This is a genomic window from Polaromonas sp. (assembly GCF_012927455.1).
Lineage (GTDB): Bacteria > Pseudomonadota > Gammaproteobacteria > Burkholderiales > Burkholderiaceae_C > Polaromonas.
Window position 1 is genome coordinate 1 of sequence record NZ_JABBPE010000010.1, and the last position, 56,263, is coordinate 56,263.

At 59.0% G+C, this 56,263-nt stretch carries 55 protein-coding genes, 1 tRNA gene and 4 pseudogenes (1 of these 60 cut by a window edge); 18 read left to right on the plus strand and 42 right to left on the minus strand.

Annotated features, from left to right (window positions below; genetic code table 11):
- Positions 1-131, minus strand: a pseudogene (locus tag HHJ18_RS11075) (IS3 family transposase); the annotation flags it as partial.
- 28 nt (positions 132-159) lie between these two features.
- Here HHJ18_RS11075 and HHJ18_RS11080 point away from each other — a divergent pair.
- A pseudogene (locus HHJ18_RS11080) lies at positions 160-381 on the plus strand (IS30 family transposase); the annotation flags it as partial.
- A gap of 409 nt (positions 382-790) precedes the next feature.
- On the opposite strand, the gene HHJ18_RS11085 reads toward HHJ18_RS11080, so the two are convergent.
- Positions 791-1,153, minus strand: coding sequence for a hypothetical protein (locus HHJ18_RS11085; protein WP_296915263.1), 363 nt, complete (start codon positions 1,151-1,153; stop codon positions 791-793).
- Between the two features lie 207 nt (positions 1,154-1,360).
- A tRNA-Asn gene (locus tag HHJ18_RS11090) sits at positions 1,361-1,436 on the minus strand.
- Positions 1,437-1,739: 303 nt separating this feature from the next.
- On the opposite strand from HHJ18_RS11090, the gene aat reads away from it, so the two are divergent.
- From aat to HHJ18_RS11105, 3 genes are all read left to right on the plus strand, one after another.
- Complete coding sequence (gene aat, locus HHJ18_RS11095) at positions 1,740-2,507, plus strand: leucyl/phenylalanyl-tRNA--protein transferase (RefSeq protein WP_296915265.1); 768 nt, start codon at positions 1,740-1,742, stop codon at positions 2,505-2,507.
- Entirely contained in the window at positions 2,504-3,286 is a 783-nt protein-coding gene (locus tag HHJ18_RS11100) for an arginyltransferase (protein WP_296915269.1), read from the plus strand. Before aat ends, HHJ18_RS11100 begins: the two co-directional genes overlap by 4 nt.
- A gap of 68 nt (positions 3,287-3,354) precedes the next feature.
- On the plus strand, positions 3,355-4,134 hold the full coding sequence (locus tag HHJ18_RS11105) for an IclR family transcriptional regulator (protein ID WP_296915272.1): 780 nt from the start codon (positions 3,355-3,357) through the stop codon (positions 4,132-4,134).
- Between the two features lie 157 nt (positions 4,135-4,291).
- Here the strand turns inward: HHJ18_RS11105 and HHJ18_RS11110 are convergent, their stop codons facing one another.
- The 7 genes from HHJ18_RS11110 to HHJ18_RS11140 all read right to left on the minus strand — a co-directional run bounded on the left by HHJ18_RS11110 (position 4,292) and on the right by HHJ18_RS11140 (position 13,592).
- On the minus strand, positions 4,292-5,356 hold the full coding sequence (locus HHJ18_RS11110; RefSeq protein WP_296915273.1) for a serine hydrolase: 1,065 nt from the start codon (positions 5,354-5,356) through the stop codon (positions 4,292-4,294).
- A 204-nt stretch (positions 5,357-5,560) separates the two neighbouring features.
- A complete protein-coding gene (locus HHJ18_RS11115; RefSeq protein ID WP_296915276.1) occupies positions 5,561-7,099 on the minus strand; it encodes a 2-isopropylmalate synthase in 1,539 nt (512 codons plus the stop codon).
- Between the two features lie 45 nt (positions 7,100-7,144).
- Positions 7,145-8,839: a 2-isopropylmalate synthase gene (gene leuA / locus HHJ18_RS11120; protein WP_296915279.1), complete on the minus strand. Its 1,695-nt coding sequence runs from the start codon at positions 8,837-8,839 to the stop codon at positions 7,145-7,147.
- Positions 8,840-9,011: 172 nt separating this feature from the next.
- Complete coding sequence (pssA, locus tag HHJ18_RS11125; RefSeq protein WP_296915282.1) at positions 9,012-9,824, minus strand: CDP-diacylglycerol--serine O-phosphatidyltransferase; 813 nt, start codon at positions 9,822-9,824, stop codon at positions 9,012-9,014.
- Positions 9,825-10,109: 285 nt separating this feature from the next.
- Positions 10,110-11,126 carry a ketol-acid reductoisomerase gene (gene ilvC / locus HHJ18_RS11130; protein ID WP_296915284.1) on the minus strand — a complete coding sequence of 339 codons (1,017 nt, stop codon included), beginning with the start codon at positions 11,124-11,126 and terminating at the stop codon, positions 10,110-10,112.
- Positions 11,127-11,202: 76 nt separating this feature from the next.
- Complete coding sequence (ilvN, locus tag HHJ18_RS11135) at positions 11,203-11,694, minus strand: acetolactate synthase small subunit (protein WP_296915286.1); 492 nt, start codon at positions 11,692-11,694, stop codon at positions 11,203-11,205.
- A 119-nt stretch (positions 11,695-11,813) separates the two neighbouring features.
- On the minus strand, positions 11,814-13,592 hold the full coding sequence (locus HHJ18_RS11140; RefSeq protein WP_296915288.1) for an acetolactate synthase 3 catalytic subunit: 1,779 nt from the start codon (positions 13,590-13,592) through the stop codon (positions 11,814-11,816).
- Positions 13,593-13,914: 322 nt separating this feature from the next.
- On the opposite strand from HHJ18_RS11140, the gene HHJ18_RS11145 reads away from it, so the two are divergent.
- The 6 genes from HHJ18_RS11145 to HHJ18_RS11170 all read left to right on the plus strand — a co-directional run bounded on the left by HHJ18_RS11145 (position 13,915) and on the right by HHJ18_RS11170 (position 17,415).
- Entirely contained in the window at positions 13,915-14,481 is a 567-nt protein-coding gene (locus HHJ18_RS11145; protein WP_296915291.1) for an RNA polymerase sigma factor, read from the plus strand.
- Complete coding sequence (locus HHJ18_RS11150) at positions 14,478-14,906, plus strand: DUF3619 family protein (protein ID WP_296915294.1); 429 nt, start codon at positions 14,478-14,480, stop codon at positions 14,904-14,906. Before HHJ18_RS11145 ends, HHJ18_RS11150 begins: the two co-directional genes overlap by 4 nt.
- A gap of 31 nt (positions 14,907-14,937) precedes the next feature.
- A complete protein-coding gene (locus HHJ18_RS11155) occupies positions 14,938-15,711 on the plus strand; it encodes a DUF3106 domain-containing protein (RefSeq protein ID WP_296915296.1) in 774 nt (257 codons plus the stop codon).
- 85 nt (positions 15,712-15,796) lie between these two features.
- Positions 15,797-16,309, plus strand: coding sequence for an RDD family protein (locus tag HHJ18_RS11160; protein ID WP_296915299.1), 513 nt, complete (start codon positions 15,797-15,799; stop codon positions 16,307-16,309).
- Positions 16,310-16,354: 45 nt separating this feature from the next.
- Positions 16,355-16,813 (plus strand): diacylglycerol kinase, encoded by a 459-nt coding sequence (locus tag HHJ18_RS11165; RefSeq protein WP_296915300.1) that lies wholly within the window; start codon positions 16,355-16,357, stop codon positions 16,811-16,813.
- On the plus strand, positions 16,810-17,415 hold the full coding sequence (locus tag HHJ18_RS11170; RefSeq protein ID WP_296915303.1) for a TIGR00730 family Rossman fold protein: 606 nt from the start codon (positions 16,810-16,812) through the stop codon (positions 17,413-17,415). The genes HHJ18_RS11165 and HHJ18_RS11170 overlap by 4 nt, the downstream gene beginning before the upstream one ends.
- A gap of 78 nt (positions 17,416-17,493) precedes the next feature.
- Here the strand turns inward: HHJ18_RS11170 and HHJ18_RS11175 are convergent.
- Positions 17,494-17,718: pseudogene (locus tag HHJ18_RS11175) on the minus strand (penicillin acylase family protein); the annotation flags it as partial.
- Positions 17,719-17,732: 14 nt separating this feature from the next.
- Here HHJ18_RS11175 and HHJ18_RS11180 point away from each other — a divergent pair.
- Positions 17,733-17,885, plus strand: a pseudogene (locus HHJ18_RS11180) (IS630 family transposase); the annotation flags it as partial.
- A 38-nt stretch (positions 17,886-17,923) separates the two neighbouring features.
- Here the strand turns inward: HHJ18_RS11180 and HHJ18_RS11185 are convergent.
- Both HHJ18_RS11185 and HHJ18_RS11190 read right to left on the minus strand, forming a co-directional pair.
- Positions 17,924-18,880 (minus strand): adenylate/guanylate cyclase domain-containing protein, encoded by a 957-nt coding sequence (locus HHJ18_RS11185; protein WP_296915306.1) that lies wholly within the window; start codon positions 18,878-18,880, stop codon positions 17,924-17,926.
- A 116-nt stretch (positions 18,881-18,996) separates the two neighbouring features.
- Positions 18,997-19,614 carry an aldehyde dehydrogenase family protein gene (locus tag HHJ18_RS11190; protein WP_296915309.1) on the minus strand — a complete coding sequence of 206 codons (618 nt, stop codon included), beginning with the start codon at positions 19,612-19,614 and terminating at the stop codon, positions 18,997-18,999.
- 392 nt (positions 19,615-20,006) lie between these two features.
- On the opposite strand from HHJ18_RS11190, the gene HHJ18_RS11195 reads away from it, so the two are divergent.
- Positions 20,007-20,312 carry a hypothetical protein gene (locus HHJ18_RS11195; RefSeq protein WP_296915311.1) on the plus strand — a complete coding sequence of 102 codons (306 nt, stop codon included), beginning with the start codon at positions 20,007-20,009 and terminating at the stop codon, positions 20,310-20,312.
- Positions 20,313-20,407: 95 nt separating this feature from the next.
- Here the strand turns inward: HHJ18_RS11195 and HHJ18_RS11200 are convergent, their stop codons facing one another.
- The 14 genes from HHJ18_RS11200 to guaB form a co-directional block, all read right to left on the minus strand.
- Positions 20,408-21,355 (minus strand): LD-carboxypeptidase, encoded by a 948-nt coding sequence (locus HHJ18_RS11200; protein ID WP_296915315.1) that lies wholly within the window; start codon positions 21,353-21,355, stop codon positions 20,408-20,410.
- A gap of 58 nt (positions 21,356-21,413) precedes the next feature.
- Positions 21,414-22,814 carry a tRNA adenosine(34) deaminase TadA gene (gene tadA, locus HHJ18_RS11205; protein ID WP_296915318.1) on the minus strand — a complete coding sequence of 467 codons (1,401 nt, stop codon included), beginning with the start codon at positions 22,812-22,814 and terminating at the stop codon, positions 21,414-21,416.
- A 64-nt stretch (positions 22,815-22,878) separates the two neighbouring features.
- Positions 22,879-23,133 (minus strand): hypothetical protein, encoded by a 255-nt coding sequence (locus HHJ18_RS11210; RefSeq protein ID WP_296915320.1) that lies wholly within the window; start codon positions 23,131-23,133, stop codon positions 22,879-22,881.
- Position 23,134: 1 nt separating this feature from the next.
- Positions 23,135-23,788, minus strand: a complete 654-nt coding sequence (locus tag HHJ18_RS11215) for an FMN-binding negative transcriptional regulator (RefSeq protein WP_296915322.1) — start codon at positions 23,786-23,788, stop codon at positions 23,135-23,137.
- A 77-nt stretch (positions 23,789-23,865) separates the two neighbouring features.
- Complete coding sequence (locus tag HHJ18_RS11220) at positions 23,866-24,825, minus strand: alpha/beta hydrolase (protein ID WP_296915324.1); 960 nt, start codon at positions 24,823-24,825, stop codon at positions 23,866-23,868.
- A complete protein-coding gene (locus HHJ18_RS11225) occupies positions 24,825-26,237 on the minus strand; it encodes a hypothetical protein (RefSeq protein WP_296915326.1) in 1,413 nt (470 codons plus the stop codon). Before HHJ18_RS11225 ends, HHJ18_RS11220 begins: the two co-directional genes overlap by 1 nt.
- A 75-nt stretch (positions 26,238-26,312) precedes the next feature.
- Entirely contained in the window at positions 26,313-26,810 is a 498-nt protein-coding gene (locus HHJ18_RS11230; RefSeq protein WP_296915327.1) for a VOC family protein, read from the minus strand.
- A gap of 10 nt (positions 26,811-26,820) precedes the next feature.
- Positions 26,821-26,982, minus strand: coding sequence for a hypothetical protein (locus tag HHJ18_RS11235; RefSeq protein ID WP_296915329.1), 162 nt, complete (start codon positions 26,980-26,982; stop codon positions 26,821-26,823).
- A 154-nt stretch (positions 26,983-27,136) separates the two neighbouring features.
- The gene (locus HHJ18_RS11240) at positions 27,137-27,583 is read right to left on the minus strand and encodes a cupin domain-containing protein (RefSeq protein ID WP_296915330.1); all 447 of its coding nucleotides are present in this window, start codon (positions 27,581-27,583) and stop codon (positions 27,137-27,139) included.
- A 248-nt stretch (positions 27,584-27,831) separates the two neighbouring features.
- Positions 27,832-28,125 carry an antibiotic biosynthesis monooxygenase gene (locus HHJ18_RS11245; RefSeq protein WP_296915332.1) on the minus strand — a complete coding sequence of 98 codons (294 nt, stop codon included), beginning with the start codon at positions 28,123-28,125 and terminating at the stop codon, positions 27,832-27,834.
- A gap of 176 nt (positions 28,126-28,301) precedes the next feature.
- Positions 28,302-29,408, minus strand: a complete 1,107-nt coding sequence (locus tag HHJ18_RS11250; protein WP_296915334.1) for a tetratricopeptide repeat protein — start codon at positions 29,406-29,408, stop codon at positions 28,302-28,304.
- Entirely contained in the window at positions 29,405-29,851 is a 447-nt protein-coding gene (locus HHJ18_RS11255) for a winged helix-turn-helix domain-containing protein (protein ID WP_296915336.1), read from the minus strand. The genes HHJ18_RS11250 and HHJ18_RS11255 overlap by 4 nt, the downstream gene beginning before the upstream one ends.
- Before the next feature lie 181 nt (positions 29,852-30,032).
- Positions 30,033-31,655 (minus strand): glutamine-hydrolyzing GMP synthase, encoded by a 1,623-nt coding sequence (gene guaA / locus HHJ18_RS11260; protein WP_296915338.1) that lies wholly within the window; start codon positions 31,653-31,655, stop codon positions 30,033-30,035.
- A gap of 294 nt (positions 31,656-31,949) precedes the next feature.
- Complete coding sequence (gene guaB, locus HHJ18_RS11265) at positions 31,950-33,419, minus strand: IMP dehydrogenase (RefSeq protein WP_296915339.1); 1,470 nt, start codon at positions 33,417-33,419, stop codon at positions 31,950-31,952.
- Positions 33,420-33,567: 148 nt separating this feature from the next.
- Here guaB and HHJ18_RS11270 point away from each other — a divergent pair, with 148 nt between their 5' ends.
- A complete protein-coding gene (locus HHJ18_RS11270; protein ID WP_296915340.1) occupies positions 33,568-34,101 on the plus strand; it encodes a DUF4124 domain-containing protein in 534 nt (177 codons plus the stop codon).
- Between the two features lie 54 nt (positions 34,102-34,155).
- On the opposite strand, the gene HHJ18_RS11275 is transcribed toward HHJ18_RS11270, so the two are convergent.
- Both HHJ18_RS11275 and HHJ18_RS11280 read right to left on the minus strand, forming a co-directional pair.
- Positions 34,156-34,485 carry an RnfH family protein gene (locus tag HHJ18_RS11275; RefSeq protein ID WP_296915341.1) on the minus strand — a complete coding sequence of 110 codons (330 nt, stop codon included), beginning with the start codon at positions 34,483-34,485 and terminating at the stop codon, positions 34,156-34,158.
- A gap of 21 nt (positions 34,486-34,506) precedes the next feature.
- A complete protein-coding gene (locus HHJ18_RS11280) occupies positions 34,507-34,953 on the minus strand; it encodes a type II toxin-antitoxin system RatA family toxin (protein WP_296915343.1) in 447 nt (148 codons plus the stop codon).
- A gap of 54 nt (positions 34,954-35,007) precedes the next feature.
- Here HHJ18_RS11280 and smpB point away from each other — a divergent pair, with 54 nt between their 5' ends.
- The 4 genes from smpB (at position 35,008) to HHJ18_RS11300 (ending at position 37,551) form a co-directional block, all read left to right on the plus strand.
- The gene (gene smpB, locus HHJ18_RS11285) at positions 35,008-35,565 is read left to right on the plus strand and encodes an SsrA-binding protein SmpB (RefSeq protein ID WP_296915345.1); all 558 of its coding nucleotides are present in this window, start codon (positions 35,008-35,010) and stop codon (positions 35,563-35,565) included.
- Between the two features lie 108 nt (positions 35,566-35,673).
- Positions 35,674-36,075, plus strand: a complete 402-nt coding sequence (locus HHJ18_RS11290; protein WP_296915346.1) for a hypothetical protein — start codon at positions 35,674-35,676, stop codon at positions 36,073-36,075.
- 36 nt (positions 36,076-36,111) lie between these two features.
- The gene (locus HHJ18_RS11295; protein WP_296915347.1) at positions 36,112-36,660 is read left to right on the plus strand and encodes an RNA polymerase sigma factor; all 549 of its coding nucleotides are present in this window, start codon (positions 36,112-36,114) and stop codon (positions 36,658-36,660) included.
- A gap of 18 nt (positions 36,661-36,678) precedes the next feature.
- The gene (locus HHJ18_RS11300) at positions 36,679-37,551 is read left to right on the plus strand and encodes an anti-sigma factor (protein WP_296915349.1); all 873 of its coding nucleotides are present in this window, start codon (positions 36,679-36,681) and stop codon (positions 37,549-37,551) included.
- A gap of 21 nt (positions 37,552-37,572) precedes the next feature.
- Here the strand turns inward: HHJ18_RS11300 and HHJ18_RS11305 are convergent, their stop codons facing one another.
- The 13 genes from HHJ18_RS11305 to HHJ18_RS11365 all read right to left on the minus strand — a co-directional run bounded on the left by HHJ18_RS11305 (position 37,573) and on the right by HHJ18_RS11365 (position 55,360).
- A complete protein-coding gene (locus HHJ18_RS11305; RefSeq protein ID WP_296915350.1) occupies positions 37,573-38,718 on the minus strand; it encodes an enoyl-CoA hydratase/isomerase family protein in 1,146 nt (381 codons plus the stop codon).
- Positions 38,715-39,599 (minus strand): DMT family transporter, encoded by an 885-nt coding sequence (locus HHJ18_RS11310; RefSeq protein ID WP_296915351.1) that lies wholly within the window; start codon positions 39,597-39,599, stop codon positions 38,715-38,717. Before HHJ18_RS11310 ends, HHJ18_RS11305 begins: the two co-directional genes overlap by 4 nt.
- A 125-nt stretch (positions 39,600-39,724) precedes the next feature.
- Positions 39,725-41,548, minus strand: coding sequence for a translational GTPase TypA (typA, locus tag HHJ18_RS11315; protein ID WP_296915352.1), 1,824 nt, complete (start codon positions 41,546-41,548; stop codon positions 39,725-39,727).
- 34 nt (positions 41,549-41,582) lie between these two features.
- Positions 41,583-42,638, minus strand: coding sequence for a tRNA pseudouridine(55) synthase TruB (gene truB / locus HHJ18_RS11320; RefSeq protein WP_296915354.1), 1,056 nt, complete (start codon positions 42,636-42,638; stop codon positions 41,583-41,585).
- 90 nt (positions 42,639-42,728) lie between these two features.
- Positions 42,729-43,097: a 30S ribosome-binding factor RbfA gene (rbfA, locus tag HHJ18_RS11325; RefSeq protein WP_296915355.1), complete on the minus strand. Its 369-nt coding sequence runs from the start codon at positions 43,095-43,097 to the stop codon at positions 42,729-42,731.
- Between the two features lie 89 nt (positions 43,098-43,186).
- Positions 43,187-46,087 carry a translation initiation factor IF-2 gene (gene infB / locus HHJ18_RS11330; protein WP_296915356.1) on the minus strand — a complete coding sequence of 967 codons (2,901 nt, stop codon included), beginning with the start codon at positions 46,085-46,087 and terminating at the stop codon, positions 43,187-43,189.
- Between the two features lie 27 nt (positions 46,088-46,114).
- Positions 46,115-47,635, minus strand: coding sequence for a transcription termination factor NusA (gene nusA / locus HHJ18_RS11335; RefSeq protein ID WP_296915358.1), 1,521 nt, complete (start codon positions 47,633-47,635; stop codon positions 46,115-46,117).
- Between the two features lie 22 nt (positions 47,636-47,657).
- Positions 47,658-48,272 carry a ribosome maturation factor RimP gene (gene rimP, locus HHJ18_RS11340; protein WP_296915359.1) on the minus strand — a complete coding sequence of 205 codons (615 nt, stop codon included), beginning with the start codon at positions 48,270-48,272 and terminating at the stop codon, positions 47,658-47,660.
- A gap of 266 nt (positions 48,273-48,538) precedes the next feature.
- A complete protein-coding gene (locus HHJ18_RS11345) occupies positions 48,539-49,573 on the minus strand; it encodes an FAD:protein FMN transferase (RefSeq protein WP_296915360.1) in 1,035 nt (344 codons plus the stop codon).
- 75 nt (positions 49,574-49,648) lie between these two features.
- Complete coding sequence (locus HHJ18_RS11350) at positions 49,649-51,301, minus strand: ABC transporter ATP-binding protein (RefSeq protein WP_296915362.1); 1,653 nt, start codon at positions 51,299-51,301, stop codon at positions 49,649-49,651.
- Between the two features lie 116 nt (positions 51,302-51,417).
- On the minus strand, positions 51,418-52,560 hold the full coding sequence (locus HHJ18_RS11355) for an ABC transporter permease (RefSeq protein ID WP_296915364.1): 1,143 nt from the start codon (positions 52,558-52,560) through the stop codon (positions 51,418-51,420).
- Positions 52,544-53,575 carry an ABC transporter permease subunit gene (locus HHJ18_RS11360; RefSeq protein ID WP_296915366.1) on the minus strand — a complete coding sequence of 344 codons (1,032 nt, stop codon included), beginning with the start codon at positions 53,573-53,575 and terminating at the stop codon, positions 52,544-52,546. Before HHJ18_RS11360 ends, HHJ18_RS11355 begins: the two co-directional genes overlap by 17 nt.
- The gene (locus HHJ18_RS11365) at positions 53,576-55,360 is read right to left on the minus strand and encodes an extracellular solute-binding protein (RefSeq protein WP_296915368.1); all 1,785 of its coding nucleotides are present in this window, start codon (positions 55,358-55,360) and stop codon (positions 53,576-53,578) included.
- Between the two features lie 152 nt (positions 55,361-55,512).
- On the opposite strand from HHJ18_RS11365, the gene fabI reads away from it, so the two are divergent.
- Positions 55,513-56,263, plus strand: partial view of an enoyl-ACP reductase FabI gene (gene fabI, locus HHJ18_RS11370; RefSeq protein ID WP_296915370.1) — the 5' portion only. Its footprint extends 44 nt past the window's final position; the window shows 751 of its 795 coding nt (coding positions 1-751); the start codon lies at positions 55,513-55,515; the stop codon falls past the right edge of the window.

The window sequence follows — 56,263 nt, forward strand, 5'->3', positions numbered from 1 at the left end:
GACACGCACCCAATTTTGGGGGCGATGGATTCAATGGCTGCCCACAGCGATGGGTATTCGCCACGGTGGTCCTGCACCATCCGTACTGCGCGTTCGCGCACTTCCGGGGAAAACTTGTTTGGCTTCTTCATGGCTCAATCCTCTCAGAGATTGGAGCCTCCTCAAAATCCGGGGCGATTCACCAATGAGAACATCAATGGCTTAATTCGCCAGTTCTTGCCCAAGAGCACGGATCTGTCTGGCTATAGCCAAGAGCAGCTTGATGCGATTGCCGATCTGATGAATGGCCGGCCCAGGAAAACTCTGGACTGGTGCACACCGCACGAGGTCTACAGTGCCTGGCTGGCCAAGCTGGAAGACTCATCGCAAACCATCCAATAAACTACCGCTGTGCTGCACTTGGATTTGAGAGCGCCATGAGCGAAAGCAGGATACCTGCTATTCTTTTAATAGCAGAGAACGGGATGACGTCTACGCAAGTTTTCATGCCCTTGTGGCTGGGACAGAGAGGGCTACGTGGCAGGCGTTTACGTCGGTCCACGTCTTGGGTGCGCCCACTGGGAGAAAAGAGGTGAGCCCGAATTTCACCACTTTCGGCCATGGCGACGGTGCAGACGCAGGGAGAGTCCGCCCTGAATCCTGTTTTCATTTGGTGCCTACTCGGTTGCTCGGCACCTATGGCACCTCCAAGAAAAAATACCGCTATCTTTTCAGCAGCAGACTATTAAATGCCCATGAGACTTGCTTGGCTTCTCAACCATGACCCATACGTTCGGTGTACCTGGGATGCTCACTGCTTCTTCTTAGCCTTGGCAGACACCACAGGCGCCACAGGCACCGCAGGGGTGGTGTTGTCGGCTTCAAGGGCAACGTCTGCGCCTTTGGTAAGTACTTCTTCAAACTCAGCCAACTCTTCGCCAATGGAAGCGTATTTCTTGGACTTGGCTTTGTTGTCGATCCATTTGAGAACCGCGGCTTCCAGGTCTTCTTTGAAATGAGCGAGCGCTGATTCTTTGAAGGCTTTGGTTGCCTTCTTCGATGTACTGGACCAGAGGTCAATTAGGTCGGACAGGCCGTTGTCAAAATCATCAAACGTTTCAAGGTGGATCCAATGGCCGCTTTTATCAAACATTTTTTCTTTCGGTAATTGCATGTATTTCAGCTTAGGGGGCGATCAGTGCTCCAAGCCCGGCCCCCACTGGCCAAAAGACGTGGTCGTCAAAGCCGAATGGGGATCTGCTTGACCTTGTTGAATCTCTGGGCGAACCAATACAGAACCCACAAAGTTGCCACGGGCCAGCCCGACCATGAAAAAAGCACCTAGGCTTGCGACCTAAGTGCTTGATTCATTTCTTGTTTTTGGCTCCTCAACCTGGGCTCGAACCAGGGACCTACGGATTAACAGTCCGGCGCTCTACCAACTGAGCTATTGAGGAATACAGCCTTAGATTATAGCGTGCAATTCCCTACTTTTTGGTGTTGGACGCGCCCATAGGTGCATTCTTCGAGAGGGCGTACACGGATGTAGTGGGTAGATTTTTCAATGAAACCCGCATTTATCATCGTTTTCGAGAGTGAAATGCTATTAATTTTATAGCAAATATCGTTGCCCCCTCCCTTGGGCATTCTCGCTTTCTTCGGACACCCTGCCCACTGGACGTGCAGGCTCGGCTACCATCCCTACATTCCTGCTACAACGCATGAGGTTTAACCGCTTCGTGTCCTTAAACCTCTAAACCATGGGAAAACGACCACGTCCTGTGCCTTGGCTGGCTGCCTTGCAAAATTTCCCGCCGCTGGAGCGAGCCTGGGGTCCCGACGACCCAGCTCCTGGTTTGTTGGCGGCTGGTGCGGCGCTGGATGTGCGTACATTGATACAGGCTTATTCGCAGGGTATTTTCCCGTGGTTCAGTCTGGGGCAGCCCGTGCTGTGGTGGAGCCCCGATCCGCGCATGGTGCTGCGCACTGCCGCCTTCAAGCTGCACCGGTCCTTGCGCAAGAGCCTGCTTCATTTTCTGGATACGCCAGGGTGCGAGATCAGGTTTGACAGCGCTTTTGAGTGCGTCATTAGCGCCTGTGCGGCCAAGTTGAGAGGCGGCCAAGCCGGCACCTGGATTGTTCCGGACATAGTGAAGGCGTACAGTGCGCTGCACCAGGCGGGGTACGCACACAGTGTGGAAACCTGGGTTGCGGGAGAACTCATCGGGGGGTTGTATTGCGTCAACCTGGGTAGCATGGTGTTTGGTGAGTCAATGTTTGCGGATCGAACCGACGCCTCCAAAATTGCGTTGGCGGCACTGGTGGCTTTTTGCCGCGCGCAAGACATCGCGCTGGTAGATTGCCAGCAAAACACGCGGCACCTAGCATCGCTGGGAGCGGGTGAAATCAGCCGCGCCGAATTCGTCGCTCACCTTGATAGCAGCGTGGGTAAAACTGCCCCCCGCTGGCACTTCGAAACCGTATACTGGAATCAAATTTTGGCGCCGAGAACGCCGACGTTACCGTGACGCACCTCAAAGACCTGCCCCTGCAAAGCCTGCAGTTTTATGCAACGGCGCCCTATCCTTGCAGCTATCTGCCCGGCAAGCAGGCACGCTCGCAGGTCGCCACGCCCAGCCACCTGATCCACAACGACGCCTATTCCGACCTAGTAACTAACGGGTTCCGGCGTAGCGGCATGTTCACCTACCGCCCCTACTGCGATGGATGCCAAGCGTGCGTGCCGCTTCGCGTGCCGGTTGCCAGCTTTATAACAGACCGCAGCCAGCGCCGAGCCTGGGCACAGCACCGCACGCTGCATACGCGCATCCTCAAGCTGTGCTTTATCCCAGAGCATTACCGACTTTATCTTCGCTACCAGAACAGTCGCCACGCCGGGGGCGGCATGGACCATGACAGCATCGACCAGTACACGCAATTTCTGCTCCAAAGCCGGGTGAACTCGCGCCTAGTGGAGTTTCGCGAAAGCCTGCCCAATGGCGAGGCCGGTTCGCTCAAAATGGTTTCCATCCTTGATGTGCTGGAAGACGGCATTTCGGCGGTGTATACGTTTTACGAACCTGACGCGCAGGCCAGTTACGGTAACTACAGCGTGCTTTGGCAAATAGAGCAGGCCCGGCACTTGAACCTGCCTTATGTGTATCTTGGCTATTGGATAGCCCAAAGCGCAAAGATGAGCTACAAGGCCAGGTTCAAACCGCATGAATTGTTGCTCGACGGACGCTGGGCGCCTTCGGTTGCCACCGCTGCCACTGACAAGGACGGCCTTCCCAATCAAGCAAATTAGGTCAGCTGAATTGCGTCGACTGCTTCCTTGGCATTTCACAGTGTAAAATTTGTGCAGAAAGTCTGCATATGAAAAAGTCTGACAGTGGCGCACCCGCTACCCCCACAGTTCAAGTGATTGAACGCATATTTACCTTGCTGGAAATTCTTGCGAGTCGTGAAGAGGCGGTGACGCTCAAGGAAATCAGCGAAAAATCAGGGCTTCATCCCTCAACGGCGCACCGTATATTGAACGACCTGGCGACCGGCCGTTTTGTAGACCGCCCGGTTGCGGGCAACTACCGGCTAGGCATGCGTCTGCTGGAGTTGGGCAACCTTGTCAAGGCGCGTTTGAATGTTCGCGATGCCGCCCTCACCCCGATGCGTGAGCTGCATAAACTCACCCAGCAACCCGTCAACCTGAGCATGCGCCAGGGCGATGAAATTGTGTATGTGGAGCGCACTTTCAGCGAGCGATCGGGCATGCAGGTGGTTCGGTCTATTGGCGGCCGGGCACCACTGCATTTGACCTCCGTCGGTAAGCTGTTTCTGGCTTCTGACGACCCGCAACGATTGCGCACCTATGCCACGCGCACCGGCTTGTCGGGCCAGACCCGCAACAGCATCACGCAACTGTCTATTTTGGAACGTGAGCTTTCCAAGGCACGGCAATACGGCATCGCGCGTGACAACGAGGAGCTGGAGCTGGGAGTGCGTTGCATGGCCGCCGGCATTTACGACGACCAAGGCCAGCTTGTGGCTGGTCTGTCTATTTCAGCCCCTGCGGACCGGCTCGAGGAAAATTGGCTGCCTAAATTGCAGGCAACTGCCAACGAGATTTCCGCAGCCCTGGGATACAAGCTCACGTAGCGCCAACCTGGCAGTAAATAGCCGATAAACCCAAGCACAACGTGCACCACCAGCTATGAAAATAGAAGCGAAAAAGAGCGGCTAAAGAAAGACCTGCAGGGTCTTAATGAGCTTTTTGCGCTGAACACCAAAATTCAGCGCAAGCGCATGACATCTGTTAATTGACAGTCGCCAACTTGGCGGATGCGGTGAGGTTGAGCTTTTGGTCAGCTACAGGATTGGACTCTACCCAGCGACGCACGCGCTCGGCATCGCCCAGGCGGCTGAGCTTGCCTGCAGAATCGAGAAATACCATGATCAGCTTGCGCCCGGCAATTTTGGTTTGCATCACCAGGCATTGACCAGCTTCTGTGATGTAGCCGGTTTTTTGCAAGCCAATTTCCCATTCAGGGTTCTTCACCAAGCGATTGGTGTTGTTGTACTGCAGGGTGCGATTTCCCACTGCAACCTGGTAGCCCGCAGAGGTTGACAATTCGCGAAGCGTAGGGTCGCCGTGCGCAGCATTGACCAGCGTGGCCAAATCCTGCGCGCTTGACTGGTTGAGGCTGGAAAGACCGGTAGGCTCGACATAGCTGGTACCCGTCATGCCCAGCATCTTGGCCTTGGCGTTCATCAAACTGACGAACGTTGTCATGCCACCGGGATAGGTGCGCCCCAAGGCATGCGCTGCACGATTTTCGCTGGACATCAAAGCAAGGTGCAACATTTCACCGCGCGTCAAGGTAGTGCCTACTCTGAGACGCGAACTGCTGTGTTTTTCGGTGTCCACATCATCTTGCGTCACCGTGATCATTTCATCCATCGGCAACTTGGCACCGCTGATGATGACGCCGGTCATCAACTTGGTGAGCGAGGCAATCGGGAGCACGGCTCGATCATTTTTGCTGAACAGCACTTCACGCGTGTCCTGATCAATTACCAGCGCGACGCTTGACTTTAGATCCAGGGCGTCTTGCCCAATGTGCAGGCCCGCAATTTGGCCGAAAGAAGGTTTGGGTGGAACCGCAGCGTAAATGATGGTTTTACGCTTGGTTGATGCTGCAAACCGGACACTCTTGCGCGTTGCCACCACCTTTTTGGACGCCGTGGTCTTGGTGACATGCGACTTTTTAACAATCGCCTGCTTGCCGGTCGCCGCATCGGCCGCAGGCACCCCAAATGCGAAAAATAAAGCCAAAATGCTAACGATTTTTAATGCGGGATTGAAAATCTGTTTAGACATGTAGATTGGCCTGCTTTGGGTTGCTATCGATAAGATGTTAGGAGTGTATACAAATAGAAAAAGTCACGCAATATCAAAAACTTGCGTGACTTTCTTAAAAACGCACTCAGTTCTGGCTACTTTTGCCGCCCGATCCCACGATCTGCACCAGAAGGCCCTCTAAACCATTGAATATAAACAGTTTTATTTCAATAACTCAATGTATCACCCCTGCGCAGCAACCCGATCAGCTTTACTTTGAAGTTTATTTAGCGCGCTGAGGTAGGCCTTGGCTGACGCGACCACGATATCGGGGTCGGCGCCCACGCCATTGACCACGCGTCCGCTGTTTTGCAGGCGTACCGTCACCTCTCCCTGGCTTTCCGTCGATCCGCTGATCGCATTGACTGAATAAAGCACCATCTCCGCACCACTATTGACGTGTGACTCAATCGCCTTCAGGGTGGCATCGACGGGGCCGTTGCCGTCCGATTCACCCCTGACTTCCTTTCCCTCGACGGTGAAGACGACACTGGCTTGTGGGCGCTCACCGGTTTCACTGTGCTGTGACAGGGAGACAAAGCCATATTGCTCTTTATCGTGCGTGACGCTTTCGTCGCTGACCAGCGCCAGAATGTCCTCGTCGAAAATCTCGCTTTTGCGGTCTGCGAGTTCCTTGAATTTGGCGAACAGGCTGTTGATGTCGGCCTCACTCTCCGACTGCACGCCGAGGTCTTGCAAGCGCTGCTTGAACGCGTTGCGGCCACTAAGCTTGCCCAGCACAATTTTGCTGGCGCTCCAGCCCACATCTTCTGCCCGCATGATCTCGTAGGTCTCACGCGCCTTCAGCATGCCATCCTGGTGAATGCCCGAGGCGTGGGCAAAGGCATTGGCGCCTACCACCGCCTTGTTGGGCTGCACCACGAAGCCAGTGGTCTGGCTGACCATGCGGCTGGCAGCCAGAATATGCAGCGGTTCGATATTCATATCCAGGTTGAAATAGTCCTTGCGGGTTCTCACCGCCATGACGATCTCTTCAAGTGAACAGTTTCCTGCACGTTCACCCAGCCCATTGATGGTGCATTCAACCTGACGCGCGCCGCCTATCTTCACGCCGGCCAGCGAGTTGGCGACCGCCATGCCCAAGTCGTTGTGGCAGTGCACCGACCAAATGACCTTGTCGCTGTTGGGAATGCGTTCGCGCAGCGTTCTGATGAAGTTGCCATACAACTCAGGCACTGCGTAGCCTACGGTGTCTGGCACATTGATGGTCGTGGCGCCCTCGTCGATCACGGCCTCCAGCACGCGGCACAGGTAGTCGACATCGCTGCGGAAGCCGTCCTCGGGACTGAACTCGACGTCGGCTACCAGGTTTCGCGCGAAACGAACCGACAACCTGGCCTGCTCCAGCACCTGTTCGGGCGACATGCGCAGCTTTTTTTCCATGTGCAGGGCACTGGTAGCGATAAATGTGTGAATGCGCGCGGAGCGGGCGCCCTTGAGCGCCTCGGCGGCCCGCGAAATGTCTCGATCATTGGCGCGCGACAGTGAACAAACGGTGCAATCCTTGATTGCATTTGCGATCGCTTGCACCGCCTCGAAGTCGCCGTTGGAACTTGCTGCAAAACCTGCCTCAATCACGTCAACTTTCAATCGCTCCAACTGGCGGGCAATACGCAGTTTCTCGTCTCTGGTCATGGAGGCGCCAGGTGATTGTTCGCCGTCACGCAAGGTGGTGTCAAAAATAATCAATTTGTCGGTCATGAAAAGCTCCGGGTGCGCTGCTAGCTGTATGTGGGGAAAAGTGAGTCAGTACGTCATGGCGGTTGTCTTAGCGCCTTTCCCGGCATTGCTTCGTTTCAGACCCGAGACGATGGCCTTGAGCGATGCAGAGACAATATTGCCATCCATGCCGACGCCGAACAGCGTCTGGCCGTTGATGCACAACTCCAGGTAAGCCACCGCCTGCGCGCCAGCACCGGAGCCAATTGCATGCTCGTGGTAATCAAGCACGCGAACTGAAAGGCCGGTCGCTGCATTGAGTCCCGCGATAAAGGCGTCAATCGGGCCCGTGCCCGCGCCTGCAATCGGGTGGGGGCTGCCGCCCAGCCACACCTCGGCCTTGATGTTGAACGTCCTGCTGCCAGCGCTCCCGATTTCCTGGATCACCAGATGCTGTGGTGCGGCGATGGTTTGTACGCCGTATTCCTTTTCAAACAACGCAAAAAGGTCTTGCGCTGTCAATTCCTTGCCGCTGGCGTCCATGACGGTTTGTACAACCTGGCTGAATTCGATCTGCAGGCGCCTCGGAAGCTCAAGGCCGAACTCGCTTTCGAGTAGATAAGCAATACCGCCCTTGCCCGACTGGCTGTTGACGCGGATGACGGCTTCATAGCTGCGGCCCAGATCTTTCGGGTCGATCGGAAGATACGGCATGTCCCAGAGGTCCTCCTCCCTGCGCGAAGCGAACGCTTTCTTAATCGCGTCCTGGTGCGAGCCCGAGAACGAGGTGTAGACAAGGTCGCCGGCATAAGGGTGGCGGGGATGGACCGGCAACTGGTTGCAATGCTCGACCAAGCGGCGGATATCGTCAATTTTCGAGAAGTCCAGGCCAGGTGAGACGCCTTGCGTGTAGAGGTTAAGCGCCACGTTGACAAGATCGACGTTGCCGGTCCGTTCGCCGTTGCCGAAAAGGCAACCTTCGATACGGTCGGCGCCAGCCATCAAGGCAAATTCACCCGCTGCCGTACCTGTTCCCCGGTCGTTGTGTGGATGAACCGAAAGCACGATGGCCTCGCGCCGCGCCAGGTGGCGGTGCATCCACTCCATCATATCCGCAAAGATATTGGGCGTTGAATGCTCTACCGTCGACGGAAGGTTGATGATGCATTTGTGCTGGGGCGTAGGCTGCCAGACGCTGGTTACCGCATCGACGACACGTTTGGAAAATTCAAGTTCGGTGCCCGACCACATTTCAGGCGAATATTGGAATGTCCACTGCGTGCCGGGGTGTTCGTCGGCCAAATGCATGAAGAGACGCGCGTTGTCGGTGGCGAGCTTTACGATTTCGTCTTCGTCCATGCCAAGCACGACGCGGCGCATGACGGGGGCGGTGGCATTGTAGAGGTGGACGATGGCCTTTTGGGCGCCTTTTAGCGACTCGAAAGTGCGGCGAATTAGCGGCTCGCGGGCCTGCGTGAGCACCTGAACAGTGACGTCGTCAGGGATGAGTTTGTCATCTATCAGTCGGCGAAGAAAGTCGAATTCGACCTGCGAGGCCGAAGGGAAACCGACCTCAATCTCTTTAAAGCCGATTTTTATGAGGGTATCGAACATTTTGAGTTTGCGCGGGATGTCCATGGGCTCAATCAGGGCCTGGTTACCGTCGCGCAGGTCGACGCTGCACCATACCGGCGGACGCGTCAACACGGCATCGGGCCAAGTGCGACCGACCAGACGGATCGGGGGGAAGGACTTATATTTGCTCGAAGGGGTTTTCAACATGGTCATCTTCTTAACTCGAATTTCAAAACTTGGCAACCCAATAAAAAACGACCCGTTGCTGGTGCAAACGGGCCGTTGAATTGGGTGTACGCGTACGCGCTACCGTCTTCGCCCGATGGCAGGTAGCAGTAGTACTAACGAAATTTTTTTCATACCTTCAATATACCATGATTTATTTGTGAAGACCGCGCTCATCCGGCTCGTCGGTCGACGTGGAAATGACGCTGGTCTGCAAGCCCTTGGCCTTGCGCCAGCCGTACAGTACGTATCCCGATAAGCCATAGACAACAAACAAGCCGAACATCACAATTGGCGGATGGATGTTGATCGCTGCGATCCCCAAGGCGATCAGCACGATCACCACGAAGGGCACGCTGCGCTTCATCTGCACGTCCTTGAAACTGTAGAACGGCACATTGGTCACCATGGTGAGCCCGGCGTACAGGGTCAAGCCGAACGTATACCAGCGCACCTCTAGCCCTGTGAAGCCAGCGTCGGACATCAGCCAGATAAAACCGGCTACGAGAGCCGCCGCTGCCGGTGAGGGTAAGCCCTGAAAGAAACGCTTATCTACTACTGCGGTATTGACGTTAAAACGGGCCAGCCTTAGCGCGGCACAGGCGCAATAAACGAAGGCGCCAATCCAGCCCCAACGTCCTAAACTGGTGAGAGCCCACACATAGGCTATCAGAGCGGGTGCGGCCCCGAAAGACACCATATCGGACAGAGAGTCCATCTGCTCGCCAAAGGCGCTTTGGGTGTTGGTCATGCGGGCGACTCTTCCATCAAGGCTGTCGAGCACCATGGCGCAAAAAACGCCAATGGCAGCCTGATCAAATTTGCCGTTCATCGCCATGACGATGGCGTAAAAGCCACCGAACAGCGCCGCGAGCGTGAACAGGTTAGGCAGTATGTAGATGCCTTTGCGACGCTTGCGTACCACCACCTCATGTGTCATCGAACCGGATTCCTCGCCATCATGCATAAAAAAACTCTCCTGAAGCACAACTGGTGCGCGAAAACAGCTATAAATACGATAGCAAGTCGGATTCTACTGCCCATAAATGACACGCTGGGCAACAATGCGCCCCTGAATTATTCACTGTCCAAAGGTAGCAAGCCAGCGGTTCAACTGCTTAATGTGACTGCACGCTGCAGGCAGATACCAGTTTGCTTTCAACATAAAAAAAGCCGCGCAAAGACTTTGCGCAGCTTTCAGCAGGACAATGCCTGATTAGACTCCAAATTTAGTTTGGGACCTGGTTTGCGCTCAGTTGCGCGTCTGGTCCACGAGTTTGTTTTTCGCGATCCACGGCATCATGGCACGAAGTTTTTCACCTACCACTTCGATCTGATGCTCGGCGTTCAGACGGCGGCGGCTGATGAGTGTCGGCGCACCTGCCTGGTTCTCCAGGAGGAAACTCTTGGCGTATTCGCCGGTCTGGATGTCCTTCAGCACGGCGCGCATGACGTTTTTGGTATCTTCGGTCACGATACGGCGGCCAGTTACGTACTCACCGTACTCGGCGTTGTTCGAGATGGAGTAGTTCATGTTGGCGATACCGCCTTCGTAGATCAGATCCACGATCAGCTTGAGTTCATGCAAGCACTCGAAGTAAGCCATTTCGGGCGCGTAGCCTGCTTCAACCAGCGTTTCGAAACCAGCCTTGATGAGCTCAACCGTTCCGCCGCACAACACGGCCTGCTCGCCGAACAGGTCGGTTTCGGTTTCTTCACGGAAGTTGGTTTCAATGATGCCGGCTTTGCCGCCGCCATTGGCCATCGCATAGCTGAGTGCCAGGTCCCGGGCTTTGCCGGATTTGTCTTGATGCACAGCGACGAGGTGAGGCACGCCGCCGCCTTGGGTGTAGGTATTGCGCACGGTGTGGCCTGGCGCCTTTGGAGCGACCATCCAGACGTCAAGGTCAGCACGTGGAATCACGCAGCCGTAATGTACGTTAAAGCCGTGCGCGAACACCAGCGAAGCGCCCTGCTTGATGTTGGGCGCCACATCGCTTTTGTAAACCGCGCCGATTTGCTCATCAGGCAACAAAATCATGACCACATCGGCAGCCTTGACCGCATCAGCCACTTCAGCTACTTTCAAGCCGGCTTTTTCAACCTTGGGCCAGGAAGCGCCGCCCTTGCGCAAACCGACGACAACCTTGACGCCGCTGTCATTCAAATTCTGGGCGTGTGCATGGCCCTGGCTGCCGTAGCCAATGATGGCAACCGTTTTGCCCTTGATCAGGCTCAAATCGCAATCTTTGTCGTAAAAAACTTTCATCTCTCGCTCCTAAATAATCACAAACAGATCAAAAAATCCGGCAAAAGCGCCGCGGGCGTTGCCATTGCCGGCAACTTCAAACTCTCAAAATCCGCTCGCCTCGGCCGATGCCGCTTGAACCGGTTCGCACCGTCTCCAGAATGGCGCTGCGGTCGATCGCTTCCAGAAACGCATCGTTTTTGGTCTGGTCGCCCGTCAGTTCGATCGTGTAACTTTTTTCAGTCACATCAATAATCCGCCCGCGAAATATATCAGCCATGCGCTTCATCTCTTCACGCTCCTTGCCGACAGCGCGCACCTTAACCATCATGAGCTCGCGCTCGGTGTAAGAGCCTTCAGTCAGGTCAACCACCTTGACCACTTCAATCAGGCGGTTCAGGTGCTTGGTGATCTGCTCGATTACATCGTCCGAACCAGCGGTCTGTATCGTCATGCGCGACAGGCTCGGATCTTCCGTCGGTGCGACGGTCAGGCTTTCAATGTTGTAGCCGCGGGCCGAGAACAGGCCCACGACGCGGGAAAGCGCGCCAGGCTCGTTTTCCAGCAAGACTGCAATGATATGTTTCATATTGAGTAGATTCCTCTTTTCGGTGCCCTCCCCGTCCGGCGGTAACCGAACGGCTTGGCAGCCAATAGATTCTTCGGGTTGTCATGCCGGACTTGATCCGCCATGACAGGCTTTTTGTCTTACAGGTCTTCCGACCCCAGCAGCATTTCAGTGATGCCCTTGCCGGCCTGCACCATCGGAAACACGTTTTCTGTAGGGTCGGTGCGAAAGTCCATGAAAACCGTGCGGTCCTTGAGCTTGCGCGCTTCGCGAAGCGCCGGCTCCACGTCCTGTGGCTTTTCGATCAGCATGCCGACATGCCCATAGGCTTCGGCCAGCTTCACAAAATTAGGCAATGCGTCCATGTAGCTGCTGCTGTAGCGGCCGGCGTATTCAACTTCCTGCCATTGGCGAACCATGCCCAGGTAGCGGTTGTTCAGTGACACGATTTTGATCGGTGTGTTGTACTGCAGGCAGGTTGAAAGCTCCTGGATGCACATTTGCACCGAGCCTTCACCAGTGATGCAGAACACTTCCGAGTCGGGTTTGGCCAGCTTGATGCCCATGGCATAGGGAATGCCGACGCCCATAGTGCCCAGCCCGCCGGAATTGATCCAGCGGCGCGGCTCGTCAAACTTGTAGTACTGCGCGGCCCACATCTGGTGCTGACCGACGTCTGACGTGATATAGGTATCGGCGTCCTTGGTCATGTTCCATAGCGTTTCTACCACGTACTGCGGCTTGATGACATCGCCGGTACCCAGGCTATATTTCATGCAATCCCGTTTGCGCCAGCCTTCGATCGTGTCCCACCAGCCGCCCAACGCATTGGCATCGGGCTTGAGGCCCGATTCTTTGATCATGGCGATCAGTTCGGTCAGCACGTCTTTTACATCGCCCACGATTGGGATATCAACCTTCACACGCTTGGAGATGCTCGACGGATCAATATCAATGTGAATGATCTTGCGTTCGTTCTGCGCGAAGTGTTTGGGGTTACCAATCACGCGATCATCAAATCGGGCACCAACTGCCAGCAACACATCACAGTGCTGCATCGCGTTGTTGGCTTCAACGGTACCGTGCATGCCGAGCATGCCGAGGAATTTCCTGTCGCTGGCTGGATAAGCGCCCAGGCCCATCAACGTGTTGGTGCAGGGGTAGCCCAGCATGTCCACCAGGGTACGCAACTCTTGCGAGGCATTGCTAAGAACAACACCGCCGCCCGTGTAAATATAGGGCCGCTTGGCCGATAGCAGCAACTGCAGCGCCTTTCGAATTTGCCCACCATGCCCTTTACGCACCGGGTTGTAGGAGCGCATTTCAACACTCTGCGGATACCCGGTGTAAAGCGTTTTGTTGAACGAAACGTCTTTAGGGATATCCACCACCACCGGACCTGGCCGGCCCGTCCGGGCGATGTGGAAGGCCTTTTTTAAAGTGTCGGCCATCTGCCGTACATCCTTGACCAGGAAGTTGTGCTTGACGATGGGACGGGTAATGCCCACGGTATCGCATTCCTGAAACGCGTCCAGACCAATCGCGTGAGTTGGAACCTGACCCGTGATGATGACCATCGGGATGCTGTCCATGTAGGCCGTTGCGATACCCGTCACCGCGTTGGTGACGCCAGGGCCAGAGGTGACCAGGGCCACGCCGACATCACCGGTTGCGCGCGCATAGCCATCGGCCGCGTGTACGGCGGCTTGCTCGTGACGCACCAGGATGTGCTGGATGGTGTCCTGCTTGTAGAAAGCGTCGTAGATGTGCAAAACCGCGCCGCCCGGATAACCCCAAACGTGCTTGACGCCTTCGGCTTGAAGCGCCTTGATGAGAATTTCTGCGCCTCGGAGTTCCTGCGAGTTTGCGGGAGCAGATGCGGCGGCTGCGGAAGCGATTTCCGCTTTTGAAATGTCCATGATCAACCTTTGTGAATTTCTCTAACGAAATACCGTGGGTGCCTCTTCTCCCGCTCTTGTGAAGCAGAGTCGAGACTTGAGGCCAGAACCATAAGCAGATACATAATCCGCCGAGCCATGACCCGTTTGCCTTTTGAATAGCAGCGAGCATTATTGCATTTCTGCGTTGTGCACAGGCAGAAAAAGCGCGAAAACCAAGGCTGGCGTTGTCTGATGCGATAATTTTGATCGGTAATCCGTAATTGCGAGCCAATACGCACGACGCCGTGGCGTCACTGAATCAAAATAACTACAGCGCTGGACAAGCCAGAATTCGAAACCGTTGGCAACTGAACAAGAACTTTCTGACTTTTTGAAAAGCGTTGAAAAACGGGCTTTCAAGCGCAGCATCTACCACGTGCGGGATGAAGAAGCTGCCTTGGATATCGTTCAAGACAGCATGATGAAACTGGCGCAGCACTACGGCGACAAGCCTGCTGCGGAGTTGCCCATGCTGTTTCAGCGGATTTTATCCAACACCACGCTGGACTGGTTCCGGCGTCGCAAGACCCGAAACGCGCTTTTCTCCAATATGAGCGATTTTGAATCGCCAGGAGAAGACGGAGATTTTGATCTTCTGGAAACTTTAGAGACGCTGACCAACTCCGAAGGTACAGAGAGCGCTCAGGATGCTACGGAACGGACTCAAATATTTAGGGAAATCGAACTTGAGATAAAGGAACTGCCCGGCCGTCAACGGGAAGCGTTTCTGATGCGTTACTGGGAGGAGATGGACGTGGCTGAAACAGCTGCGGCGATGGGTTGCTCGGAAGGCAGCGTCAAAACGCACTGTTCCCGCGCGGTTCACGCCCTCAGTAAGGCCTTGAGCGCAAAAGGTATAAAACTATGACTAATTCAGTGCAAAAAAGAGCCGCTATCCTGCAAGACCGTTATGGCCTGAAAGCTGCTTGTTACTTGTCCGCAGGCGCCGCAGACCTGCCGTACGAAATTTCCGAGCGTCTGCGTGCCGCTCGGGCCCAGGCGGTTTCCAAGCGAAAAATCGTAAAAATGGAAACCTCGGGCGGCATAGTTAACGCCGGTGGCAGCGCTGCGCTTTCATGGGGTTCCGATGATCGTGTGAGCTGGTGGGCTCGCATTGGTTCAGTTCTGCCCCTCATTGCCCTGGTGGTCGGCCTGCTTGCCATCAATTCAATTCAAAGCGATAACCGCGACCAGGAAGTGGCAGAGGTTGATGCTGCGCTACTGACCGACGAGCTGCCCCCGGCTGCATTTGCAGATCCCGGCTTTATCCAGTTTCTCAAGGCCACACATTAAAGCCCTGACGGCGCTAAACCCTAACTTTTAAATGACCGCGCAAGTCGCCTTTTTAGATGCTCAATCGCACCATGACCATACCGAACTGCTCGCGCGCGGAGCGCTGCAGACCGGGACGTTGAGGTTGTCGCAGTTTTTCGCCGCGTTTGCGCTGGTCGGCCTCCTGTCCGTTCTGCCTGTTTCCGGATTTACTCAGGTCATCAAGCAGGCAACTTCTGCCGCGCCCTCAGGCAGAAAGCCGATTGAGGCGGCATCCAAAGGGCCCACATCCCGACCCTCCTGGCTAGAGCTTTCTTCGAGGCAACAACAGGCGCTTGCGCCCTTGGCCTCGAGCTGGAACACCATTAGCGAGGTGCAAAAGCGCAAATGGCTGGAAATTTCCAAGAATTACGCCGCACTCCCACTGGAAGGTCAGACCACCATGCACAGCCGCATGAACGAATGGGTCACTCTCAGCCATCAGCAACGCGCCCAGGCACGCCTTAACTTCGGCAAAAGCAAAGAGCTGTCGAAGGAATTGACGCCCGAAGAGAAAAAAGCCAAATGGCAGACCTATCAGGCGCTGAGCGCTGAAGAAAAGCAAAAGCTGGCGGCCAAAGCCAGCCCCAAGCCTGCCGGCGCCGCAACTGCTCTCAGGCCAGTGGCACCGCAAAAATTAGCGGCAGTCCCGCCGCACTCCAGCGCCTCAGGAGCCAGGCCGTCACCTAAAATAGCGCCATTCCAGCCAGCGATAGCCCCCAATTCAATGGTGCCGCATGCAGGCGAAATGGCCAACGGCGAATCGGGAACTGCAACGCAGCGCTGAAACCCGCAAACGCGCTGCCGGTGGGGCTGGTGATTTAACTCAACCGGTTCTGCAGACCGCAGCCTGCAATCACTTACCGCCAAAATTGACAGTATCCTGCACCCCAACCCCCTCACTTTTCAGGCGTATGGCCTGCTGGATGTACGAAGGCCTGCTGATGTTTGGCGTGGTGTTCCTTGCCGGCTACCTGTTCGGCACGCTGAGCCAGACCAAAAATGCCTTGGATAACCGCCACGCGCTTCAGACGTTTGTGTTCGTTGTCGTCGGCATTTATTTTGTTTGGTTCTGGGCCAAAGGGCAGACCTTGGCGATGAAAACATGGAACATCCGTATGGTGGATGTCAACGGTGCCCCCATCACCCAGCAGCGCGCTTTGCTACGTTACCTGCTGAGTTGGCTCTGGTTTCTGCCGCCACTGCTTGTAAGCTGGCTGCTGGGTCTGCCAGCAAGGGAAAGCGCCGTATTGGCCGTCGGCTGGGTCGCTATTTGGGCAATTTTGGCGAATTTTCATCCTACCCGGCAGTTCTGGCATGACGCTTGGGCTGGCACGCGGCTGGTGACTTGGGTGCCGCCGGCCCGGGCAAAGCGCGGCACCTGATTAGCACTGGCAACAACGTAGCCGTAAGCTGCGCGACAATCCTGCATGTCCGAACAAATCCCGTTTCCCATTCCTGGTTCAGCCCCCGCTCAACCCAGCGGTGACAGTCAGTTGCCCGTTGGTGAACAAGTTAATCCCCAAAAATACCGCAAAGGCCTGAGCCGCGTCTGGCACGCTACTGGATATTCCATGGCTGGGCTGCGCGCCGGTTGGTCCGAAACGGCTTTTCGCCAGGAAGCGATCTCCTCCCTTGTGCTTGTTCCCCTCGCCTTCTGGCTGGGTCAAAACTGGGTCGAGACCGCTTTGCTGGCCGGCACGGTCATTCTCATCATGATTGTCGAACTGCTCAACACCGGCATCGAAACCGCCATCGACCGCATCGGCCCAGAGTGGCACGACCTCTCCAAGCGTGCCAAAGACATGGGCAGCGCCGCCGTGTTGCTCAGTTTGCTGCTGTGCGCCGGCACTTGGTCCCTGGCGCTGTACCAGCGGTTTGCCGCATGAGTTCTGCCAAACTGACCGGGCCAGCTTTCTCAATATGTGTTTATTGCGGCTCGCGAACTGGCAATCAACCCGAATTCGCGGCGTTGGCCCGCCAGGTGGGTAGCTGGATCGGACTGCACGGCGGCCAACTGGTGTACGGCGGTGGCCGCAATGGCTTGATGGGTATCCTCGCCGATGCCACACTAGAAGCCGGGGGCCGGGTGATTGGCGTGATTCCCCAAGCATTGGTGGAAAAAGAATGGGCTCATACCGGATGCACCGAACTGCACATTGTGGAGAACATGCACGAACGCAAGCGCATCATGGCCGAGCATGCCGACGCGTTCCTGACCATGCCCGGAGGTATTGGTACGCTGGAAGAATTCTTTGAAGTCTGGACCTGGCGTCAACTGGGCTACCACGACAAGCCGGTCGGCCTGCTGAACCACAAGGGCTACTACAACAGCCTGTTGGGGTTTTTGAACTCTGCCGTGACGCAGGGCTTCATGAGCGACTGGCAAATTGATTTGATTCGTACCGGGCCCGAAGCGCGCGCTCTGCTCCAGACATTGGTTGAGGCTGCGGGTATGGCCTCTGGCAAGCCGCAGCTGGACCAGATTTGAGAGTCCAGCCCTGTTTTCCAGGCGAATGGTCCAGGGCCGTAGCGTCAACTGGTGCGCCAATATCGCCGGTTTCATTTGCAGCAGCCGGTACTCCAGCGCATCCCAGCTGTCCCTCATGTCGCGGTAGCGGCTGTAAAACACCAGCCCGCTCTGTCCGGACTGGTAGATAAACCGGGAATACTCCGGATCGGTCAGGTCGTACACGGCACGCATGGTTCCGTCAAAGCCCGCCCATGGCGCGCGAAGCGGCTCCTGCCAGTGTGGGTGTGAAGGGGCGGCTGCACTAAGGTCTGGTTCAGAAATGGCGGCAGCTGCAGCGGGTCATCGAATTAACCACGCAAACCCAGCCTGAAGCGGCCACCCACTGAAGCACACGCACCATGGTCAAACAAGCCGGTGCCAGTGCGTCCTCAATCTCACGTATTTGGCGCAGTCACGGCCTCAAGCCGCATTCCCGTCAAGAAAAGTTCAGCAGCCAGACCGGCTCGATCGCCAATTCGGGACTAGATCAGTCGGCTGCACCTGAGAAATTACTACCGTTCGCGCCCAAACACGCTGCATCAAAGTTAAAACTGACGATAGGGGCCGTGAAATCGTCAAAGGATGCACCTAGCGCAATTTCACCCTCCTGTAGCAACAGGCACTCTTGCCGGCGCAAGGCCACAATGACCGGGTTGTCAGAAAAACGTACCCAAGTGCCGTAACTGCTGACATCTTCCAGATAATATTTGCCCGCCCGCCACGAAATTTTGGAATGCCAGCGGGAAACCCGAGGGTCCTGCACCACAAATTGCGACGCTTTATCGCGACCCAGGAATATCGGTAGCCGGTCAGATGTATACACAGCGTAGCTGTCCAGCCATGAGAGGCGAATGGTTGCGGGCGGTGCAGCCGGCGTGGCAACCGGCAATGGTGTGAGGCTGGCGGGTTGAGTTAGAAACGCTGACATGATGTCTGATTGCCACTCGATCCGGTGTACAACGCAGGCTTCACTGCGGCCGCGAATGTCCATCGCGCCCAGACAGCGAAACCGCACCATGCTGTCGTAACCGAGCTCGCGGATGACCGAGTCTGTGGCAAGAATCTGCTCGGGGCCGGACAGGTCACTCAGACGGGAGGCTACATTGACGGCATCGCCAAAACAATCGCCATCCTGTTCGACGATGTCACCACGGGCCATGCCGACCTGAAGCCGCATTTTCAGTTGCTCGGGCCAGTTGCGAATGCGGTCTTGGTGCACCCGCTGCATTTCAGTCACGGCTTCAATCGCGCTAAGGTTCTTGGTAAACACCATCAGTACCCCGTCACCCAAGTTTTTTACCACGCGTCCATCGCGCGCTTTGCACACTTCGCCTATCCACTGAGTTAACCGCGTGATGGCTTGGGTTGCCTTGGCGTTGCCCAATGACTCAAACACGCCGGTGCTTCCAGTCAGATCGGCAAAAACCACAGTAAGTTCTAACATGTCGTGATTCTGCTAATGATTTGTAATTATTTAAATTAATTAAAACACATAGATACAAAAAATGTTGCACATCCAATGTGACTTGGCCGCGGCCAAAAACTCCCGTTAGATGCTTGTTAGGTGGCAGGTAGCTGGAATTTATCGCCTTGAATTCGAGAAATTCGTCGAATCCGTAAATACCGCTTTCCCGCCCGTTGCCTGACTGACACCGTACAGCCCGCTACCAAGGCCCGGGTGATTTTCAGCGTAATCTGACTGAACAGAAAATTCAATGGAGTGATGCAGCCCACCACCCCGATGGGATCGCGCAGCATTAGCAAACTGCTGACCTTTTTCTCCCACTCAAAAGCGCGCGCTACCTTTGCAAAGTTGCACCAATGCCAAGCCGGCCCGCCGACCTGCACGGCCCGCGCTATTTTAAAAGGCATGCCGACCTCGCGGGAAATTGTAAGCTTCAACTTTTCGGATCGCCCCTCGATCCCAGCGGCGATCGTGCCAAGGTGGCCCGCGCGGGTTTCCAGAGGTGGCGTGGACCAGCTGTCAAATGCCGTGCGGGCTGCCAGCACCGCGGCTTTGGCCTCTGGCACCATGCCAGAGGGCACCGTCGCTACCAATGCTTCGGTGTTGAAGTCGTAGACCGGCAGGGTTTCGCTGGAGCGGGCCTTGACCCATTGGCCGTTGATGTAACGCACTGGATACGTGGCGAGGGCGGCAGTCATGGCGGAGTTGGTCATGTCGGGCGTCGTTCCAACCAATGCACAATTGCAAAAATCAGGGGTTTTCCTCGGGGGATCAGATTTCTGGCTGCATGTTTCACTAATTTAGGGCGGGACCAAAGGGCTGACGGTAAATAGCATTTAAAACCTGAAGTTGCTTCACATTTCGTTACTAAGTAAATGCATTATTTGTTGTTCTAAGTCAAAAAATTTGGGTAAGACCGATTGCATCCAACGCAAGTGAGTATTAATCTAACAGAACACACAGAAATGACACAAAAGTGTGTGAATATTGACAAACGATTTCGCCGCTATCTTGCATTGCTAATCGAGCCATACCTAATGCGGCAAGCTTGACAGAAAGTTTCCACACCATGCGCTGGTTAAAACCAAATTTAAGAAGCAGCTTTATGGCCTTCCTGGGTCAAGGTCCCGTAACGCCTTCGACGATGGACGACCGCACCGAAATCATTCGCGAATTCATCCTGGACGAATTGGGTGAATTTGGCGAAAAACACTTTCCAAATATTGGACGTCGCGTGCGCTATGCCCAGGACGTCGTGAGTCTGTGGTACGCCCGCGGCGACGTGATGGCGGTGCTTTCGGCGGTACACGGAGAAACCATTGCCCGCGAAAAAGTAGATCGCATCACCGACCAGTTCAGGGGACTGCTGCCGCGTGGCCTGAGTTCAAGGCCCAGTCCGCTGAGCACTTGATCGCCCTCAGCCTTCAAGCCCTTTATTCAACCCCCTCCATCAACCAGCTGCGTGCTGGTTTTTCTTTGGCCAGTCGCAGCTGTTGCGCCGGCGTGCTATGGATGACCCCACAGCAAAAAGGCATCTCTGCCCTCCACGGCCAAGGTGATTTGGCGCCCTACCGGCAGCAGCACCTTGGTGGCGACATGGCCAAACGGCAGTCCGGTCAGCACGCGCGCCTTGATCTGGCTCTGCAGCCACGCAACCACCGTGGGCAGCTTGAAGCCCTTGTCGTGCGGCACTGCCTTGAAGCCAGTGAACTGCCCGAAAATAACGGCCTTTTGTTGCGCCAGCACCCCCGCATGCAGCAGTTGCGTGAGCATGCGTTCCACCCGGTAAGGGTGCTCGCCAATATCCTCAAGAAACAAAATACCGCCTGGGACAACGGGCAGATAAGGCGTGCCGACCAGCGACGACAGCATGGCCAGATTGCCGCCCCACAGCACTGCGTTCTTGATGTTGAATTGGCCTGCAGCGCCCGTTGCACTTGCACCGTCAGCTATTAAAGTGATAGCGTGCTTGGGAAGCTTCCAGCCCGTTCCCTCGCCCTGCCCGGTGATCAGGTCGTCAAAGCAGGCTTCCATGATGTCGTCGGGCGCAGCCGCGGTCCCAAAGTCGCAACCCAGCGCGGGACCGGCCCAGGTTACAGCGCCGGTCTTGGCCAGCACAGCCATCTGAAACGCCGTGAAGTCGCTCAAACCCACAAAATGCGTGCCCTTGCCAATGCTTTTGGCCACGGCTTTGTAGTTGATGCCTGGCAGGATGCGCGACAGGCCGTAGCCGCCTCGCGAAACAAGCGCGACATCGGCGCCACTGGCCGCTGCGCGGTGAATGGCGGCCAGCCGGGTGGCGTCGTCGCCGGCAAAGCGCTGGTGACTCGCCAGTGCGTCGGCGTCAACTTCGACCTCGTAACCCAGGGTCTGCAGGCGTTTCACGCCGCGTTTGAAGCTGGCTTTGTCGCGCACCGCGCTGGAGGGTGAGTAGATATAGATATGTTTTTTCACGGGGTCCAGTATCCCATTGCCGGCGCAGCGCAGGTCCGGCAACCGACTCCAGTTGTTTTCAGACTCGGCTCCGGAAGAAAAGCAGCGCGTGCTGGGCTACCAACTCACCATGCTCCTGCACAAAATGACCGGCCTGCCCTAGCACCAGCGGTTCCGCGCAGCCGCGAATGTTGGAGCGCAAGGCCTGCATGACAGGCGCACCGAGCACCGGGTCTTGCGCGCCGATCACCATCAACGTCTGGCCGTCCCAGCGCTCGCGCCAGAACTGGCGCACCGTGCGCGAAATGGCCGCGCCGTCCTGCTCTTCGACTTGCACCATGGCGGGAAAGGCGCGCAGCGCGGCGCGGTGACCCCTGTCGGGAAACGGGGCCATGTAGGCCGCGCACTCTTCAGCGCTCATCTGCGGGTTGCCACGGGCCAGCAGGCGCGCCACATCAAATTCCGGGCTTTTGGCGCACATCTGGCGCCAAGCCAAAAAACCAGCTGACAGCGGCGCATCACCGGTTGCCAGCGTGGTGTTCATGACCAGCAGGCCCTGGTAGCGCTGCGGCGCTGCCATAGGCAGCGTGAGGCCGATCAGACCACCCCAATCCTGCACGACCAGCACGACACGTTGCAAGTCCAGCCTTTCCACCAGTTCAAGCAGTATCTGGCGATGCACGTTGAAGCCGTGAAAGCTGTCCTTTTTTGGTTTGTCGCTTTTGCCGAAGCCGATCAGGTCGGGGGCCACCACCCGGTGCCCGGCTTGCAGGAAGGCCGGAATCATCTTGCGGTAGAGATAGCTCCAGGCCGGGTTGCCATGCAGGCACAAATAAGTGAGGCCCGGCTCATCGCCCACCTCCACGGATTCCCGTTCATCGAGGTAATGCATGCGCAGACCGGCTAGCGTCGGCAAATCGCTGAGGTAGCGCGGCTGCCACGGGTAGCCCGGCAAGCCGGCGAAGGCGGCATCGGGCGTGCGCAGCGCGTCGTCGCGCAGTGGGTGGCTGAGCCTGGCCTCGCTGCGCTGGTCGGCACGGCGCAGGCGAAAGAAGTCGTGCAGCAGCGCTCCACATTGGGCGGCCAGCACGCCGCCCTGCAGCGCGGTCTGGTGGTTCAGCTGCGCCTGCGCAAACAGGTTGATGACCGAGCCGGCAGCGCCGGTCTTTGGGTCTGGCGCGCCAAACACCACGCGCTTGAGCCGGGCATGCAGCATGGCGCCGCTGCACATGGCGCAGGGCTCGAGGGTGACGAACAATTCGCAATCATCGAGCCGGTAATTGCCCAAAGCCCGCGCTGCAGCGCGCAAGGCCACGATCTCGGCGTGGGCCGTCGGGTCATGCCCGTCGACCGGCGCATTGCGACCGCTGGCAATCACCTGGCCGCGTCGCACCACCACCGCGCCGACCGGGACTTCGCCCGCGGCAGCGGCTTCGCGGGCCTGCGCGAGGGCCAGTCGCATAAACTCGCCATCTTTCATGATGCTATTGTTTTGATAGCTGCTTGCGCCCGTGTCTATTGGGCTAGAGGCATATTTGATCACTTTATTGCTCATCAGGCAGGGGGGCCTGCTGCAGGGTGCTTTCCAGCGTCTGCCGGATCTGCTGCTGAATTCGCTGGCTTTGTTGTTGCGGTGTGTCGCCCGGGGCAACGGGCGGCAAAGCGAGCGCAGCATCGGCCGGTAGTTGCGCCTGCAGCTTGACCGGTGCGGCCGACACGACGCCCAGCTGCTTTTTGACCAGCAAACCAACCACGACCAGCGCAATCAACAGGCTCAGCACCCCCAGAACAGCGCGCATCTCAGGCCTCCCGAGAATTTGCAGGGCTGGCGCCCAGGCGCAGGCGGTCCATCCAGTCGCCCAGTGCCTGCTCGTTTTCACCGCCCTGCGCATACAGCGCCCGCATCGCCGCATGCGCTTCCGGCCGATGCTGGTTGAGCTTGACCTTGCACTGCAACTCAAGCAACTTCAGCTCAAAGGCGACGATGCCGTTCATCATCTTGTGCTGGTAGTCCTCGCCCAACCCGCGCCACTGGTTGGCGTACGCCGGGTCATGGTCGGCAATCAGGTGTTTGAGCAGGTGGTCCTTGTCGTCGAAATGCTCGAGCAGGCGAGCCTCGACGGTGCAATGGACAGTGATGTAGTTCCAGGTCGGAACACGGGCCAAATCGGGGTACACGCGAGGCGTCATGTAGGCGTGCGGACCCATGAAAGTCACGACTGCTTTCGGCCTGGCCTGAAGATAATGCCAGTGTGGATTGGCTTTTGCAACGTGGCCCAGCAAGACGAATGGTGCTTCCTGGCCAGCTTGAGGGAACTGCTCAAGGTGTAGTGGCAAATGGGTCACATAGGGCAGGCCGGCATCGTCGGTGCTGATCAGGCTGGCAAAAGGGTAGGCTTCCATCAGCGCGGCCGCCTGACCGGCGTCGCCCTTGAATTGTGGGGGGAGGTACATGCCCTGAAGTATGGCCGAAGGCGCAGTTGAACGCCTGGCCGAACGGCCGTCATTGATGCCCCGATGCCGCCCCGTCATCAAAGCCCGTCCAGAAAAGCAACCAGAAGCTCATTGACCGCCGCAGCGCGTTCGCGCTGTATCCAGTGCCCCGCGCCATCGAGAATGTGGCAGCCGCGCAAGCCGGGCAGCGTCGTGGGGAAGTGTTCGATCTGCGAACGCGAGCTGGGGAACTTGAGCACGTCGTCGCACGCGCCGGCAATGTATAGCGACGGCTGCGGGATGCTCGCGCCGCGCCATGGAACCAGCAATTGCGTCGACAGCGCCATGCTGCGGTACCAGTTCAAGCCACCCCGAAAGCCGGTGCGACTGAACTCGCGGGCCACATAGGAGAGGTCTTCACGGTCCAGCCACGCGGGCAGCACGTCGGGCTCGACGGTGTTGTCCAGAAAGCCGGCGTCGGGCGGCAGCACCCCGGCGACTACCCGGCCGGGTCCGTCGCCGGACATGCTGAAGCCCAACCGCCGCAAGGTCGCCTCGGGGTCTGCGCCCAGTTCAGATTCTGCGACGCCCGGCGTCTGGAAATACTGCATGTAGAACGTTCGGATGCCCTGCTTTTCCAGCGCGTCGAGCAGGTTGACACCCGATGGCGGCGAAAAAGGAACGCTCAGGCCGACCACCGCCCGAAAAATATCCGGCCGAAGCAGCCCGGCAGACCACGCCACCGGGGCACCCCAATCGTGGCCGACGATAACGGCCTGCGTCTCGCCCAGCGCGTGGACCAGTTCCGTCATGTCGCCGACGTGGTGCAGCATGGTGTAAGACGCCACGTCGAGGGGCGCGTCGGTGCCGCCGTAGCCGCGCATGTCGGGCGCCACCGCCCGGTAGCCAGCGCTGGCCAGGGCGGCCAACTGGTGTCGCCAGGAACACCACGATTCTGGAAAACCATGGCACAGCAGCACCAGCGGTCCACGGCCCTGCACGGCCACCCGCATGTGAATGCCATTGAGCGGCAGGGTTTGCAGCGTCACCTCGTTCATCAGATGGCGGCTAAAAGTCTGGGCAGGTTGGCCGCCGCAGCGCCTGCCTTGGCGCCACTCTCCTTGATCCGCACGAACTTGGCGGAGTCGTCTGCTTTCACACCGCGCATCATCGCCGTCACGCTGTTCAGGCGGAACTGCGACAGCCACGTGTGTACCCCGGGGTGCTGTCGCCAGCGCGCAGTGTTGGCCAGGGTCACGGCCCACATGGTCAGCCAGTCGGCTGGCGCCTCCGGGCTGGGTACCACGGTACACAAGGCGTTCATGGCGTCCTGGTCGCCGAGGTGGCATTCGACATAAGCGGTCAGCGCCGCGCTGAAAAGCGGCTGGTACCAGCGCACCATCAGCAGGTTGATATGGTCACCATCGAACACCGGCAAGGCCGGTGGTGGCTTCACAATGGCGCCTGCACTGCAATCGATGTAGAGCGTGTCAGGGTCCGCCGGCACCTTGCCCTGGGCCAGCACGATCTGCATTGGCTCAATCGCTTTGACGTGGCCCATCCGCACGACGTCTTCAATGCGTCGGAGCTGCGCCAGTTCTGCCTGCGACACCACGGCGCAGCGGTAGGTGGTGGGCTCCACCGAACGGTCGATGCGCATCAGCGAGCCACGCTCCTCCAGCCTGCTGAACAAGTCGGTCAGCGACGTGGCCTCGGCGATGGACTCGAATTGGCCGATGGTGCTGCCGATGGTCCGATCAAAATCGTCGGCACCGGGCTGGTTGTTCGCGCGGTCCATCAGCCAGGCGTCGCGCGGCATGATCCAGCGGGTGCGATGCGGCGGCACTCCGTTCTGGATCAGCCACAAAACAGCGTCCATGCCGGTCTTGCCGGATCCGACCACGGTGTAGCATGCATAGGGACGGCCGATATGGGGTATCTGGTTCACCGGTACGCAGCTTATCCCCGGGGCGACGGCGTATTTCGGCGGGTGGGTTGACGGTACTGCCGTTCGGGCGTGCGTGGCATTGACCACCTTGCGGCGCACCGTCACCTGCTGGCGCTCCCCGCTGGTGAGTGACTGGACCTGATGCGATCCGTGTGCTCCCTTGCTGTACTTGGACATCGGCAACCACTGCACCCGCCCGGAGGGAAAAAAATGCTGTTGCATCACCTGGTCGAAGTAGGCCAGCACCTCGACACCCGAGGCAAGGCCGTAAAGCCCCTCATTCAGACCGGTCTGGTCTTTGGCCCAGTTGCTCAATTCTCGCGAGGCCACACCATAGAACGCCGAAGGCTGGTGCAGCCGCACGAACGGGTAGGCGTCGTTCCAGTGACCGCCGGGGCGGTGGTGGCGGTCCACCATCAACACTGTGGCGTCGGCGTTCTCGGTGAGGAGCGTGTCGACAAAGGCCATGGCGGTGGCCCCGGCGCAAACGACGAGGTAGTCGGTTTCAAGGGAGGTGTTCATGTTGCTTCCGTTGGTTGGGGGTTGGGGGTGCGCAGTGCAGGCAGTCGAAGATATGGACCATCGCGAGCGTGTCGGTCAGCAGGTTGCCGGGTGCCCGGCCTTGCCTGCCGGCCAGCGCTGCAGCTTGCTGCGTGCGCCGTTGGTGGCGGGGTTCATCAGGGTGTCGTGCTCGGCCCGCTTGGCGCACAGCTCGATGACGTAGCCGCTGGGGTCGCGAAAATAGATCGAATCGACCATGCCGTGGTTCGACGGAACCCGTGTTTCTATGCCCGCGGCCTGGCCTTTCGTCAGCATGGGCGGCAAGGCTTCGGCCCCCACCTCCAGCGCGATATGCAGGTCGAAGTCGTGCTGGCGCTTGAACTCGAAGGGCATGTCGGTGGTTTCAAAAAACGCCAGGTGCGAGGCGTCCTCCATGCGGTAGAAGGTGTGCAGCGTGTGCGTACCGCGCCCGGTTTTGGTTTCACCAAGTTCCAGCGTACTGACCAGTGGCAGGCCGAGGAAGTCTTCATAGAAGCAGCGCGTCTCTTCCGAGTCACGGCAGCGGTAGGCGTTGTGGTGCAGTTTGCGGATCATGGTTAGCCTCTCAGTCCTTCGAAAGCCGCGTCCTTCTGGGCGCGACAAAGTAAGTGTAGAAACCTTCATTGACCTGGTCCCAGGTCGGCCGGGCCTTCATGGTGGCAATCCAGCGCGACAGATTCTTCCACTGCGCGTAGTCAAGGCGGGCGACCTCGCCGGCCGACAACATGTCGACCCGCCATTCAGAGGTCGCTATAGATTTAGTAGCTTCTTGCGCACGTCTTGATTGGGCTGGAGGCCTTTTTGACTTAAATAAACTACTCAGCATCCCAAGTCGGCGCGCAGGCCAGGCGTTCGGGCGAGTCCAACTGTCGTTTCCAGGATCATCCCGGCTCGGCGATAGTCAAGCCATGTTGCCTGGCAACAGCCACCAACTTTTCAATATCGGGTTGCTCGGGGGCGATCTCGCGGTCCAGCTCGGCAAACATGCTCGATGCACCGAGTCGCGAGGTCATCGAAACCATCGCGGCGCCACCCTGACGAAAGCGAAACGCGTGCATCGTGCCCGCAGGCAAATGCACCAGCGTGCCGGTGAGCGCTGTCTGGTCTGCGCCGTCGATGCTGAAATCGACCTCGCCCCGGGCCACGAAGAACGATTCGTCCCACGGGTGGCTGTGCGGCACCGGGCCGCTGCCTTCAGGTCCTTCCTGCAGAAAGATTTCATAGCCACCCGTCGCCGCCCCCGAGGCCAGCACCGTGATGTGCTCGCCGACGACGTTCAAGGGACGGGGATAGTCTTTAGGCGCGACGACAAAGGCTTTTGTGGTCATGGAATTTCTCCCTGGGTTGGATTGAAAGTTGGAAAGAGTTGTCGCGCGATGCTTTCAATGCGTCGCGACAGGAGGTATGGTGGCCGCGTTCATCGAACCCCGAATCGGCGACACCGGCTGATGCACACTCTGCACCAGGAAGTCCGATAGCCGGCTTGTCCCGATTGACGGGGTCACACGGACACCCGGCATGACCACTGCCTGCCCTGCCCCGTCTGGTCTGTAGGTAGGCGGTGCGGGGCTCGAACTCAGCCCTTCGCACTGACCACAAACGATTCGCGCACGGGCGGGCCGGCCAGCAGCGGGACGATCTTGGCCAGTTGCTGCGAAACGTAGCCACTGGCCTCGCTGGCCTTCTGGTCGGCCTCGGTCTCCCACAAGGTCACCGAGATGCCTTTTCCCGTCACGGGGTCGGTCAGCAGCATGGCATCCTTGAAGCCCTTTTGGTTTTTGGCCGCCGGGATGATCGAGTCGCGATAGACGGTGGCGGCTTCATCGATCTTGCCTGGCTGTGCGTGGACAGTTATGACTCGTGCAAACATGGGATGTCTCCTTGTTGATGCGCGTGGAATTTCACAGCGCGCATCAGACTTTGCGCGGCCAGCGTCCCGTCGTCCATCAGTGGCACTAAAAAGTTATAAAAATCTTCGATGGACCCATCGCGCTCTGGAGCGCCCAGCGCAGGCGCGCCAGGCCGCAGGGCTGATGCGACAACGCGTCAGCGCAAGGCGTCGGCCGCGTGCGGGTCTTCCATTCCGGCGGCGATGCGCAGGAAGGTGTGGGCGCGCTGGAGATAGCGTGGACGTGCCGACAGCCACCGCCCAGCCAGACGTGCTTCGGCCAGCCTGGGCGCGATCTGGACGAGTCGCTGGAATTCGACCTGCGCCATCGCGATTTCGCCCACTCCCACCCAGCTGATGGCGCCTACGACATGGGGAATGGGACTGCCCGGCGCTTCCCGCAACGCTGTCTGAGCCGCTTCCACGGCGGCCGCGTAGTCGCCAGTGGCGAAGTGCGCAAAGCCCAGGACCGCCAGGAAAGCGGCGCGCGACGGGTCGCGGGGGCTCAATCGCAGGGCATCCAGTGCATACGGCACACCTTTGGACTCATCACCCGTGGTTGCCTCGTAGCAACCCAGCCAGCTCAGTGTGAGCGCACAGTTGGGATTGATCTGGTGGGCCTTGCGCAACTCGGCCAGTCCATCATCGGGCTGTCCGGCCATGAAAAGCAACTGCGCGCGCCAACGGCGTGCATGGTGGTCGCCGTGGTCCAGCGCAAGGGCGCGGGTCGCAGCCACCAGCCCTTGCGTAATGGTTTCTGGCATCGATTCTGTAGTGTTGTGGTACGCGTGCCACCACTGCACCAAAGCGATGGTGCGCAGGGCCAGCGCACAGCCGGCATCAAGCGCCAGCGCCTGCGTCGCCCACCGGAAGGCTTCGTCACGGGGCGAATGGTCATAGGCCATGTCGCTGGCCGAAGCCACAGCCCAGCCGCGTTGCGCCAGGGCATAGGCACTGAGGTTGTCGGGTCGCACCCTGCGAGCCCGGCTGGCTTCGGGCACTTCAATCTGTGGCGCCATGGCGACGACTACAGCGCGGGCGACCTCGTCCTGGAGATCGAAGATGTCTTCGACAACCCGGTCGTATTTCTCGGCCCAGATGTGCTCACCCGTCAACGCATCAATCAGTTGCGCCACCACGCGCACGCGCGTGCCTGCGCGGCGCACACTGCCTTCGACCACATAACGAACGCCCAGTTCGCGCGACACGGTACGCACGTCTACCGCCTGGCCCTTGTAGGTGAATGCCGAATTGCGAGCGATCACGAACAGGCTGTGAAACCGTGACAATTCGGTGGTGATGTCCTCGGTAACGCCGTCTGCGAGGAATGCCTGTGCGGATCGTCGCTGAGATTGAGGAAGGGCAGGACCGCGATGGAGGGTTTGTCGGGAAGCGCCAACGCTGCCGCCGGTGGGCTTTGAAAGTCGTCAGCTGCAAAGGGCGGCACTTTCAGCTCCAGACCAAAGCGGTAGCCGTGACCGGCTACCGTGACGACCGCCTGCGGGCCGAGCAGCTTGCGCAGCGTCGCGACCTGCACATTCAGATTGTTCTCACCCACCACGGTTTCGGGCCAGATGCGCCGCATCAGGTCGTCTTTGCTCACCACGCGCTCACGGCACTCGATCAGGCATTGCAGCAGGTTGAACGCCCGGGCACCGATGACAACGGGCGCGTCATCGAGCATCAACTGGCGAGTGCCGGGCAGCATGTCGAAACATCCAAATCGGTACCGTGCTTGCATCAGTCACCCTGCAGATGAAAAGTAATTTCGGATTCAGGACACCCTTGGGAGCCTGTCCGAAACGTTTTTTCACATTCTGCAGGAAATAGCGTCGGCCGTCCCGGCTCGTTGCGAGGTCCTCACCCAGCCAGGTGAGTCGTTCGCCGCTTTATTCCCACTCAATCGTAGCGGGCGGCTTGCTGCTGACGTCGTAGGTAACCCGGTTGATGCCGCGCACCTCGTTGATGATGCGGCCCGACACCTTTTTGAGCAGCGCGTAAGGCAGTTCAGCCCAGTCCGCCGTCATGAAATCGCTGGTTTGCACGGCACGCAAGGCGACGACGTATTCGTAGGTGCGGCCATCGCCCATCACGCCCACGCTTTTCACGGGCAAGAACACCGCGAAGGCCTGGCTGGTCAACTCGTACCAGGTTTTGCCGGACCCGGCATCCTTGAAGTTGTGCAACTCTTCGATAAAGATGGCGTCGGCCCGGCGCAGCAGATCAGCAAACTCTTTTTTGACTTCTCCGAGGATTCGAACACCCAGGCCCGGACCAGGGAAGGGGTGGCGGTAGACCATGTCGTGCGGCAGGCCGAGGGCTTCGCCCAGTTCGCGCACTTCATCCTTGAACAGTTCGCGCAGAGGTTCGAGCAACTTCAGGCCCAATTGCTCAGGCAGGCCACCGACGTTGTGGTGGCTTTTGATCGATACCGCCTTTTTGCTTTTGGCCGCACCCGACTCGATCACGTCGGGGTAAATCGTGCCTTGAGCCAGCCATTTGGCGCCTTTGTAGGCACCGTCCAGCCCGGCCTTGAGCCGCGCCGCCTCGGCCTTGAACACTTCTACAAACTCGCGGCCAATGATCTTGCGCTTGGCTTCGGGGTCGCTCACGCCGGCGAGGTGTCCGAGAAACTGCCCGGCGGCATCGACGCGTATGACCTTGGCGTGCAGCTTGCCAACAAACATATCCATCACCATGTCGCCTTCATTCAGGCGCAACAGCCCATGATCGACAAACACACAGGTGAGTTGGTCGCCAATGGCGCGGTGAATCAGTGCCGCAGCAACCGATGAATCGACACCGCCTGACAGGCCGAGGATGACTTCCTCGTCGCCGACCTGCTGACGAATTTTCTCAACCGCCTCCACAATGTAATCGCCCATCACCCAGTCTGGCCGCGCGGCGCAGATGTCCAGAACGAAGCGCTCTAAAAGGGCCTTGCCTTGGGGCGTGTGCGTGACTTCGGGATGAAACTGCACAGCGTAGTATTTGCGTTCCTCGTCGGCCATGCCGGCAATCGGGCAGGAGTCCGTGGAGGCCATGATCTTGAAGCCGGGCGGCATTTCGGTCACGTTGTCGCCATGGCTCATCCAGACATGCAGCATGCCGTGGCCTTCTGGCGTCGTGTAATCCTGTATGCCGTCCAGCAACTTTGTGTGGCCACGGGCACGAACTTCGGCGTAACCGAACTCGCGCTTGTGCCCGCCTTCGACCTTGCCGCCCAGGGCTGCGGCGATGGCGTACATGCCAAAGCAGATGCCCAGCACCGGGATGCCCAGCTCAAACACTGCTTGCGGCGCGCGCAAGGTCTCGTCTTCCCACAAGCTGGCATGGCTGCCTGAAAGAATCACGCCCTTGAGATTGCCATCTTTGGCGTAGTCTCGAAGCCACTCGTCGGTGACATCGCAGGGGTGGACTTCGCAAAAAACATGGGCCTCGCGCACGCGGCGGGCAATCAGTTGGGTGACTTGGGAGCCGAAGTCGAGGATGAGTATCTTGGAGTGCTGCATTGGATTGGATTAGTCGCCATGGCCGTCATAAGTATTGAAGACAATTTTCCGACGGGCCGCCCCTATGAAAATTATCTCCCGCGGGGGCAGCGCAGTACACGAAGTAAAAAGCGTAGGGGCCAATGGCCGCCACACCGGGCCGCCCCGAGTAAGGCCAGCCACCTTGGCGGGCAGAGAGTTACCCGAAGTGAGCGAACGTGGGGGCAACATCGTGCGCCGCGCCGGGCCGCCCCAAGCAAGCACAGCCCCCTCGGGGGGCAGCGCAGTACACGAAGTGACAAGCGTGGGGGCCATCTACTCAGCCCGATAATTGGGCGCTTCTTTGGTGATTTGCACGTCGTGGACGTGGCTCTCACGAATGCCGGCGGAAGTAATTTCCACAAACTCGGCTTTGTTCTGCATGTCGTCGATGGTGGAGCAACCGCAGTAACCCATGCTGGCGCGTAAGCCGCCCGCCATCTGGAAAACGATGGAAACCATGGAGCCTTTGTACGGCACCCGGCCTTCAATGCCTTCGGGCACGAGTTTGTCGGCATTCGGGTTGCCGGTGCTCGACTCCTGAAAGTAGCGGTCCGCGCTGCCCTGTTGCATGGCGCCAATGCTGCCCATGCCGCGGTAGCTCTTGTAGCTGCGACCCTGGTACAAAATGACCTCGCCCGGCGCCTCTTCGGTGCCCGCAAACATGCCGCCCATCATCACGGTGTTGGCCCCCGCGGCAATGGCTTTGGCAATGTCGCCGCTGTAGCGAATGCCGCCGTCCCCAATTAGCGGGACGCCGCTGCCGCGCAAGGCGGTGGCGACATTGTCGATGGCCATGATCTGGGGTACGCCCACACCGGCGACGATTCGGGTGGTGCAAATACTGCCCGGACCGATGCCCACCTTGACTGCGTCGGCACCGGCTTCTACCAAAGCCAGCGCGGCTGCACCGGTGGCAATATTGCCGCCTATCACGTCGATGTGCGGATAGTTCTTCTTGACCCAACGCACCCGCTCAATGACGCCGTGGCTGTGGCCATGGGCTGTATCGACCACGATGGCATCCACGCCGGCCCGGACCAGCGCTTCAACGCGCTCCTCCGTGCCTTCACCAACGCCGACCGCAGCGCCTACGCGCAGGCGGCCCGAGGCGTCGCGTGCGGCATTGGGGAAGTTGGTCTGCTTGGTAATGTCCTTGACCGTGATCAGACCTTTGAGCTCAAAGTCGTCGTTGACCACCAGCAAGCGTTCCAGCTTGTATTTGTTGAGCAAGGCTTTAGCTTCGGCTGCAGAAGTGCCCTCTTTGACCGTGATCAGCTTCTCGCGAGGCGTCATGATCTGGTGCGCCTTGACGTCGTAGCGGGTTTCAAAGCGCAGGTCACGGCTGGTGACTATGCCAACCACTTTGCCGCCGGCGCACACCGGAAAACCGGAGATGCCCAACTGCTCGGACAATTCCAACACCTGCAACACGGTGTGCTCGGGCGTGATCACCACGGGGTCGCGCACCACACCGGACTCATAACGCTTGACCTTGGCCACATGCGCGGCCTGTTCTTGCGGCGTGAGGTTTTTGTGTACGATGCCAATGCCTCCCTCCTGGGCGATGGCAATCGCGAGCCGAGCTTCGGTCACCGTGTCCATGGCCGCTGACACGAGCGGCAGATTCAGGCGAATGTTTCGGGAGAACTGGGTGGAAAGTGAGGCGTCCTTGGGCAGGACCTGGGAGAACGCTGGCACCAACAATACGTCGTCGAAGGTAAGCGCTTTGCCGAGTAGGCGCATAGGGATAGCTCCAAAAACGCGATTGTACCTTTGTCCCATGAAGCCTTCGGTCCTCCTGGCGGCCCGCGAGCGCTGCACTCGAGTTACGAAAAGGCAGCGTCATCGGCCAAGCGACACAAAACGTTACCACTCCGGCTACACTGCAAAAATGGACTTCAAACCTGCATTCAAAACCCTTATTTTGGCCATCGCCGGCGCGTCATTTGCGCTCACGGCATTTGCCCAGTGGCAGTGGATTGACAAGGATAATCGCAAAGTTTTTAGCGACCGCTCGCCGCCGTCCGACATTCAGCAAAAAAATATCCTGAAGCGCCCTGGCGGCGCCAGTCGGACAGCAGCGGCCGTGCCCAAAGACATTACCGCGGTGCCTGCAGTTGCCGTCGCATCTACCCCGGCCGGCATGGCCAGCGCTCCCAAGCTACCGGGTAAGGACACACAACTAGAAGCCAAGAAAAAGCAGGCAGAAGATGCCGAAGCCGCCAGCAAAAAGGTGGAAGAAGAAAAAATAGCCGCCGCAAAAACCGAAAATTGCGGTCGCGCCAAGCGCGGCGTCGCCAGCTTAGACTCTGGCGTACGGGTAGCGACGACCAATGCAAAGGGCGAGCGGGAAATCATGGACGACAAATCCCGCGCCACCGAAACCAGGCGGCTGCAGGACATCGTTGCGGCGGACTGCAAGTAAAGCCACGCTGTCATTAACCACGCGCATTGAGCGAGTCACACGGGACGCACGCGCTCAATAGCCTGCTTTTCCACCTTTGCGTATTTTGGCGAAAAGGCCCGCCCGCTTGACACCCTGGCGGTCAAAACGCTCGCGACGGGCGATTTTTGGGTCCACGCGCAGACTGCGGTAAATTTCCACCCGGTCGCCCTCTTTCAGCACCTGCCCCAAATTGGTTTTTTTACCCCAGATACCCAGCGTCGGCTGGGCCGCCTGCAACTCGGGAAAGTCTTCAAAAATATGGCATTCAGCCAGCGCCTGCGTGACGGTGCTGCCGGGCGCAAGCTCCAGCGCCCACTCGCGGACCTGCCGCGGCGCTGGTGAATAAACAAGAGATATCTTCAAGCGAGACTGACCTCGGGGCTTTCACGCCTCGCCGTATACCTGCGAAGCACGTTTGACAAAGGCATCAACCAGACTGCCGGCAATCTTGTCAAACACCGGGCCTACCAGCGCCGCCAGCGCCGCACTGTCGAAGTCATAACGCAAGGTGAAGTCGATCTTGCAGGCGCGCTGGCTAGCGTCGCCCAGCGGGGAAAACTCCCATTGGCCGTCCAGCCTTGAAAATGGACCATCGACCAGTTCGATGCTGACCTTACGGTCTGGCTCATGCAGATTGCGTGTGGTGAAGCGGTGCTTCAGTCCTGCAAACGCGATGCCGATTTTGGCCGTCATGCCGGCGGCTGTTTCATCGAGCACCGAGGTCTTGTCGCACCAGGGCAGAAACTGCGGATAGCTCGCTACGTCGGTGACCAACGCATACATTTCAGCAGGGCTATACCAGATGAGGACGGACTTGTGAACTGTTTTCATACAATGGAAGGCTGGGCGCAATTGTATTAGCCGATGCTGCCCCTACATCTAGCCATGGCCACCAAAGAAGCAAACTCCTCCAAAAAAATCGCCGCGGCCTCATCCGGGAAAGCCGCCGACAAAGTTCTCTCCAAGCTCGACGCGAAAGCCGCCGCGGCCGCTATCCGCATTGCCGACAACAAGAAAGCCACCTTCAATTACCACATCGAGGAGCGCTTTGAGGCCGGCATGGTGTTGCAGGGCTGGGAGGTGAAGTCGGTGCGCGAAGGCAAGGTGCAACTCACCGACGGCTACGTGGTGATTCGCAATGGCGAGCTTTTCATCATCGGCTGCCAGATCAATCCGCTGGGTACGGCCTCGACTCACGTCCGCCCTGATTCCGTGCGGACCAAGAAGCTGCTGATGCACAAGGAAGAAATTCGCCGGCTGGTCGGCAAGGTCGAGCAAAAAGGCTTCACGCTGGTGCCGCTGAACATGCATTGGAAAGCCGGCAAGGTGAAGTGCGAAATCGGCCTGGCTAAAGGCAAGGCCGAGCACGACAAGCGCGACACCATCAAGGACCGCGAGGGCAAGCGCGAGGTGGAGCGCGCGATGAAATCCAGAAGCCGGTAACTACCGAGAAAAAATTATTTGGGTTAAATGGAATAAAGTCCCCTCGCAAGGTGTTTATCCGGTTGCAGATATCTTCTGCCTACCTACTATTCACTCCGGGAGAATTCCATGAAACTTTTGAGCCTTGCAGTCTTGAGCGCCGCCCTTGTGGCGGGCTGTTCCGGTATGTCCAGCATGAGCGGCATGGGCGGCATGCACAGCGGCAGCCCGGCCAAAGTCGCCGACGGGGTGTTGGTTGGTCCCAATGGCATGACGCTGTATACCTTTGACAAGGACGCCACAGACAGCGGCAAGTCGGTTTGCAACGGCCCGTGTGCCACCAACTGGCCGCCGCTGATGGCGAGCGACATGGACAAGCCATCGGGCGACTACTCGGTGGTGACGCGCGACGATGGCAAAAAGCAGTGGGCCGTTAAAGGTAAACCGCTGTACTACTGGATCAAGGACACGAAAGCCGGTGACAAGACGGGCGACGGCGTGCAAAGCGTCTGGCACGTCATCAAGCCCTGAGCTTCAGCGCTGACATAACCCCAATGTCCGCAGCGCATGGATCGTACTGAGCTGATCGCCGAGATCCCGGCCCTGCGGCGTTATGCGCGCGCCCTGACGGGAAATGCTTGGGCGGCTGACGACCTGGTTCAGGACACGCTGGAGCGCGCCTGCACCAAATGGCGCCTCTGGGCGGCTGGTTCTGATTTGCGTGCCTGGCTGTTTACCCTGATGCACAACCTGTTTGTTAATCAACTCCGGCATTCAAGCCGGCAAGCTGGCTTAGCGACGCCGCTCGATATCGATGCGCTGCCAGAGCAACTGGCAGCGCCCGATGCCGGCCAGGAGCAGAGGCTTGATTTGCAGCGTTGCCTGATGCGCCTGCCGCAGGACCAGCGCGCGGTGCTGCTGCTCGTCAGTGTGGAAGACATGAGCTACGAAGAAACCGCCCGTATTGTGGGGGCGCCTGTGGGCACGGTGATGTCACGGCTGTCGCGCGCACGTACGCGTTTGCGCGAACTTATGAACAGCCCAAACCAAACATCTGCGACACCGGCATTGGCCGAGAGCAACCAAAAAGTGTCCGCCCTGCGGCGCCTGAATTAAATTTTCTCGAATTCAACCATGGACCCGCGCCCTGCTGACAAACCCTCGCTTGACGAGCTGAATGCGCTGCTTGACGGGCAGTTGCCGGCGGCTGCGCGTGCGGCGGTGCAGGCCCGCGCGGCGGCCGATCCGGCGGCGCGCGAAACCCTGGCTGTCTGGCAGGCGCAGCGCGACGCCTTGCGCGAACTGCACCGCGCGCTGCTTGACGAGCCGATTCCGGAAACCTTGCTGGCGGCCGCCCAGCACAGTGCGCGGGCGCGTCAGCAGCGCGAGGGCTGGTGGCGTTGGGGTGGCATGGCGGCATCAGTGACGATGGCGTTTGCGCTGGGCTGGTTGGCCCATGGTGGCTGGCTTGGCGTCCGGCCCGGGGATACTGCCCAAACCCTCGCGGCCAGCCAGAACCGGGCGGGCCGGGAGTTTGTTCATCAGGCGGCTTTGGCCCATGCCGTGTATGCGCCCGAATTGCGCCATCCGGTTGAGGTGGCGGCGGCGCAGCAGGAACATCTGGTGCAATGGTTGTCCAAGCGCCTGGTCAAGCCCTTGAAGGTACCGTCGCTCACCGCTCAGGGCTACAGCCTGATGGGCGGGCGGCTGCTGCCGGGCGAAAGCGGCGCGCGCGCGCAGTTCATGTTTGAAAACACCGCCGGCGTCCGCGTCACGCTGTATCTGGGCGCAGTCGATGGGCGTGCCTCAACTGCCTCAACTGCCGCAGCTGCCGCCAACGCCAAGCCGGCCGTCCCAGCCTCCCAGGACACGGCTTTTCGCTACAGCAGCGAAGGCCCGGTACCCGGTTTTTATTGGGTAGATCAGGGCTTTGGCTATGCGATGAGCGGCCCGGTTTCGCGCGAGGAATTGATGAAGCTGGCCGAGCTGGTCTACCAGCAGCTTTGATTCTCCTTGGGCAGCGCAGCCTTAAAGCCCGCGCAGCGGGTGGGTCTGCGCCGTCCAGGGACTTTCAAAAAACGGCGCCACCATATCTGGCGTGACCTTCTCAATTTTGGCCGGCTTCCAGCGCGGTTCGTGGTCCTTGTCGATCACCAGTGCGCGTATACCTTCCACCGTTTCACTGCGGTCGCCAGGCCGCAGATGAAAGCAGTGGTGCATCATGCCGCACTCCATGCGCAAGTCATCGGCCAGCGTCATCGCGCGGGCGCGACGGATTTGCTCCAGCGTCACGTGCAACATCAGCGGCGAGCGCTTGCGCAAGGTGGCCGCCGTCTTGCGCGCCCAGTCGCCCTCGGCAGCTTCCAGCGCGCGGATGATCTGCACCACGTCCGGCAGCGAGAAAAAGTTGTCAAATTCGGCTCTAGCCCAATCAGGACGGGTGCCAGTAGCTATTAAATGTATAGCAATCCAGGCCTCGACCTGGGCCGTATCCTGGAACGCCTGCGCCGCCAGCGCGTCCCACAAGGCCGGCAAGCGCGCCGCCTCCAGCTTGACATCGGCCAAGCCAAAGCGGATGGCGTCGTCTGCGCCTATGACCTCCCCGGTCAGCGCCAGGTACTCGCCGACATGGCCTGGGCAGCGGCTCAGGAAGTAACCACCCCCTACGTCCGGGAACAGCCCGACGTTGGTCTCGGGCATGGCCATCTTGGTGTGCTCGGTGACGATGCGGACTTTCGCCCCCTGGCTGATGCCCATGCCGCCGCCCATCACGATGCCGTCCAGAAAGGCGATATAGGGCTTGGGATAGTTATGAATCAGGTGGTTGAGGGTGTATTCAACGGTGAAAAAATCTTCCAGGGACGGGTCACCAGCAAGCGCAGCCTGATGAAAAAACCGCAGGTCGCCACCGGCGCAGAAGCCGCCAAAAAGACTTTCCGGGGTACCGGGGCGCCCGACCTTGTTGCTGCCGCGAATCGCCACCAGCAGCACGGCCGGGTCGTCGCGCCAGGCTTGCAGAATGCTGAGCAGTTCGCGCAACATGGGCAAGGACAGCGCATTGAGGGCCTTGGGCCGGTTCAGCGTGATGAGTCCACAGCTGCCACTACGCTCTGCAATCACATCACTTTTGTGGTCGTTTTTTCTCAAGCCGGTTTCTGCCATCTCTGCATTCATGATCTTTGCCTCCATCCAATCAGTTCATTAACCACCAGCGCCCCAATGACCAGCGCTCCGCCGGTCAGCACGCTCGCCCCCGGCACCTCGTTGGCGCCAAACCAGGCCAGCAGGATACCGAAAATTACTTCCAGCAGCGCCAGCAGCGCCACTTCCGGCGCCTTGAGCACACTCGCGCACAACACCGCCAGCACACAGGGAATCGCCAGCTGAAACAGCCCGAGCAGGGCCAGCAGGGCGATGTCGTGCGGCGTAGCCGAAAATGGCAAGGCCAGCGGCAAGGTCGCCAGCGAGGAAATCAGCGCGCCCAGCAGCACGGCGGGAACCAGGTCGATTTTCTGCCCATGGCTGCGGCTGTGCTGTACCACCGTCCAGTTGCAGGCACCGGCCAGGGGCACCAGCAAAGCGACCAGCGTTCCATCAAGGCGGCTGGCCAGGTCGGTTTGCCCACCGTACATCCATGCGATACCCAAGCCGGCCATGGCAATAGCCAGCCAGGTGCGCGCGGGAATCCGGTGGCCAATGAAAACGCGGGCCAGCAGTGCCGTGATAAAGGGGCCGAGGGCCATCATCACCAGCACATTGGCCACCGTGGTAAGCGTCAGCGCCACCATGAAGGCCGTGAACATCACGCTCCAGCACAGGCCGGACAGCCAGAACGCCGGGCCGCCTTGGCGCATCCTGAAAAAAACCACCCGTCCCTGAAAAAAAGGCAGTAGGACCAGCAGCGAGAGCGCCGTGAACAGGCTGCGCCAGAACGTCACTTCAAAGCTGCGCGCCGACTCCAGCTGGCGCGCCACCACGCCTGCCGTCGACCACATCAAAGTGACGACAACCATCAGGGCGACTGCCCTGAGGTGAGTGAGTTGCGTGAGTTTCATAAAACCATCTGTCCCGTGACGAAACCTGCAGACAAAAAAAGGCCGCTGCCGGGCAGCGGCCTCTGACAAGCCCTTCTCGATTCACCTCGCCCCGGCCGCCGCAGCGGGTGAAGGCTTGGCGGAATCTAGCGACCGGAGCGTTTGCGCTCGCTCTCTGTCAGGTGACGCTTGCGCAGGCGGATCGACTTGGGCGTAATTTCGACCAGTTCGTCGTCCTCGATAAACTCCACGCCGTATTCCAGCGTCAATTCGATAGGAGGGGTGATCTTGATCGCGTCTTCCTTGCCGCTGACGCGAAAGTTGGTCAGCTGCTTGGTGCGCGTGGCGTTGACCACCAGGTCGTTGTCACGACTGTGGATGCCGACAATCATGCCTTCGTACACCGGGTCGTTGGCCCGCACGAACATGCGGCCGCGGTCGTCCAGCTTGCCCAGCGCGTAGGTGAAGATTTCACCAGCGTCCATGGAAATCAGCACGCCGTTTTTGCGCCCACCAATATCGCCCTTATGCGCCTCGTAGCTATCGAAGATGTTGGAGATCAGGCCCGAGCCGCGCGTCAGGTTCAAGAATTCGTTGGTGAAACCGATCAGGCCACGCGCCGGGATGCGGTATTCCAGGCGAACGCGCCCTCGGCCGTCCGGGTCCATGCTGCTCAGTTCACCCTTGCGCTCGCCCAAAGCCTGCATCACGCCGCCTTGGTGCTGCTCTTCAATGTCCACGGTCACCAGCTCGATAGGCTCATGGCGTTCACCGTTCACGTCTTTCATCACAACGCGTGGCTTGGACACTGCCAGCTCGTAGCCTTCGCGGCGCATGTTCTCCAGCAGGATGGTCAGGTGAAGTTCGCCGCGACCCATGACTTCAAAGATACCTTCTTCGCCGGTTTCCTTGACGCGCAGCGCGACGTTGTGCTGCAGTTCCTTTTGCAGGCGGTCCCAGATCTGGCGGCTGGTGACGTACTTGCCTTCGCGGCCAGCCAGCGGGCTGGTGTTGACGCAGAAGTTCATGGTCAGGGTCGGTTCGTCGACCTTGAGCATGGGCAGCGGCGCCGGGTTGATCGGGTCAGTGATGGTCACGCCAATGCCGATGTCGGTCAGGCCGTTGATCAGCACGATTTCACCGGGGCCGGCGTCTGTAGTCTGCACGCGCTCCAGTCCCTGGAAGGTCAACACCTGGTTGACACGGCCTTTAACGGCCTTGCCATCCGGGCCTTCCATCACAACCACATCCATCATCGGCCTGATCGTGCCCTGACTGATGCGGCCGACGCCAATTTTCCCAACGAAGGTCGAAAAGTCCAGCGCAGAAATTTGCAGTTGCAGCGGCGCATTAGGGTCGCCCTTTTGGGCGGGCACGTGTTTGAGCACGGTGTTGAACAAGGCAGACATGTCGGGACCCCACTGTTCACCCGGTGCGCCCTCTTCCATCGACGACCAGCCATTGATGCCCGAGGCGTAGACCACGGGGAAGTCAAGTTGTTCATCGGTGGCACCGAGCTTGTCGAACAGGTCGAAAGCGGCGTTAACCACAAAATCAGGCCTTGCACCGGGCTTGTCGACCTTGTTGACCACCAGGATAGGCCGGAGGCCCAGGGCCAACGCCTTCTTGGTCACAAAGCGGGTCTGCGGCATGGGGCCTTCCTGCGCATCGATCAGCAGCACCACGCCGTCGACCATGGACAGGGCACGTTCGACTTCACCGCCGAAGTCGGCATGGCCGGGGGTATCAACGATATTGATGTGCGTGCCTTCCCAGGTCACGGCGCAATTCTTGGCCAGAATCGTGATGCCCCGCTCTTTTTCGATGGCGTTGTTATCCATCACGGTGTCGACAACTTTTTCGTGCTCGGCAAAGGTGCCGGACTGGCGCAGCAATTGGTCGACCATGGTGGTCTTGCCATGATCGACGTGGGCGATGATGGCGATGTTACGGATCTGTGTATGACTCATGGTTGACTTTCTGGGGACTTGAAACGGGTCGGAATTAATGTTGAAAAGAGCCCGCACTCACTGGTGCGGCCATGGAAAGTGACGCTAAAACTTCTACTGCACGCTGCGCCGATTGCAGGATGTCCTGGATTTCAATCGGGCTCAGCAAACGCTGTGGAATCAGTTCGTCGGCCGTGATGTGGGCCGAACCCAAAAACGCCGCAGGTTCGCTGCCGTAGACCTGCACCAGTGGTGCATCGGCGCCCCACTGACCAGGCTCGCCGCGCCGGCGCAGGCCGCTCAAAAAGCGTCCTGCATTATCGGCGTCCAATGTGACAGAAGGGTACGCGGCCACCAGCGACTGCGCCGGCAACAAGCACGCTTCACGCTCGGCTTCGGTCATGGCTTCGAGCGCTGGCAGCGTCACGCACTGTGTCGCCACAAAGCCACCGGTTTCCAGCCGCCGCAGCGAGCCCAGGTGCGCGCCGCAACCCAGGGCTTCGCCGATGTCTTCACCGAGCGTGCGGATGTAAGTGCCCTTGCTGCATCTTACTATGATTTTGATAGCTGCTGGCGCCCGTGCGTCATGGGCTAGAGCCATATTTAGCTCATAAATGAGGATGTGACGCGCTTCCCGCTCCACCTCAATGCCCTTGCGGGCATATTCGTACAGCGCCTTGCCGTCTTTTTTCAGCGCCGAATACATCGGTGGAATTTGCGCCAGCGGGCCGGTAAAGCGCTGCGTGATCGTCTGTAGCAGCTCGGGCGTAATTTGCGGCACAGGCCGGGTTTCAATCACGTCGCCTTCGGCGTCAGCGGTTGTTGTCTTCTGGCCCAACAACAGTAGCGCTTCGTAAGTCTTGTCGGCATCAAGCTGGATCTGGCTGAACTTGGTGGCGGCGCCAAAGCACAGCGGCAACACGCCAGTGGCCAGCGGATCGAGCGTGCCGGTATGCCCGGCCTTGTCCGCGCGCAGCAGCCATTTGGCTTTTTGCAGCGCCTGGTTGCTGGACAGGCCCAGCGGCTTGTCAAGCAGCAGCACGCCATGCACGGGACGTCGCTGAATCTTTTGACCTTTGGGAGTCTGACGATGAAAGGAGGTTTGCGTCATAAGCTTTGACAGGCTCAGCGTACGGAGCCTGCCCGAACGCTTCGTTGGCACCGTTGTCCCGAACCTGTCAAGGGGGGGAACGGCGCGAACTCAGTCGTCTTGGGCGCGGGAAGAAACCGCCTTGGCAATCAAGGCGTTCATGTCTGCCGCACGCTCGGAGGTGCGGTCAAACTGAAAATGCAAGGTGGGCACGGTATGAATCATCAGGCGCTTGAACAGGCCATTGCGCAGAAACCCGGCCGCCTGGTTGAGCGCGACTTCGCACTCTTTCGCATCGCCGACCAACACACTGAAAAATATCTTGGCATGGGCATAGTCGGGCGTCACTTCAACCGCCTGGATCGTAACCATGCCAACCCTGGGGTCCTTCAACTCGCGCGCGATCAGCTCCGTCAGATCGCGCTGGATCTGATCGGCAACGCGGAAGCCGCGGTTAGGGGTAGATGACTTTTTACGCATGAAACAATGGTTTGGACTTGTAGGCTCGACTAGGAATAAGGCCGCCGGCCAACACTTGCGAGTTGGCCGGCGTCTGCATCTTTGTTTCCTTACAAGGTACGTGCCACTTCCTTGATCTCGAAGAACTCAAGAACGTCGCCAACTTCGATGTCGTTGTAGTTCTTGACGTTCAAACCGCACTCGAAGCCTTCCTTGACTTCCTTGGCATCGTCCTTGAAGCGCTTGAGCGAGTCGAGTTCACCCGTGAAGATGACCACGTTTTCGCGCAGCAAACGCAACCTGGCGGTGCGGCGGACCACACCGGCGGTGACCATACAGCCGGCAATCGAGCCGATCTTGCTGACCTTGAAGACCTGGCGAATCTCGGCATTGCCGATAATTTCTTCCTTCTTGTCGGGCGTCAGCATGCCGGACATGGCGGCCTTGAGTTCATCCACCGCGTCATAAATGATCTGGTAGTAACGAATGTCCACGCCGTTGTTCTCGGCTTGCTTGCGCGCCTGAGCATCGGCCCGGGTGTTGAACCCGATCAGCACGGCTTTGGAGGCGATTGCCAGGTTGACGTCGGATTCGGAAATACCGCCAACGCCGGAGTACACCAGCTGAACTTTGACCTCGTCGGTCGAAAGCTTGAGCAGCGACTGCGCCAGCGCTTCCTGCGAACCCTGCACATCGGCCTTGATGATGATGGGCAGCATCTTGACTTCGCCAGCCGAGATGTCCGAAAACATATTTTCCAGCTTGGACGCCTGCTGCTTGGCCAGCTTGGTATTGCGGAACTTGCCAGCGCGGTAGGTGGCAATTTCGCGAACACGGCGTTCGTCAGTCATCACCATGAACTCGTCGCCGGCCTGTGGCACTTCGGTCAGACCCTGGATTTCCACGGGAATGGAAGGCCCGGCGGTCTTGATGGGTTTGCCGTTTTCGTCAAGCATGGCGCGCACGCGGCCGTAGGTTGAACCGGCCAGCACCACGTCGCCCGCCTTCAAGGTTCCGGACTGTACCAGCACGGTCGCCACCGGGCCGCGCCCTTTGTCTAGCCTGGCCTCGATCACCAGACCCTTGGCCATGGCATCGACCGCTGCCTTGAGTTCCAGCACTTCGGCCTGCAGCAGCACCTGCTCTAGCAAGGTGTCGACGCCTGCGCCGGTATGGGCTGAAACCGGCACAAACGGGGAATCACCGCCAAACTCTTCCGGCACAACACCTTCGGTGACCAGTTCGCCCTTGACGCGCTCCAGATTGACACCGGGCTTGTCGATTTTGTTGATCGCCACGACGATGGGGACACCCGCCGCCCTGGCGTGCTTGATGGCCTCCTTGGTTTGCGGCATTACGCCGTCATCGGCGGCCACGACCAGAATCACGATGTCGGTAGCTTGGGCGCCGCGCGCGCGCATGGCGGTAAACGCCTCGTGGCCCGGGGTGTCCAGGAACGACACCATGCCGCGCGGGGTTTGCACGTGGTAGGCGCCAATGTGCTGGGTAATGCCACCGGCTTCACCGGCCGCCACTTTGGCGCGGCGAATGTAGTCGAGCAGCGAGGTTTTGCCATGGTCAACGTGTCCCATGACAGTCACCACCGGCGCTCTAGGCAGCAATTCGGATTGCTGGCCTTGCACATCGTCGGCGGTAAACGCTTCTGGATCGTCCAGCGCAGCGGTGACTGCCGTATGGCCCATTTCTTCCACCAGAATCATGGCGGTGTCCTGGTCCAGCGGCTGGTTGATGGTGACCATCTGGCCGAGTTTCATCAGGTGCTTGATCACCTCGGAAGACTTGACGCTCATTTTGTGCGCAAGTTCTGCCACGGTAATGGTTTCGGGCACATGAACCTCGATCACCTTGAATTCGGTAGGCGCTACAAAGGTGGATTCTGGACGTGCATCGCGATCACTGCTGCGACGACCCCGTGGGCCTCCACGGAAATTGCCACGCCCGGGTACCACCGGTGCACCACGACTCGGCAAGCCCTTTTTCTTGGCTGCGTCATCTTTCCAAGTGGACGACAGATTCTCTGATTTGACTTCTTTCTTGCCGGCGGCCCCGGGGGCTGCAGGCGCACCCGCCGCCGCGCCGGGCTTGACCGCGCCGGGAACAACGGTTGGCTTGTGCAGCGTACCCTTCATGGCCAGCTTTGGATCCACATGAGGTACCAGCACACGCTTGGGCGCCGACATCATGGCCCGAATGCCAGCAGCTTCCGCTTCGGCTCTGCGGCGGCGCTCCTGCAGATCCTGCGCTTTGGCAGCATCTGCCTGAAATTCTGCCGTGGCTTTGGCTTTGGTTGCCGCCAGCGCGACTGCAGCATGGGCGGCTTTGCTGGCCTGTTCTGCGGATGCAGCTTCAGCGGCTCTGGAAACTTCGGCAGAGGGCGCCGCCACCTGAATTTTTCCGATGCTGGGCTTGTTCTTTTTAGCGGCATCTGCCGCAACAGCCGCTTGGGCCGCAGCCTGGGCAACTTGTTCGGCGGCCTCGCGTTCCTGTTCGCGTGCCGCTTCCTGGGCGTCATGCTCTTCACGCAAACGGCGTTTTTCCGTCAGCTCTTCTTCCTGGCGACGCAACAATTCCGCGTGGCGACTGGCTTCTTCTTCTCGTCGAATCAGCTCGGAATCATCAACCACCGGGGCCGCTGGCGCTGCTGCAGTTTCGCGCTGCAGTTCTTCGGCGGGCAGGTCGGACTCGTCTTCGCGCTTGACGAAGGTACGCTTTTTACGGACTTCCACCTGGATAGTGCGGGCCTTGCCCGAAGAGTCGGCCTGCTTGATCTCACTGGTGGATTTCTTCACCAGCGTGATTTTTTTTCGTTCGGCCGCGACGGTGCCGTGGCTTGCCTGCAGATAGCCGAGCAGCTTTTGCTTGTCCGCTTCGGACAGGGGATCGCCGGCCTGCGCCTTGGCAACGCCCGCACTGGTCAATTGCTCGATCAGAGTGGCGGGAGATTTGTTCAATTCAGCTGCGAATTCAGCGACGGTAGTGGTACTGGACATATGTGGTTTTCCTGCTGGCCTCCATGATCATTGCTCTTGGACCGTTGCTGGTGCAGCGGTGCCAGCAGCGTCATCGGTAAACCAATGGGCGCGTGCAGTCATGATCAGGGCTTTGGCTTCGTCCGTGGACTGGCCGGTGATATCTGTAAGTTCGTCCACGGCCAGATCGGCCAGGTCGTCGCGGGTATATATGCCCGCTTCAGTGAGTTTGGCGATCAGCTCGGGGGTCAGGCCTTCCACGTCACGCAAGTTCTGCGAAACACCGTCGGCATTTTCTTCCTTGGCAATTTCCATCGTCAGAAGTGCATCTTTGGCGCGGGTGCGCAGCTCATTGACGGTATCTTCGTCGAACGATTCGATTTCGAGCATTTCCTGCAGCGGCACGTAAGCCACCTCTTCCAGGCTGGTGAAGCCTTCGGAGATCAGAATGTCGGCGATGTCCTCGTCCACATCGAGTTTTTCCATGAACAGCTTGCGGCTGGTGTCGGTCTCGGACGCCTGCTTTTCAGCCGATTCGTTGGCGTCCATGATATTGATCTTCCAGCCGGTCAGCTCGGACGCCAGGCGCACGTTCTGGCCACCGCGGCCAATGGCGATGGCAAGGTTTTCCTCGTCCACCACCACATCCATGGCGTGACGCTCTTCGTCGACCACGATGGACGAAACATTGGCGGGGGCAAGCGCGCCAATGACAAATTGAGCCGGGTCTTCGCTCCACAGCACAATGTCGACGCGCTCGCCTGCCAATTCGTTGGTGACGCCGTTGACGCGGGTACCGCGAACGCCGACACAGGTGCCGATCGGGTCGACGCGCTTGTCATGCGACAGCACGGCAATCTTGGCACGCGAGCCGGGGTCACGGGCGCAGGATTTGATCTCCAGCAGACCCTGCTCGATCTCGGGCACTTCCTGGCGGAACAACTCGATCATGTACTCCGGCGCGGTACGCGACAGGATGATGGGTGCACCTCGCAGCGTGGTGTCCACTTCCATGATCATGGCGCGCACGCGATCACCGGAACGAAGGTTTTCCTTAGGAATCATGTCGCTGCGGCGCAGCCGGCCTTCAACACGGCCGGATTCGACAATCAGGTCGCCCTTGTCCATGCGCTTGACGGTGCCAACAAAAATCTTGTCGCCACGTGACATGAAATCGGTAAGCAGCATTTCGCGTTCGGCGTCGCGAATTTTTTGCAGAATGACCTGCTTGGCAGCTTGCGCCCCAATCCGGCCTATCGGCAGGCTTTCAACCGGTTTTTCGATGTAGTCGCCTTCTTCGATGTCGGCAATTTCGTCGCGTGCGTCGCTCACCAACTCTTCGGCTTCCGGATTTTGCAGGCCGGCTTCGTCGGGCACCACCAGCCAGCGGCGGAAGGTTTCGTAACTGCCGCTATCGCGGTCAACCGCAACGCGGATGTCCACTTCGCCGGTATACACCTTCTTGGTAGCCGAGGCGAGCGCAAGCTCAACAGCGCCAAAGACGACGTCACGTTCAACGTTTTTCTCACGCGAGATGGCATCAACCAACATCAACAGTTCGCGATTCATTTCACAAGCCTGCCTTTCTTAATTATTTCTCTGTAGGAACATCAGCCGCCGGTGTCATTCCGTGAGCCGTTTTGGGTTTGCGCCCCTTGAAATCGACCACCGCGGCCAGACGCGCCTGATGAATTTCGTCGAGCGTAAAACCGAGCGCTTGCAGGGGCGCGGGAATCCTGTTCTTGCTGACTTTCTGGCCTGGTTTAACGGCGGGCTCATCGCTCCACACAATCTGCCAGGCGGCCGGCGTATCTTTGGACCCAACGCGCTCCAGCGTGCCGCGGAATTTTTTACGGCTGGCTGAAACCGTCGAACCTGCACTCGCCGCCACACCAATCGGCGCTTTAAGGGTGATGTCGATCAATTCGCCGGAAAAACGCTCAAAATCTTTCTCGCTGCGCAGCAGCCGGTCAATGCCGGGGGAACTGACTTCCAGCCGCGCATACTCAGCGCCTTCAACTTCCAGCACAAACTGCAACTGGCGCGTGACCTTTTCGCAATCTTCCGCGTTGACAAACTGTTCAAGCCCGGGAACGTGGGGCATGTCAATCGTCACGCGCAGCAAGCCGCCGCTCGTGCGCTCGACTTCCACCAGCTCGTAGCCCAGTCCCGTCACCGTTTGCTCAATCGTCTCTTGAATCGCCATTCAGTCTTTTTAAATCCGTCTTTGGAAAACAAACGCCCAAAAAAAATGGGCGGTGAAAACCCGCCCATTTGGTCGTGAAGGGCATATTGTAACGCCCTTCCCGTTCCACGCGAACATTTTTATGCCGGTTCTCCCTAAAAATGCCTCTGCAAAACACCAACCACCGGTAACTTTAAGCAACGAAAGTTGCAAAAAGCGGAAACTGAAAAAAGTGATGCATTGGCAGAACTCAGCATCGCTTCGACGAAGCTTTTTCAGCCGCTTTTTTACTGTTTACTACCTGCCAGGCGCTGGCGCATCGCAGGCGTCATCTCGATATTCCGGTTTGTATCGATCAGCAGCACTTCGTTCAGGCCCAGGCGCTGCGCCATGGCCCGCCAATGCTGTGGGCCGACGACGAAGAGCGGTTTAGTGTTTCCATCGGAGCGCAAACCTGCATCCGTGCCTCCCGACGTGATGATGGTCACGGACGCCACCAAGTCTATGGTTTGCCCGCTGCGCGGATCAATGACGTGGGGATGGCGTTTGCCATCCTTCATGAAATAGCGCTGGTAGTCGCCGCTGGTGCCGATCGCTTCGTTGTCATGCAGGTCGACTGCGGCAACCGTGCCCTCGCCGCGCGGGTCGCGGATGCCGACCTTCCAGGGCCGTTCACCGGGCTGGCCGATCGCCAGAATATTGCCGCCTATATTGACCAGCGCCGCTTTTACACCCGCATCTCGCAGCAGCCGCGCCGCCCGGTCCAGCGCATAGCCTTTCGCATAGCCGCCCAGGTCCAGCATCACCGCCTTGTTGCGACTTGAAATCCTGGTGCCGTCGTAGCGCAGATCGCTCATGCGCGGCTTGGCATCGACCCAGCGCTTGATTTCTGCGGGCGCTGGCGTGTGCACCGTGATGTCGCTGCTCTGAAAGCCCCACAAGCGGATCAGATGGCCGACCGCCGGATTGAATAAATTGTCCGATCGTTCGGCGAGCCTGGTGGCCGATTGCAGCATGTCGACCATCTCGGCGTCGGCCTGAAACGTCTCCCCGCGCGCGATGCTCTCGTTCAAGGCGGTCAAGGCGCTGGGCTGCCAGGCATGAAACTTATTGTGCAGCCGGTCAAACTCGCTCAAAACGCTGGCTCCCAGCCGCTGAGCATCCGCCTGCGATCCGCCGTAGATTGCCACTTCGACCGCAGTACCGAACACATACCCCGGAATACGATGGATCGCGTCAGCGGCGGGACTACCACCTGCTGGCAGCAGCAAAAGGAAGCCAACGAGATAATTAAACAGTTTGCGCCGGGCCGTCGAGAACATGGCTTTATTAGAGCATTCACGCAAGCCGCCACACGCCGTCGTGGTTGATAGTGCATAGGGCGCACGGACAACGCTTTAAGCCTGCGACACCAATACCCGGGTGTAGGGATGGCGCGGCGCATCCAGCACATCAAGGACGGTGCCCGACTCGACCACCTCGCCGTCCTTCATCACCAGCACCTCATGGGCCATGGCACGAATCACGTCCACGTCGTGGGTGATCAACAGATAACTCAGCCCGCGTTCGCGCTGCAGGCGCTGCAGCAGCGCCAGCACCTGCTTTTGTATGGTCACATCGAGCGCGCTGGTGGGCTCGTCAAGCACCAGCAGGCTGGGGTTGATGATGAGCGCACGCGCAATTGCGAGGCGCTGGCGCTGCCCGCCCGAGAATTCATGCGGATAGCGCTGCAACAGGCCCGAAAACTGTCCCGCTTGCAGGCCTTCCCCCATGCCCACGTCGTCCAGCGATTGCTCGACGCGCTGTCGCCGCTGGCTCGGGTTCAGCGCAGGCTCATGCACCAGCAAGCCCTCACCGACAATCGCCTCCACCGTCATGCGGGGAGACAGCGAGGAAAACGGATCCTGAAACACCACCTGAACAGCGCTGCGAATGACCCTGTTGCGGGCCACCTGCCGGCTCCAGGAGTCGCCCGCAGCCTGCAATTGCCCGGAATAAGGCAGCAGTCCCAGGCTGGCCAGGGCTAGGGTGGACTTGCCTGAGCCCGATTCGCCGACTACTCCCAGCGTCTTGCCGCGTGGGATAGCAAAGCTGGCGTCTTTGACGGCGACAAATTCACCTCTTTTGAACCAGCCCCTGAAACCGGGGATGCCTACCGGATACGCCACGCGCAGATGGCTGGCGCGCATCACCGGCTCGGAAGCTGCCGTCGCGGCTGGCCCTTCGGCCACATTGCGTACCGGCTTGCTGTCAATAAGCTTGCGGGTGTAGGGGTGCTGGGGGTTGGCAAACACCTCAGCGACGATGCCTTGCTCGACGATGTGCCCGTTTTCCATGACAGCGACGCGGTCAGCGAAACGCCGCACCAGATTGAGGTCGTGCGTAATCATCAGCACGGCCATGCCGTTGCGGCGCTGCAAGTCGCCGAGCAAGTCCAGAATTTGACCACGCAGGGTGACGTCCAGCGCCGTGGTCGGTTCATCGGCCAGCAGCAGCTTGGGCTGGCAGGCCAGCGCCATGGCAATCATGGCGCGCTGGCGTTGCCCGCCCGACAGCTGATGCGGAAATGCCAAGGCCCGTCTTGCAGCCTCCGGGATGCCCGTATCTGCTAACAATTTGATAGCTGCTTGCGCTGATGCTGCTTGGGATACACCTTGTTTTAGTTGTAGAACTTCGGCAATCTGGTCGCCCACGCTGAACAGCGGGTTCAACGCCGTCATGGGCTCCTGAAAAATCATGGCGATGTCGCGGCCCCGAATGCCGCGCAACTCGCGCTCGGGCAGAGCCAGCAGATCCACCGCCCCCCTTTGCTCGCTGTCTGGCGTGGCCCCGCGAGCGGCGAACAGCGCGTGCCCGGCGAGTTCAGCGTTTTGAACCAGCCGCAACAGGCTCAGCGCCGTCACCGTCTTGCCCGAGCCAGACTCTCCCACCAGGGCCAGCTTTTCTCCGGGCGCGATGGAAAAATTGATGCCGTGAACGACTTCTTTGCCGCCGAAAGCAACGCGCAGGTCTTTGACCTCAAGCAGGGGGTGGGTTGCGTCGTTTTTCAAAGCGGTTTGCAAGTTGATGCTGCAAAGGAAGGCGGCTGCCGCGCCGGGCCGCCCCAAGCAAGTTCAACTCCTTCGAGGGGCAGCGCATTACACAAAGTGAAAAGCGTGGGGGCCATTTAGTCAGCCTTTCGCGGGTCCAGCGCATCGCGCAGCGCATCGCCCATCAGCGTGAGCAGCAGCAAGGTCACCACCAGCACGCAGAAAGTCGACAACGAAATCCACCAAGCGTCGATGCTGTTTTTGCCCTGCGACAGCAGCTCGCCCAGCGACGGCGTCCCCGGCGGCACGCCGAGGCCCAGAAAGTCGAGCGACGTCAGCGCCAAAATGGCCGCGCTCATGCGAAAAGGCAAGAAAGTTACCACCGGCGTCATGCTGTTGGGCAGCACATGGCGAACGATGATTTGCCAGTTCGACAGGCCCAGCGCCCTTGCAGCCCGCACGTAGTCAAGCTGGCGGTTGCGCAAAAACTCGGCCCTCACATAGTCTGACAGCCCAAGCCAGCCGAACAGGCTCAGCAACACTAGCAGCAGCGAAATGCTGGGCGCGAAGACGGCGCTGAAAATGATCAGCAAATACAGCTCGGGCATAGAGCCCCAGATTTCCATAAAGCGCTGGAAAGCCAGGTCGGTTTTGCCACCGAAATAGCCTTGGATGGCGCCGGTGATCACCCCGAGCAACACGCCCGTGGCCGTCAGCGCAAGCGCAAACAGCACACTGACACGAAAGCCGTAAATCAGTTGCGCCAGCAGATCACGCCCGCGGTCGTCGGTGCCGAACAGATTGGCCAGTGTGGGGCGCGACGGATTCGGTTCTTTGGCAAAGTAATTCAGGGTTTTCGGGCCGTAGGGGTTGGGCGCAAAAACAGCCCAGTTACCGCCTTTTGTGAGCTTGTCGCGAATGAATGGGTCGAGGTAATCCGCGGCGGTCTCGAAATCGCCGCCAAAGACTTTTTCCGGATAAGTCTTAAATATCGGAAAGTAGAAACCGCCCTCATACCTGACCATCAGCGGACGGTCGTTGGAGACCAGTTCAGCGGCCAGACTGAGCAGCACCATCGTGCAAAACAGGACTAGGCTGTAAAACCCCAGTTTGTTGCGGCGAAAACGCTTCCAGGCCCGCCGGGCGGGACTCAGCCCAACGGCGGGGGACGTGTTTAGATTAATTCCGCGGCGGATCGGGCCCGGCCCGGCCGTCGGCGGCGCCCCCTCAGAGGGGGGGCGGGCAGGGGCAACTTCGGGGGGGTCAATCAAATCGTACACGCGGGTCCACCCAAACATAGCAAAGGTCGCTGATCAGCTTGGTCACCAGGCCGATCAGCGTGAACAAAAACAGCGTGCCCATCACCACCGGGTAGTCGCGCCGGATAACGCTTTCGTAGCTGAGCAGGCCCAGGCCGTCGAGTGAAAACAGGGTTTCGATCAGCAGCGAGCCGGTGAAAAAAGCACCGACAAAAGCCGCCGGAAAACCCGTGATGATCGGAATTAGCGCATTGCGAAAAACATGCTTGTAGAGCACCTGCCGCTCGCCCAGGCCTTTGGCGCGCGCCGTGACCACATACTGCTTTCTGATTTCTTCCAAAAACGCGTTCTTAGTCAGAATGGCGGTGACGGCAAAGCTGCCCAGCACCATCGCGGTGACCGGCAGCGCGATATGCCACAGGTAGTCCACGATGCGCGCTCCCCAGCTCATTTCGTCCCAGGTACTTGACGTCAGGCCGCGAAGTGGAAACCATTGCAGCTGCCCGCCAAAAACCACCAGCAGCACCAGGCCGAGTACAAAACCGGGAATCGCGTAGCCGATCAGCACCAACAAGGTGGTGATCAGGTCAAACTGTGAGCCGGCGCGCACCGCCTTGGCCACACCCAGCGGCACGGCTACCAGGTAGCTAATGAAAAACGTCCACAGACCCAGGCTGATGGAAACAGGCAGTTTTTCGATGATCAGTTGCGACACATCGCGGTTCTGGAAAAAGCTTTTGCCCAGGTCGAACCGCGCGAACTGCCCCAGCATCTGCCAGAAGCGTTCAGGCGCCGCCTTGTCGAAGCCATACAGCACCTTGATCTGCTCGATGCGTTTCGGGTCCACGCCCTGCCCGCCGCGGTAGCTGAAGCCCCCGCCTTCGGCACCGCCTCCACCGGCGCCGGTTTTCGCCTCGGCCAGGTACTGCTCGACCGGGCCGCCGGGCACGAACTGCACCACGGCGAAGGTGATCAGCAAAACGCCAAACAGCGTCGGGACCATCAGCAAAATACGTTTGAGAAGGTAGGCGAACAATTACTTGGCCCACCAAGTGTAAATAGCCCAGTTTTCGCCGGCGGCATAAGGCGGCATCGGGTCGTGTCGCGCCAGGCGCCGGTCGTTGAACGCCATGCGGTGGGTAGCGGCTGTCCACTGCGGGATCAAGTAATGGCTGTGGGTGATGACGCGCTCCAGCGCGCGGCACGCCGGCAGCAAGTCAGCTTTGGTCTTAGCACTCGTCATGCGCGTGATGATCGCATCGACAGCCGGGCTGCTGACACCGGCAAGATTGCCGGAATCTTCAGTGATGGCCGCCTTGCTGCCGAACAGATCGGCAAATTCCTGGCCCGGGTTGTTGGTTCCGGCATAAGCCAGCGTGGTGATGTCGAATTCGAACCGGTTAAGGCGCTGCTGGTACAGCGCGAAGTCGACGGCGCGGTGGTTGAATTCGATGCCGAGTTTTTCCAGATTGCGCGCCCACGGTGAGACCACACGCGCGCCGCCTTCGTTGCTGTCAAGGTATTCGATCACCATCGCCTCGCCCTTTTGGTTGCGCAGTGCGCCGTCCCTGATTTCCCAGCCGGCCTGCTGCAGCAGGTCGCGGGCGCGGCGCAGGTTCTCTCGCAGGCCGCTGTCGCCCTCGGTGCGTGGTGGCACAGCGGGCGGCCCGAAAACCGCGGCGGAAAGCTCTTTGCGCCAAGGTTCCAACAAGGCCAGCTCGTCGGACCCGGGCACGCCCGTCGCCTGGCAATCGGTGTTGCCGAACAGGCCGCTGACGCGCTGGTAGGCGTTGTAGAACATCTGGCGGTTCATCCACTCGTAGTCCATCGCCAGCCCTAGCGCCTGGCGTACGCGCACATCCCTGAATTTTTCGCGGCGGGTGTTGATGACATAGCTCTGGAAACCCGATGGCAGGCGGTGTTTGAACTCGCCTTTGACCAGCTCACCCGAGTCGAACTTTTTGCCATTAACGCGGCGGGCCCAGTCGCCGGCCGAAAAGAAGCGCATCAAGTCGAATTCGCCGGCCTTCAGCGCTTCGAGCCGGGCCGTGTTGTCTTTATAAATTTTGACCAGCACGCGGTCGAAATTGGCCGTGCCGCGCCGCACGTTCAAATCCTTGCCCCAATAGTTCGGGTCGCGCAGGTAGGTGATGTCCTTGCCGAACCGCACCGAGCCGATCTTGTACGGGCCACTGCCGATCGGAATATCCATCACCACCGCATCAAAACGCTTGGGCTTGCCGCCTTCCACTCCCCATTTACGGCTGAACACCGGAAGACCGCCGACGGTCAATGGCAGTTCACGGTTCGGTTTCTTGAAGTGGTAACGTACGGCGCGTTCATTGACGACTTCGATGCCGGCCACGTCTTCCAGCACGGTTTTATAAGCCGGTGAGGTGTAAGGGCCGAGCAGCGTGTCCAGACTGTGCTTGACGTCTTCGGCCAGTACCGGATCGCCGTTGTGAAATCGCGCTTCCTTGCGCAACGTGAAGGTGGCCGACATGCCGTCTAGCGCCACCGTAACGTCTTCGGCCAGCAAGCCGTAGCCCGACGCGGTTTCATCGAGCGAGCCAATCAGCAGTGATTCGAACATCATCTCTGACAGATATGCCGGTGCGTTGCCCTTGATGGTGAACGGGTTGTACTTGTCGAACGTTGACACCCGCAAATTGCTAACCAGCCGCAATTCGCCGCCCTTGGGCGCTGCGGGGTCTACGTAGTCGAACTGGGCGAAGCCGGGCGGGTATTTGAGGTCGCTCCACAGCGCGTAGGCGTAAGCGGACCAGGATACGGGGGTAAAACACGCCAACAGGACCGGCATTAAAGACATCCTCAAAGCCTGAAAAAAAGACAAATCCCGCATGCGACAATTCTGCACTAATTAAGTCGGCAATATTTCACGGCCTGCAGGGACCTACCCTGCTGGAGCCGAGGATTGTTGATCGGTTCACTTGTACATACTGGAGCACAAGCATGGGTTTTCTTACCGGCAAAAAACTGTTGATCACGGGCTTGTTGTCCAACCGGTCTATCGCCTATGGCATTGCCAAGTCCTGCCACGCCCAAGGCGCGGAGCTGGCCTTCAGCTACGTCGGTGAGCGCTTCAAGGACCGTATCACCGAATTCGCGGCCGAGTTTGGTTCCAACCTGATTTTTGACTGCGACGTGAGCGACGACGCACAGATCGACAAGATGTTTGCCGATCTGTCAAAAACCTGGCCAAAGTTTGACGGTTTTGTGCACAGCATTGGCTACGCGCCACGCGAGGCGATTGCCGGCGATTTTCTGGACGGCCTGTCGCGCGAGGGTTTCCGGATTGCCCACGACATCAGCTCTTACAGCTTTCCGGGCATGGCCAAGGCAGCGCTGCCTTACCTCAACAACAAGTCATCCCTGCTCACACTGAGCTACCTCGGTGCCTTGCGCACCGTGCCTTACTACAACACCATGGGTCTAGCCAAGGCAAGCCTAGAGGCCAGCGTGCGCTACTTGGCAGAATCCCTGGGGCCGCGCGGTATGCGTTGTAACGGCATCAGCGCCGGCCCCATCAAAACTCTGGCGGCCAGCGCCATCAAGGATTTTGGCAAGCTACTCAGCATCGTTGCGGCCGCCTCGCCGCTGCGCCGCAACGTAACGATCGAAGAAGTGGGCAATGTGGCGGCTTTCCTGCTGTCCGACCTGGCATCCGGCGTGACCGCCGAAATCACCTATGTAGACGGTGGTT

Bases quoted from the DNA above. Each gene is read 5' to 3' on its own strand.
- HHJ18_RS11085 (WP_296915263.1), bottom strand. From the start codon at position 1,153: ATGCAATTACCGAAAGAAAAAATGTTTGATAAAAGCGGCCATTGGATC.
- aat (WP_296915265.1), top strand. From the start codon at position 1,740: ATGGGAAAACGACCACGTCCTGTGCCTTGGCTGGCTGCCTTGCAAAAT.
- HHJ18_RS11105 (WP_296915272.1), top strand. From the start codon at position 3,355: ATGAAAAAGTCTGACAGTGGCGCACCCGCTACCCCCACAGTTCAAGTG.
- HHJ18_RS11110 (WP_296915273.1), bottom strand. From the start codon at position 5,356: ATGTCTAAACAGATTTTCAATCCCGCATTAAAAATCGTTAGCATTTTG.
- HHJ18_RS11115 (WP_296915276.1), bottom strand. From the start codon at position 7,099: ATGACCGACAAATTGATTATTTTTGACACCACCTTGCGTGACGGCGAA.
- leuA (WP_296915279.1), bottom strand. From the start codon at position 8,839: ATGTTGAAAACCCCTTCGAGCAAATATAAGTCCTTCCCCCCGATCCGT.
- pssA (WP_296915282.1), bottom strand. From the start codon at position 9,824: ATGCATGATGGCGAGGAATCCGGTTCGATGACACATGAGGTGGTGGTA.
- ilvC (WP_296915284.1), bottom strand. From the start codon at position 11,126: ATGAAAGTTTTTTACGACAAAGATTGCGATTTGAGCCTGATCAAGGGC.
- ilvN (WP_296915286.1), bottom strand. From the start codon at position 11,694: ATGAAACATATCATTGCAGTCTTGCTGGAAAACGAGCCTGGCGCGCTT.
- HHJ18_RS11140 (WP_296915288.1), bottom strand. From the start codon at position 13,592: ATGGACATTTCAAAAGCGGAAATCGCTTCCGCAGCCGCCGCATCTGCT.
- HHJ18_RS11150 (WP_296915294.1), top strand. From the start codon at position 14,478: ATGACTAATTCAGTGCAAAAAAGAGCCGCTATCCTGCAAGACCGTTAT.
- HHJ18_RS11155 (WP_296915296.1), top strand. From the start codon at position 14,938: ATGACCGCGCAAGTCGCCTTTTTAGATGCTCAATCGCACCATGACCAT.
- HHJ18_RS11165 (WP_296915300.1), top strand. From the start codon at position 16,355: ATGTCCGAACAAATCCCGTTTCCCATTCCTGGTTCAGCCCCCGCTCAA.
- HHJ18_RS11170 (WP_296915303.1), top strand. From the start codon at position 16,810: ATGAGTTCTGCCAAACTGACCGGGCCAGCTTTCTCAATATGTGTTTAT.
- HHJ18_RS11185 (WP_296915306.1), bottom strand. From the start codon at position 18,880: ATGTTAGAACTTACTGTGGTTTTTGCCGATCTGACTGGAAGCACCGGC.
- HHJ18_RS11190 (WP_296915309.1), bottom strand. From the start codon at position 19,614: ATGACCAACTCCGCCATGACTGCCGCCCTCGCCACGTATCCAGTGCGT.
- HHJ18_RS11195 (WP_296915311.1), top strand. From the start codon at position 20,007: ATGGCCTTCCTGGGTCAAGGTCCCGTAACGCCTTCGACGATGGACGAC.
- tadA (WP_296915318.1), bottom strand. From the start codon at position 22,814: ATGAAAGATGGCGAGTTTATGCGACTGGCCCTCGCGCAGGCCCGCGAA.
- HHJ18_RS11210 (WP_296915320.1), bottom strand. From the start codon at position 23,133: ATGCGCGCTGTTCTGGGGGTGCTGAGCCTGTTGATTGCGCTGGTCGTG.
- HHJ18_RS11215 (WP_296915322.1), bottom strand. From the start codon at position 23,788: ATGTACCTCCCCCCACAATTCAAGGGCGACGCCGGTCAGGCGGCCGCG.
- HHJ18_RS11220 (WP_296915324.1), bottom strand. From the start codon at position 24,825: ATGAACGAGGTGACGCTGCAAACCCTGCCGCTCAATGGCATTCACATG.
- HHJ18_RS11225 (WP_296915326.1), bottom strand. From the start codon at position 26,237: ATGAACACCTCCCTTGAAACCGACTACCTCGTCGTTTGCGCCGGGGCC.
- HHJ18_RS11230 (WP_296915327.1), bottom strand. From the start codon at position 26,810: ATGATCCGCAAACTGCACCACAACGCCTACCGCTGCCGTGACTCGGAA.
- HHJ18_RS11235 (WP_296915329.1), bottom strand. From the start codon at position 26,982: ATGTTGTCGGCCGGCGAGGTCGCCCGCCTTGACTACGCGCAGTGGAAG.
- HHJ18_RS11240 (WP_296915330.1), bottom strand. From the start codon at position 27,583: ATGACCACAAAAGCCTTTGTCGTCGCGCCTAAAGACTATCCCCGTCCC.
- HHJ18_RS11245 (WP_296915332.1), bottom strand. From the start codon at position 28,125: ATGTTTGCACGAGTCATAACTGTCCACGCACAGCCAGGCAAGATCGAT.
- HHJ18_RS11255 (WP_296915336.1), bottom strand. From the start codon at position 29,851: ATGCTGCCCGGCACTCGCCAGTTGATGCTCGATGACGCGCCCGTTGTC.
- guaA (WP_296915338.1), bottom strand. From the start codon at position 31,655: ATGCAGCACTCCAAGATACTCATCCTCGACTTCGGCTCCCAAGTCACC.
- guaB (WP_296915339.1), bottom strand. From the start codon at position 33,419: ATGCGCCTACTCGGCAAAGCGCTTACCTTCGACGACGTATTGTTGGTG.
- HHJ18_RS11270 (WP_296915340.1), top strand. From the start codon at position 33,568: ATGGACTTCAAACCTGCATTCAAAACCCTTATTTTGGCCATCGCCGGC.
- HHJ18_RS11280 (WP_296915343.1), bottom strand. From the start codon at position 34,953: ATGAAAACAGTTCACAAGTCCGTCCTCATCTGGTATAGCCCTGCTGAA.
- smpB (WP_296915345.1), top strand. From the start codon at position 35,008: ATGGCCACCAAAGAAGCAAACTCCTCCAAAAAAATCGCCGCGGCCTCA.
- HHJ18_RS11290 (WP_296915346.1), top strand. From the start codon at position 35,674: ATGAAACTTTTGAGCCTTGCAGTCTTGAGCGCCGCCCTTGTGGCGGGC.
- HHJ18_RS11295 (WP_296915347.1), top strand. From the start codon at position 36,112: ATGGATCGTACTGAGCTGATCGCCGAGATCCCGGCCCTGCGGCGTTAT.
- HHJ18_RS11300 (WP_296915349.1), top strand. From the start codon at position 36,679: ATGGACCCGCGCCCTGCTGACAAACCCTCGCTTGACGAGCTGAATGCG.
- HHJ18_RS11305 (WP_296915350.1), bottom strand. From the start codon at position 38,718: ATGAATGCAGAGATGGCAGAAACCGGCTTGAGAAAAAACGACCACAAA.
- HHJ18_RS11310 (WP_296915351.1), bottom strand. From the start codon at position 39,599: ATGAAACTCACGCAACTCACTCACCTCAGGGCAGTCGCCCTGATGGTT.
- typA (WP_296915352.1), bottom strand. From the start codon at position 41,548: ATGAGTCATACACAGATCCGTAACATCGCCATCATCGCCCACGTCGAT.
- truB (WP_296915354.1), bottom strand. From the start codon at position 42,638: ATGACGCAAACCTCCTTTCATCGTCAGACTCCCAAAGGTCAAAAGATT.
- rbfA (WP_296915355.1), bottom strand. From the start codon at position 43,097: ATGCGTAAAAAGTCATCTACCCCTAACCGCGGCTTCCGCGTTGCCGAT.
- infB (WP_296915356.1), bottom strand. From the start codon at position 46,087: ATGTCCAGTACCACTACCGTCGCTGAATTCGCAGCTGAATTGAACAAA.
- nusA (WP_296915358.1), bottom strand. From the start codon at position 47,635: ATGAATCGCGAACTGTTGATGTTGGTTGATGCCATCTCGCGTGAGAAA.
- rimP (WP_296915359.1), bottom strand. From the start codon at position 48,272: ATGGCGATTCAAGAGACGATTGAGCAAACGGTGACGGGACTGGGCTAC.
- HHJ18_RS11345 (WP_296915360.1), bottom strand. From the start codon at position 49,573: ATGTTCTCGACGGCCCGGCGCAAACTGTTTAATTATCTCGTTGGCTTC.
- HHJ18_RS11365 (WP_296915368.1), bottom strand. From the start codon at position 55,360: ATGCCGGTCCTGTTGGCGTGTTTTACCCCCGTATCCTGGTCCGCTTAC.